The 57,671-nt window shown below is 67.8% G+C and carries 37 protein-coding genes (2 of these 37 only partly in view); 10 read left to right on the top strand and 27 right to left on the bottom strand.

Translation table 11 applies throughout. From position 1 onward, the window contains the following. A protein-coding gene (locus tag GobsT_RS10725) for a WD40 repeat domain-containing serine/threonine protein kinase (protein WP_010049326.1) crosses the window boundary here: on the bottom strand, positions 1-3,018 show its 5' portion. Its footprint begins 531 nt before the window's first position; only the first 3,018 of its 3,549 coding nucleotides appear in the window; it begins with the start codon at positions 3,016-3,018; its stop codon lies beyond the left edge, outside the window. A gap of 96 nt (positions 3,019-3,114) precedes the next feature. Next, positions 3,115-3,741, bottom strand: coding sequence for an RNA polymerase sigma factor (locus tag GobsT_RS10720; protein ID WP_010049325.1), 627 nt, complete (start codon positions 3,739-3,741; stop codon positions 3,115-3,117). A gap of 169 nt (positions 3,742-3,910) precedes the next feature. Between GobsT_RS10720 and GobsT_RS10715 the strand changes: the two genes are divergently transcribed. After that, a complete protein-coding gene (locus GobsT_RS10715) occupies positions 3,911-5,113 on the top strand; it encodes a hypothetical protein (protein WP_010049323.1) in 1,203 nt (400 codons plus the stop codon). Between the two features lie 138 nt (positions 5,114-5,251). Here the strand turns inward: GobsT_RS10715 and GobsT_RS10710 are convergent, their stop codons facing one another. Continuing rightward, entirely contained in the window at positions 5,252-7,315 is a 2,064-nt protein-coding gene (locus GobsT_RS10710) for a LamG domain-containing protein (RefSeq protein WP_010050462.1), read from the bottom strand. Between the two features lie 221 nt (positions 7,316-7,536). Between GobsT_RS10710 and GobsT_RS10705 the strand changes: the two genes are divergently transcribed. After that, positions 7,537-8,508, top strand: a complete 972-nt coding sequence (locus GobsT_RS10705; protein ID WP_010050464.1) for an alpha/beta hydrolase family protein — start codon at positions 7,537-7,539, stop codon at positions 8,506-8,508. Positions 8,509-8,735: 227 nt separating this feature from the next. Here the strand turns inward: GobsT_RS10705 and GobsT_RS10700 are convergent, their stop codons facing one another. Further along, positions 8,736-10,163 carry a DUF1501 domain-containing protein gene (locus GobsT_RS10700; protein ID WP_010050466.1) on the bottom strand — a complete coding sequence of 476 codons (1,428 nt, stop codon included), beginning with the start codon at positions 10,161-10,163 and terminating at the stop codon, positions 8,736-8,738. 142 nt (positions 10,164-10,305) lie between these two features. Then, positions 10,306-13,131, bottom strand: coding sequence for a DUF1553 domain-containing protein (locus GobsT_RS10695; RefSeq protein ID WP_197905111.1), 2,826 nt, complete (start codon positions 13,129-13,131; stop codon positions 10,306-10,308). Between the two features lie 531 nt (positions 13,132-13,662). Here GobsT_RS10695 and GobsT_RS10690 point away from each other — a divergent pair. Continuing rightward, entirely contained in the window at positions 13,663-14,562 is a 900-nt protein-coding gene (locus tag GobsT_RS10690) for a sterol desaturase family protein (protein ID WP_010046961.1), read from the top strand. 1 nt (position 14,563) lies between these two features. Here GobsT_RS10690 and GobsT_RS10685 read toward each other — a convergent pair whose 3' ends face one another. From GobsT_RS10685 to GobsT_RS10665, 5 genes are all read right to left on the bottom strand, one after another. Then, positions 14,564-15,220 (bottom strand): MBL fold metallo-hydrolase, encoded by a 657-nt coding sequence (locus tag GobsT_RS10685; protein WP_010046960.1) that lies wholly within the window; start codon positions 15,218-15,220, stop codon positions 14,564-14,566. 326 nt (positions 15,221-15,546) lie between these two features. Beyond that, a complete protein-coding gene (locus tag GobsT_RS10680; protein WP_010046959.1) occupies positions 15,547-17,928 on the bottom strand; it encodes a penicillin acylase family protein in 2,382 nt (793 codons plus the stop codon). A 22-nt stretch (positions 17,929-17,950) separates the two neighbouring features. Beyond that, positions 17,951-18,262 (bottom strand): hypothetical protein, encoded by a 312-nt coding sequence (locus GobsT_RS10675; RefSeq protein WP_010046958.1) that lies wholly within the window; start codon positions 18,260-18,262, stop codon positions 17,951-17,953. Continuing rightward, positions 18,262-18,816, bottom strand: a complete 555-nt coding sequence (locus GobsT_RS10670) for a hypothetical protein (RefSeq protein WP_148087695.1) — start codon at positions 18,814-18,816, stop codon at positions 18,262-18,264. The genes GobsT_RS10675 and GobsT_RS10670 overlap by 1 nt, the downstream gene beginning before the upstream one ends. Positions 18,817-18,865: 49 nt before the next feature. Beyond that, complete coding sequence (locus tag GobsT_RS10665) at positions 18,866-20,560, bottom strand: tetratricopeptide repeat protein (RefSeq protein WP_148087694.1); 1,695 nt, start codon at positions 20,558-20,560, stop codon at positions 18,866-18,868. 217 nt (positions 20,561-20,777) lie between these two features. Between GobsT_RS10665 and GobsT_RS10660 the strand changes: the two genes are divergently transcribed. Then, positions 20,778-21,128, top strand: a complete 351-nt coding sequence (locus tag GobsT_RS10660; protein WP_010046953.1) for a nuclear transport factor 2 family protein — start codon at positions 20,778-20,780, stop codon at positions 21,126-21,128. A gap of 1,128 nt (positions 21,129-22,256) precedes the next feature. Here GobsT_RS10660 and hisG read toward each other — a convergent pair. Both hisG and GobsT_RS10650 read right to left on the bottom strand, forming a co-directional pair. Beyond that, complete coding sequence (gene hisG / locus GobsT_RS10655; protein ID WP_109571157.1) at positions 22,257-23,129, bottom strand: ATP phosphoribosyltransferase; 873 nt, start codon at positions 23,127-23,129, stop codon at positions 22,257-22,259. Positions 23,130-23,250: 121 nt separating this feature from the next. After that, on the bottom strand, positions 23,251-24,768 hold the full coding sequence (locus tag GobsT_RS10650; protein WP_148087693.1) for a BBP7 family outer membrane beta-barrel protein: 1,518 nt from the start codon (positions 24,766-24,768) through the stop codon (positions 23,251-23,253). Positions 24,769-25,140: 372 nt separating this feature from the next. Here GobsT_RS10650 and GobsT_RS10645 point away from each other — a divergent pair, with 372 nt between their 5' ends. Continuing rightward, entirely contained in the window at positions 25,141-25,905 is a 765-nt protein-coding gene (locus GobsT_RS10645; RefSeq protein WP_010044428.1) for a DUF4058 family protein, read from the top strand. Between the two features lie 4 nt (positions 25,906-25,909). On the opposite strand, the gene GobsT_RS37650 is transcribed toward GobsT_RS10645, so the two are convergent. Further along, positions 25,910-26,824 (bottom strand): HEAT repeat domain-containing protein, encoded by a 915-nt coding sequence (locus GobsT_RS37650; protein ID WP_162097383.1) that lies wholly within the window; start codon positions 26,822-26,824, stop codon positions 25,910-25,912. A 137-nt stretch (positions 26,825-26,961) separates the two neighbouring features. After that, positions 26,962-27,543: a hypothetical protein gene (locus GobsT_RS37645; RefSeq protein WP_010044423.1), complete on the bottom strand. Its 582-nt coding sequence runs from the start codon at positions 27,541-27,543 to the stop codon at positions 26,962-26,964. 51 nt (positions 27,544-27,594) lie between these two features. Between GobsT_RS37645 and pyk the strand changes: the two genes are divergently transcribed. Both pyk and GobsT_RS10630 read left to right on the top strand, forming a co-directional pair. Further along, positions 27,595-29,037 carry a pyruvate kinase gene (pyk, locus tag GobsT_RS10635; RefSeq protein ID WP_010044421.1) on the top strand — a complete coding sequence of 481 codons (1,443 nt, stop codon included), beginning with the start codon at positions 27,595-27,597 and terminating at the stop codon, positions 29,035-29,037. Between the two features lie 404 nt (positions 29,038-29,441). Next, complete coding sequence (locus GobsT_RS10630; RefSeq protein WP_029601082.1) at positions 29,442-32,861, top strand: Ig-like domain-containing protein; 3,420 nt, start codon at positions 29,442-29,444, stop codon at positions 32,859-32,861. Positions 32,862-33,880: 1,019 nt separating this feature from the next. Here GobsT_RS10630 and GobsT_RS37640 read toward each other — a convergent pair. From GobsT_RS37640 to GobsT_RS10590, 9 genes are all read right to left on the bottom strand, one after another. Beyond that, entirely contained in the window at positions 33,881-34,033 is a 153-nt protein-coding gene (locus GobsT_RS37640) for a hypothetical protein (RefSeq protein ID WP_010044417.1), read from the bottom strand. Positions 34,034-34,299: 266 nt separating this feature from the next. Further along, positions 34,300-34,935 carry a hypothetical protein gene (locus tag GobsT_RS10625; RefSeq protein ID WP_148087692.1) on the bottom strand — a complete coding sequence of 212 codons (636 nt, stop codon included), beginning with the start codon at positions 34,933-34,935 and terminating at the stop codon, positions 34,300-34,302. Then, positions 34,935-39,830: a polymorphic toxin-type HINT domain-containing protein gene (locus tag GobsT_RS10620; RefSeq protein WP_148087691.1), complete on the bottom strand. Its 4,896-nt coding sequence runs from the start codon at positions 39,828-39,830 to the stop codon at positions 34,935-34,937. The genes GobsT_RS10625 and GobsT_RS10620 overlap by 1 nt, the downstream gene beginning before the upstream one ends. Positions 39,831-40,337: 507 nt before the next feature. Next, the gene (gene hemW / locus GobsT_RS10615; protein WP_010044413.1) at positions 40,338-41,489 is read right to left on the bottom strand and encodes a radical SAM family heme chaperone HemW; all 1,152 of its coding nucleotides are present in this window, start codon (positions 41,487-41,489) and stop codon (positions 40,338-40,340) included. Between the two features lie 124 nt (positions 41,490-41,613). After that, positions 41,614-42,843, bottom strand: a complete 1,230-nt coding sequence (locus tag GobsT_RS10610) for a hypothetical protein (protein ID WP_148087690.1) — start codon at positions 42,841-42,843, stop codon at positions 41,614-41,616. Beyond that, positions 42,773-44,254, bottom strand: a complete 1,482-nt coding sequence (guaB, locus tag GobsT_RS10605) for an IMP dehydrogenase (protein WP_010046202.1) — start codon at positions 44,252-44,254, stop codon at positions 42,773-42,775. The genes GobsT_RS10610 and guaB overlap by 71 nt, the downstream gene beginning before the upstream one ends. Positions 44,255-44,399: 145 nt before the next feature. After that, on the bottom strand, positions 44,400-45,128 hold the full coding sequence (locus tag GobsT_RS10600; RefSeq protein WP_010046205.1) for an anti-sigma factor: 729 nt from the start codon (positions 45,126-45,128) through the stop codon (positions 44,400-44,402). Further along, positions 45,125-45,664 (bottom strand): RNA polymerase sigma factor, encoded by a 540-nt coding sequence (locus GobsT_RS10595; RefSeq protein ID WP_010046208.1) that lies wholly within the window; start codon positions 45,662-45,664, stop codon positions 45,125-45,127. Before GobsT_RS10595 ends, GobsT_RS10600 begins: the two co-directional genes overlap by 4 nt. Before the next feature lie 135 nt (positions 45,665-45,799). Then, on the bottom strand, positions 45,800-46,771 hold the full coding sequence (locus GobsT_RS10590; RefSeq protein ID WP_148087689.1) for a hypothetical protein: 972 nt from the start codon (positions 46,769-46,771) through the stop codon (positions 45,800-45,802). Positions 46,772-47,195: 424 nt separating this feature from the next. Between GobsT_RS10590 and GobsT_RS10585 the strand changes: the two genes are divergently transcribed. Then, complete coding sequence (locus GobsT_RS10585; RefSeq protein ID WP_010046213.1) at positions 47,196-48,818, top strand: DUF1559 family PulG-like putative transporter; 1,623 nt, start codon at positions 47,196-47,198, stop codon at positions 48,816-48,818. Positions 48,819-49,024: 206 nt separating this feature from the next. Continuing rightward, a complete protein-coding gene (locus tag GobsT_RS10580) occupies positions 49,025-50,758 on the top strand; it encodes a DUF1559 domain-containing protein (RefSeq protein ID WP_010046215.1) in 1,734 nt (577 codons plus the stop codon). 74 nt (positions 50,759-50,832) lie between these two features. Here the strand turns inward: GobsT_RS10580 and GobsT_RS10575 are convergent, their stop codons facing one another. Beyond that, a complete protein-coding gene (locus tag GobsT_RS10575) occupies positions 50,833-53,760 on the bottom strand; it encodes a sigma-70 family RNA polymerase sigma factor (protein ID WP_010046217.1) in 2,928 nt (975 codons plus the stop codon). Positions 53,761-54,077: 317 nt separating this feature from the next. Continuing rightward, the gene (locus tag GobsT_RS10570) at positions 54,078-54,668 is read right to left on the bottom strand and encodes a hypothetical protein (protein ID WP_010046218.1); all 591 of its coding nucleotides are present in this window, start codon (positions 54,666-54,668) and stop codon (positions 54,078-54,080) included. Positions 54,669-54,968: 300 nt separating this feature from the next. On the opposite strand from GobsT_RS10570, the gene GobsT_RS10565 reads away from it, so the two are divergent. Further along, on the top strand, positions 54,969-56,375 hold the full coding sequence (locus GobsT_RS10565; RefSeq protein WP_010046220.1) for a DUF1501 domain-containing protein: 1,407 nt from the start codon (positions 54,969-54,971) through the stop codon (positions 56,373-56,375). Positions 56,376-56,562: 187 nt separating this feature from the next. On the opposite strand, the gene GobsT_RS10560 is transcribed toward GobsT_RS10565, so the two are convergent. Both GobsT_RS10560 and GobsT_RS10555 read right to left on the bottom strand, forming a co-directional pair. Then, a complete protein-coding gene (locus tag GobsT_RS10560; protein WP_010053834.1) occupies positions 56,563-57,420 on the bottom strand; it encodes a TIGR03000 domain-containing protein in 858 nt (285 codons plus the stop codon). Positions 57,421-57,499: 79 nt separating this feature from the next. Continuing rightward, on the bottom strand, positions 57,500-57,671 hold the 3' end of the coding sequence (locus GobsT_RS10555) for a zf-HC2 domain-containing protein (RefSeq protein ID WP_010049346.1). Its footprint extends 4,064 nt past the window's final position; 172 of the gene's 4,236 nt are visible here — the last part of the coding sequence; its start codon lies off the right edge, out of view; the stop codon is at positions 57,500-57,502.

Below are 57,671 nucleotides of genomic sequence, written 5' to 3'. Positions count from 1 at the left end.
GATCTTGCCGGTCGGGCGCCCGATCGCGGTCCGCTTCAGGGACACCGGGTCGTACCGGGCAACCATGAGCGCGGTCAGCATGTACACGCCGCTCCCGTTCCGCGGCAATTCGATCCGCGGCGTCCGCATGCGGTGCGTTCGGTCCCCCGGCGTGCGGGCGCCCCCGGGCAGCGCGAGCAGGTCGAAGCCGGCGCGCAGGCCGCGGAACACCCGCGCCCGCGCCGGGTCCGGATCGAACCGAACGGCCAGGGCCTCGTCGTCCGGCGCGATCCCGCGCGCCACCCGGGTGCGCAGGTCGAGCACCCCGCACCCCCGCTCGTCCGCGATCACCAGCGCCTCACCGCCGGGCGCGAAGTCCAGCCCGCGGGTCCGGGAGTTGCGCCCGGGCCAGAGCAGTTCCCCGGACAGAACCGGGGCCGCACACAGGTACACCGAATCGCCCGCGGGAACGGCGAACTCGCCCGAGCCCGGGCGGAACCGCATCCGCGTGACCTCGCCGTGGAACTGCCGCGCGAGGCCCATCGGCTGGCCGGTCTCGCGGTGCCAGCACCGCACGTTGCCGTCCCCGTCGGACGCCACCAGTTGCGGCCCCGCCGGCGCGAACGCGACCCCGTTCCCGTACGCCCCCGCCAGGCTCAACTCGAGCACCCGTTTCTCCCCGTTCGGGTCGTCCTTCGGCTCTGCCGTGAGATCGAGAACCGACACGGTGCCGCCGGTCCCGACCGCGGCCAAGCGGGTGCCGTCGGGCGAAACCGCCACGTCGGTGACCCACCCCCGCACGTGCCAGCTCCGCCGCTCGGCCCCGGTCGCGGCGTCCCACGCCCGCACCCGGCCGGCCCGGTCCCCGGTGTACAGCGCGCGCCCGTCCGGGGACGCGGCCAGGATCTGAAGTGTCGAAGCGTTCTCCCCGCCCCCCGGAACGAACCGCTCGCTCGTCGGCTTCTTCGGGTCGGTCACGTTCCACCGCCGCAGCCCGTTCGCGCCGTCGTTGGTCCAGAGCGCGCGGGGCCCCGTGAACGCCAGGGTCCACAGGTTCACTTCGGACACCCCGGGCACGTTCGGGGCGGGCAGTTTGAAGTGCGCGAGAGAGGGGGCCGCGGCCGGTCCGCTCGGGTCCGCCTCCCACAGGGTGACGCCCCCGTCGGTGCCGCCCGCGGCGACGAGGCGCCCGTCCGGGCTGACGCCCACGGTCCAGTAGACCGGCTTTTGGGGCAACAGGCCGACCGGGTCGAACGAGGGCCGGTACGTCCGGACCCGCGCCCCGGTCCCCAGGTCCCAGAGGTACAGCTCGCGGCCGCGCCCGGCGGACACCATGTGTTTGCCGTCCGGGTGGAACGCCGCCAGCCGCGGCTGCTCGGTGTGCCTGAACCGGCGCGGCGGCTTCGGCAGCTCGCGCCCCCACGCCGCGAGGTTGACCCGCGCGACCCGGGCGAGGGCGGCGTCGCCGGTGGCTTCGGCGAGTTCGACGGCCCGCACGAACAGTTCGAGCCCGTCCGCCACGCGCCCGTCCTCGCACCACTCGACCGCGCGGGCGAACTCCAGTCGGGCCTCGTGCCGCTGGCGCTGCCCGACCTCGGCCACGGCGCGGGCGCGGGCCTCCTGGGCGAGCCGCTGCTCCTCTTGCGCCTGCGCGCCGGCCGCTTGCGCGAACGCCCGCAGCCCCGCTTCGGTCCGCGCCCGCTCCTCGGCCCGCACCCACAGCGCCGCCACGGCCACGAACCCGGCGGTCAGCGTGACCGCCAGCGCCGCCAGCAGCCCCGCGACCGCCGGGTTGCGCCGGGCCAAAAGCCACAGCCGCTCCAGGTTCGTAACCGGCCGCGCCTGGGTGGGGCGCCCGTCGAGGAACCGGCGCAGGTCGTCCGCGAGCGCCTCGGCCGAGGCGTACCGGCGCTCCGGCGCCTTCGCGAGGCACGTCGCCACGACCGCCGCCAGGTCGCGGGGCACGTCCGGCCGCAGCGCGCGCACGTCCGGCGGCGGGTCGTTGAGCACCCGGAGCATGACGCTCATCGGCTCGGTGCCGACGAACGGGGGGCGCCCGGCGAGGCACTCGAACAGGATCGCGCCCAGCGCGTACACGTCCGCCGCGGGGCCGATCTGGCGCGCGCCGGCCGCCTGCTCGGGGGCCATGTACTGCGGGGTCCCGAGCACCTGCCCCGTCTGCGTCAGGTCGGCCCCGGAGTCCCGTGTGAGTTTCGCGAGCCCGAAATCGGTGACCTTGGGCCGAAACGCTGGGTAAGGCGTGGAAAGCGTGGCCGAACCGGACACGCCGTCCGTTTTCACCGCCCCGCCGTCGTCCGCACTGAACAGAATGTTGCCCGGCTTCAGGTCGCGGTGAACGACGCCCTGGAGGTGCGCGACGTGGACCGCCCGGGCCAGCCCTTCGAGCAGTTCGGCGGCGGCGCGCGGGCTGAACCGCTCGGCCGCCCCCTCGTGGGCCGCGCGGAGCCGGCTCCCGAGCGACCCGCCCTCGAGCAGTTCCATCGCGAGGTACGGCACCGGGAGGCGGTTCGGCCCCTCGTAGGTGCCCACCTCGAACACGGTCACCACCTGCGGGTGCCGAACCCGGGCGAGCACCTCGCCCTCGAAGAGGAACCGCTGCGTCGCGCGGCCGTCGGGGGCGCCGGAGAGGATCATCTTGAGCGCCACCAGCCGGTTGAGCCGCCGGTGCCGGGCCTTGAACACGACGCCCATGCCGCCGCGGCCGATCTCGCCGAGCACCTCGAACCCGGGCACCGGCGGCGGGCCGCCGAACACCGCGACCGCCGGCCGGGCGCCGACGATCTGCGTGTCCGCCTCCGCGTGCGGCGCGCCGTCCCCCGAGCGCGCGTCGGGCAGCTCCGTCAGGGGCCGCTCGCGGTACCGGGCCACGGCCCCGCTGGTCTGCTCGGTGAGCCGGTCGAGCCGGGCCTGGCACGCGGGGCACCCGTCCACGTGGCCCGACACGCACGCGCCCCGCTCCGGCCCGAGCGAATCGTTGAGGAACCCGGCCAGTTCGGTGTCGTCAGGGCAGTCGGGCATGGGAGAGGTGTCGGGTGGGGGTACGAAGGCAGGGGGTGGCGTCGGCTTCAGCCCGACCGGTGGCGTCAAGTCTCGCGCCGCGGAAGCGGTCGCGCCTCACGAGCGGCGGGGCTCGTCCTCGCCGTCCGCCCCTTCGAGCGCCCGGATCTCTTCCTGAACGAGCTTCTGCACCCGGTGCTTCGCGAGGTACACCTGCGACACCCGGATGCCGACCTGGTCCGCCACCGTTTGCGGGGCCACGCCGTCCAGCGCCGACAGCTTGAACGCCAGCCAGGTGTTCTCGGCCACCCGCTCGCGGGCGCGCACCAGTGCCATTTCCAGCAGCTCCCGGTCGAACGTCGCTTCGACCCGGGCGGCGAGGTCCTCCCGCGCCTCGACCGACTGGAGCTGGTCGAGGACGCTGGTGTCGCCGCTCCCGCGGGTCCGGTACCCGGCCTCCGTGACGAAGTCGTGCCAGGCGTGGTGCGTCAGCGTCTTGAGCCACCCGCGGAAGCTCTTCGACGGGTCGTACTTGAACTGCGGGAGCTTCTTCGTGAGCCGCATCAGGACGTTCTGCGCCACGTCCTGGGCGTCGGCCTCCTGGAGCCCCCAGTGCAGCAGCCACCCGCGGATGGCGGGGCTGTAGGTGCGAAAGAACTCGCCCCACGAGAGCTGGTCGGCCGGGTTCTGGTGGAGCCGGTGGAGCAGCGTCACGCGCGTCGTGTCGGCGGAGTCGGCGCTCATACCAGCGCTCCCGGGCGATGAGTACACGCGAAAAGGGCCGAATCATTCTAACGGCCCGCCCGCGCACCCGAAAGGGTCGCAGCCCGCGCCGGCTTCTTTCGGTTCGGCGTTCTCGCTACACTGGGTTAACCTACCACCCCGCCCGCGCCGGTGCGCCGGAACCGTTCCCATGTACGACCCCGCAGAACCCGCGCCCGCGCTCGGCGGCGCCGCCCTCGACAAACTCACCGCGACCCTCGCGGCCCACGGCCCGGCCGCCGCGGTCGACGAGCTGATCGCCGAGCTGCGCGCCGCCGAGGACTTCCAGGGGCTGTTCTACGCGCTGCTGATGAAAGCGCGCATCGGGCTCGGCGTGTCCCCGTTCCCGACCGGCGCGGCGGGCGACCTCCCGGCGCACACCCACGCGCCCTACGAGGACGCCATCCGCGCCGCCGCGCGCCACGTCGGCGGGCTGCTCCTGGAGCGCAAGGAGTTCTCAAAGGCGTGGGCGTTCTTCCGCATGCTCGACGAGCCCGAGCCGGTGCGCGCGGCGCTGGCCGCGTACGCGCCCGGGCCGGACGACGACGTGTACCCGGTCATTGAGGTGGCGTGGCAGGGCGGGGTGCTGCCGAAGAAGGGATTCGACCTCGTGCTCGACCGGCACGGCATCTGTTCGGCCATCACGATGGTGAGCGGGTCCGACCTGGGCGCGAACGCGGACCTGCGGGACTACTGCGTGGCGCGGCTGGCGACGGCACTCCACGCCCAACTCACCGAGCGCCTCACGAGCGACCTGACGGCGCGGGGCGTGGCGCTCACCGAACCGCTCCCGGTGGCGCGGCTGGTCGAGTTGCACCCGGACCTGTTCGCCGAGGACGCGTACCACATCGACACGTCGCACCTGTCGAGCGTGGTGCAGATGAGCACGCACCTCGCGCCCGGCCCGGCGCTCGACTGCGCCCGCGGGCTGTGCGCCTACGGGCGCAAGCTCGCGCCGAACCTTCAGGGGCACAACGACGCGCCGTTCGAGGAGAACTACGACGACTACCTCGCTTACCTCAACGTGATCGCGGGCGAGCAGGTGGAGGAGGGCCTCGCGCGGTTCGCGGCCAAGGCCGCGCGCGAGGCCGCCGAGGGGGCGACCTACGCGGCCCAGGTGTACGTGAACCTGCTTCTCAAAGCGGGCCGCTCACGGGACGCGCTCAACGCCGCGAAGCAGTTCCTGCTCGCGGAGGACGACCGCAACCTGATCTGCCCCGGGGTGAACGAGCTGGCGCGCCGGGTCGGCGACTACGGCGCGCTGGCGGACGCGGCGAAGTCCCGCGGCGACTCGGTCGGGTTCCTCGCGAGCCTGATCGCCGCGAAGGGGGGCGTGATACCAAATCCCGCTTGAAGAGTAACCGTTCGGCAGCGACGTGGGTCACACCCGCCGGCTGACACCGGCGGTTCGACGAGCCACAGTCGAACCGCCGGTGTCAGCCGGCGGGTGTGACCCCCATCACCGATACTTTTCAATCGCGAGTGGTAGAAGTCACTTGCCTGCGGGCCGCGGGGCCGGCGCCACCGGAAGCGAGGGCACCCCGGCGAGTTTGCGGACGGCGGACTCACTCAGCGCCTCCGCGAACACGCACACCTCATCAACCGCGAAGTTCTGCACGTCGTCGAGAACGATAACGCTCCCCGGCACAGGCGGGCCGCCCGGTCCGACGATCCCACCCGGTACGACGGGGCGTTTCACCGGTGGAATACCCAGGGCCAGCGGACAGAACGCCGCCGTCCGATCCGGTCCGCCGGCCCCGACGGACCGCCCCACCTGCTTGCCGTCCACGTAAAAGGTCGTTTGCTCGCCGCGCCGGGGCGCGGCGACCTCCTCGCGCGTGACCGCGACGTGGTGCCAGCGGCCGTCCGCGATCGAGGGCGCGGTGAGTTTGGCGAACCGCTCCGGTAGGCCGTCGATCTCTTGCACGTACGTCAGCGTCCCGGTGACGCGCACCGAGAGCGTGTCCCAGCGGGCTTTGCCCTGGCACCCGAACCGGAACACCTCAATGTCCGGGGCCGTGGTCTTCACCCACGCCGAAACGGTGAGCGCCGACCCGCGCGTGAGCTTCCCGACCGGGGGCAGCGCGATCAGATCTGCCCGGGTGCCGGGGGGCAGGTAGAGGGCGGTGCCGCTCGGCCCTTCGGCGAACGCCGCGCCGGCCGGCACCGGGAACCGCTTGCCGTCCGGCGCGGCGGTTACGCGCTGCTCGGCGGTGCCGTCGAACGTGAGCCGCAGCGCCGGCTCGGCGGGCAGTTCCGGCGGGCGCCCGGTGTACCGCCCCGGACCGGCCACGAACGCCGCGAACCGCCTCTCGCGCTCCCCGATCGCAAGGGCCGCCGCCGCGGCCCCTTCGGCCCCGGTCCGAACGGCCTTGAGGGCCTCGATCGCCGCCCGCTGGGCCACCTCTCCCAGGTCGATGGTGGTTTCGGTACTCAGTTCGCCAGCGGCGCCGATGTCGCGCTGCCGACGGGCGGCGGCCTCGATCGCAAGGAACACCTCGCGCTGCTCTCCCTCGGCCACTGCAAGCGTTTCGCGAGCCGCCGCCAGGCTCGCGTTCCGTGCGTCCTGCTGCTCGCGTGCCCGAGTCGCTCGTTCGACCTCGGCGCGCGCGCGCTCGGCGGCGGTCACACGCGCCCGTTCGGCGTCGATCCGCTTCTGCCCCGCCACTTTCAGCGCCGGGTCGGTGATCTCGAACGAGTCCAGGAACCGGCGCACGTTCGCGTTGCCCGGCTGGGTCAACTTGCCCCCGGCCACCAGCACGTACACCCGGCTCTCCGCGATGACGACGCGAACCCCGTAGTGCCCCCCGCCCTGGCCGCTGAACTCCACCTCGCGGCCCGGGAACCCGTTCACCGTGATCTCCTTCTGGCTCACGATCGACCGCACCTCGCCGCTGGTCTTCATCGCCTGGACCGCCGCGTCGATGCGGTCCTTGTCGCTCAGCAGTTGGCGCTCTTGCGGGGAGATGTTGCCGTAGACGATCGCGTACTCCTCGAGCGCCCGGAACAGGATGGTGCCCTCCGTGGTCATGTTCGGATCGGGGTTGTTCCCGGCGATCTGGTCCATGTCCTTGCGGGGCGCGGCCGGCAGTTCCACCTTGAACCCGCCGTTGTCGGACCGGTGGTCGCGCCACTTCGCCCCCGGGACCGCGACGTACAGCCCGCCGCAGCACAGGGAAACCAGTAACGCGCCCAACCCGGCCACGAGGGCCAGCCAAAACAGCGGGCCGCGCCCGGGCGGGGGCGGCGGCCGGCGCCGACGGCGCGGGCGGTCGGGGTCCCGATCCGGTTCACGGTCGCGGTCGGTGCGGGCGCGGGCGCGAGGGCGGGACACCGGCACCGCCGCCAGCGGTTCCGGAGTTCCCCCGAACGGGTCGTCCGGACTCGGGGCCGCCGCAGAGGGCTCCGGGAACCCGTCCGCCGCCGCATTCGCGGCCGCCGCGTCCGGCACCCGGAGCGTGGTCAAGCACGCGCCGCACCGGATCGACCGGCCGGCGGATTCGTCGTCCACGCGCAGCGTGCCGCTACAAGTCGGGCAGGCGAACTCGATCGACATCGATGGAACCTCGTGCGGTGGCGCGCGGACAGGGCACATCTTACCGTTTAACACGGGTGACGGGCCACCGAATTGGACCGTCGCGGCCGAGGGGCCGCGACGCGGAACGCGACACCCGCACCGAAACCCCGAGCCTTCACCGCCGCGGCTTCGTTGTTGAGTGCCGGCGCGGCCGCGCGTACCATGAAAGGGTACGACACACAGGACGCGGGGCCGCGCGCATGTCACGCCTCACTCTCGCTCTCGTCGCCGCACTCGGCTCACACGCCTTCGCGCCGGGGGCGGACACCACGGGCACGCTGTCCGTTCCGGCGGACCCGGAGAAGACGCCGATCGCCGAGGGGTACCGCTTCCAGCAGCCGTACCAGGGCACGTTTCGTCTCTCCGACCGCTACCAACTCCGCCACAGCGGCGTCACCGTTTACGACCTCACGTTCCCGTCGCCGCTCCCGTCGGACGTGACCGAGAACAACACCGTTTACGCGGAGTACTTCGTTCCCAGCGGGCCGGGCAAGTTCCCCGCGGTCGTGGTGCTCGACATCATGCAAGGGAACCAGCGCATCGCCCGCGGCGAGGCGACGTGGCTGGCCCAGAACGGCGTCGCGGCGCTCGTGGTGGTCCTCCCGCACTACAACCAGCGCCGCGCCCCGGACAGCAAGGCGAAGCTCGTTTCGACCAACATCCCGCGCACGCTCACGGGCATCCGGCAGGGCGTGATGGACTGCCGGTGCGCGCTCGCGTGGCTCGCGGGGCGCGACGAGGTCGACGCCGACCGGCTCGGGATGGTGGGCACGAGCCTTGGCAGTTTCCTCACCGCCCTTACGTCAGCCAACGAGCCGCGGGTGAAGAACGTGTGCATGGTGCTGGGCGGCGGCGGACTGGTGGACGCGTACTACGACCACCCGAAAGGCCAAGACGTGCGCAAGGCGCTCGACGCGGTCGGCGGGAAGGGCCTCGTGAAGCGGCTCATCGCCCCGGTCGATCCGCTCACCTACGCGCCCCGGCTGAAGGACAAAAACCTCCTCATGATCGCGGCAACGAACGACGACGTGGTTCCGGCGAAGGCCGCGACCGCGCTGTGGGAGGCGACCGGCAAGCAGCGGATCGTGTGGCTCGAAGCCGGGCACGTCAGCGCCGGGCTGTACTCGATGTCGATCCTGCGCGAGTTGCGCGGCCACTTTCAGATCAAATAGCTCGACGGAATGCGGGGCGTTTTCTGCGAACGCAGCCGGGTGGTATCGCTCCGGAGAAAAAGACACGCCGCCGAACGCGGTGCCGCGTCTCAAGGGGGCCAGGCGTCGCACATCGAATCCAGTAGTTCCAGGTTCCAAGTTCCAAGTGGAGTCACGAGCGACACGAATCGCCGGCGCTTGTGACGAGCGGGGTTCCGACCTGGAACTTGAAACGACTGGACTTGGTATCACCCCAGCAGTTCCTTCACGACGTGCCCGTGAACGTCGGTGAGCCGGAAGTCGCGGCCGGCGTACTTGAAGGTCAGCTTCTCGTGGTTCAGCCCGAGCTGGTGCAGGATCGTCGCGTGCAGGTCGTGCATGTGGACCTTGTCGGTCACCGCCTGCGCGCCGAACTCGTCGGTCGCGCCGAACGAGAGCCCCGGCTTGAACCCGCCGCCGGCGAGCCACACCGTGAACCCGCCCGGGTTGTGGTCGCGCCCCGTGCCGTTCTTCTCCGCGTAGGGCGTCCGCCCGAACTCCCCGCCCCACCACACGATCGTGTCCTCGAGTAGCCCCCGGCGCTTCAGGTCCGCGAGCAACCCCGCGATCGGTCGATCGACGGCGCGGGCGTGATCGCCGTGCTTCGGCAGGTTCGAGTGCTGGTCCCACGCCGGGTTCGCCGAGTTGTCGCCGTAGGTCACCTGCACGAACCGGACCCCGGCCTCACTCAACCGCCGCGCCATCAGGCACTGCTTGCCGAAGTTGTCGGTTTCCTTGGCGCCGATCCCGTACAGCTTGTGCGTCTCCTTCGTTTCCTTGCTGATGTCCATCACGTCCGGGGCGTTCTTCTGCATCCGCCACGCCAGCTCGTAGGACGCGGCGACCGCCTCCAGTTCGGCGTCGCCGGGCCTCTGTTTCAGTTGTTCGGCGTTGAGTTCGCGCAGCAGGTTGAAGTGTTCTTCGGCCGCGGTCGGCGACAGCCCGGGCACCAGATTGCGGATCGTCGCCTCGCTGGCGGGGGCGCCGGCGCGGCCCACGGGTGTGCCCTGGTAGATCGCGGGGATGAACGCGTTGCCGTAGTTTCGCGCGCCGCCGTTGCCGGCCGACGGCGCGATGCTCACGAACCCCGGGAGGTTCGCGTTCTCGCTGCCCAGCCCGTACAGCACCCACGAGCCCATGCTCGGGCGCACGAAGCTCGTCGAACCGCAGTGCAGGAACAGCGTTGCCGGCCCGTGCGCCACCCCCTCCGTGCGCATCGAGTGGACGAAGCACAGGTCGTCGATCACCTCGTTCACCGCGGGGAACAGGTCGGACGCCCACTTCCCGGTTTTGCCACGCGGGGCGAACGTCCACAGCGGCTTCATCACCCGCTGCGTGCTGCCGCGCATCCCGGTGTTCGCGATCACCCGGGCGTCGTCGAACTTGATCTGCTTGCCGTCCTCCTTATCGAGGGCCGGCTTGTAATCGTAGGAATCGACGTGCGACACCCCGCCCTGCATGAACAGGAAGATCACCCGCTTCGCCCGGGCCGGGTGGTGCCCGGCCTTTGGTGCCAGTGGGTTGATGACCGGGGCCGCGGCGCGGGACTCCTGGGCCGCGAGCCCGGCAAGAGCCATCGCGCCGAAGCCGCAGCCGGTGCGGCTCAGCCATTCGCGACGGGAGAAGGTCGGCAGCATCTCGGCTCTCACGCGGAGTGGGAATGGCAGCGGAAGTCAAAGCGTTTTTGACAGGATCAACAGGATGGACAGGATTGAATTCAACAATCTCTTTCTTCTTATCCTGTCCATCCTGTTGATCCTGTCAAAAACGCTTCCTGCATTAATTCACGTAGCGGAACTCGGCGGACGCAAACAGCGCGTGGAACACGGCGGCCCAGGCGTCCTTATCGGATTTGCCCTTGAGGAACCGCAGCGCGACCTCACGCTCGCCGTCGGTCGGGACGCGCCCCAGCGCGAGCCGGTACGCGCGGGCGGCGCGGGCGGTGTCGTCCGCGTGTGGTTCGCCGAGGAGCCGCGCCGCGGCGGCCTTCGACTGTTCCAGTACGAACGGGTGGTTCATCATGAACAGCGCTTGCGGGGCGACGGTCCCGGTGTTGCGCTGGCCCGTCACCGTACTCGGGTCGGCGGCGTCGAACGCTTCGAGCATCTCGGGGAACGCGTTGCGGAACTGCGGGAGGTACACGCTGCGGCGCAGCGAGTTCGATTTGAACGCGTAGTCCGCCGCGAGCGAAGACGGGAACGTTTGCCCGCCGCGCGCCGGGTCGAGTTGGCCGCTCACCGCCAGAACGGTATCCCGGATCGCTTCGGCTTCGAGTCGCCGCCGGTTCGCCCGGCCGTACAGGCGGTTCTCCGGGTCAGCGGCGGCGGTAGCCTCGTCACCGGTCGTACTCTGGCGGTACGTGCGGCTCAGCACGATGTACCGCACCAACTCCTTGACGCTCCACGTGCCCTGGAACTTGGCTGCGAGGTGGTCGAGCAGTTCCGGGTTCGACGGCACTTCACCCGTCACGCCGAAGTTGTCTACGGTGCGCACGAGCCCCGCGCCGAGCAGCCAGTGCCACGCCCGGTTCGCGTAGACGCGCGCCGTGAGCGGGTTGTCCCTTGAGGCGATCCACTCGGCGAGTTCTTTGCGCCCGCTCTGGGCCGTCGGAACGCTCGGCGGGGTGCCGTGCAGGGCCACCGAGAGGAACCCGCGCGGCGCCGGCTCGCCGAGGTTGTGGACGTTACCGCGAACGTGAACCTTCGTGTCCTCGATCACCTTCTCTTCAACCACCGACATCACCAGATCGCGCTTCGGGCCACTGTCCTGGAGCTTCTTCAGTTCGGCTTCGAGCGCCTTCACGTCGTCGGAAGGGCTCTTCGGGACCGGCTTGTCGTCCTTCCCCTGCTCCTTCTTGTCGAGCGGCAGAAACACGACCGCGTCCGGGCAAACGTGCCCCTTCGTGTCCTCGTTCGACACGAGGACGTAGGCCAAGCCGCCCTTCTCGAACCGGAACTCGCCGAGCGAGACGTACCGGCCTTCGATCGGCGGCGCCTTCTTCATGTCCACGAACAGCTCTTTTTCGCCGTCCGCGCTGTTGATGTGGACGGGCACCTTGTCGGCGCGGCTCGCCCCGCCGGAGTAGGCGAGCCGCACCTCGTACTTGCCCGGCGGCAGGCTCTCGGGCTGGAACGTCAGCGTCTTCTCGCCCTTGCCGGCGTTGCCGTCGTGAACGTACCCGGTGCCGATATAGGTGGCGTTGAACGTCGAAGCGGTCCACGCGCCGACCTTCTTGGCCTGCGCGTCGTCCACCACGACCCCGGCCACGTCTTTGACCGCCAGCACGCCGCTCGCGACCTTCGGACCGCCCTTCGCTTTTGCGGCGGCGATCTTGGTCTGGAGCGCGGCGACGGCGCTCTCGTGCCTCTTCAGCGCGGCTTCGGCCTCTGGCGTGGCGGGCAGCGGCACCTCCACCCATTTCGACACGTTGGCGTTTTCCAGTGCCTTGACGTTGCGGAGGATGCCGGCGAGGGCGTAGTAGTCCTTGGTGGGAATCGGGTCGAACTTGTGGTCGTGGCACCGCGCGCAGGTGACGGTCTGCGCCAGGAACCCCTTTGTAATGACATCGAGTTGCTCGTCCACCACGTCCATGCGGAGTTGCTTCTTGTCCTGCTCTTCGAGGTTCGTGTTACCGAGTTGTAGGAACGTCGTGGCGATCAGGTTGCGGGTCCGCTCGGCGCGGTCGGTGGCAGTAAGGAGGTCACCCGCGAGTTGCTCGCGCACGAACTGGTCGAAGGGCTTATCGGCGTTGAAGCTGTCGATGACGTAGTCGCGGTAGCGCCAGGCCTCCTTGAACACGAGCCCGCGGAGGGTGACCGACTCGGCGTAACGCGCGATGTCGAGCCAGTGCCGGCCCCAGCGCTCGCCGAACTGCGGCGACGCGAGGAGCTTGTCGACCAGCTTTTCGTAAGCGTCGGGGGTCTTCGCGTTGACGAACGCGTCGACCTCTTCGGGCGCCGGTGGCAGCCCGGTAAGGTCGTAGTACAACCGGCGGGCCAGGGTCGCGCGGTCGGCTTCTTTGGCGGGCTTGAGCCCTTTCTTTTCGAGCGCGGCCAGTACGAAGCTGTCGATCTCGTTGCGAACCTCGGCCTTGTGGGTCCGCACGTCCGGCACCGCGACCGGGGCGGGGAGCTTGTAAGCCCAGAACTTGCGCCCCTGTTCGGTGCTCAGCCCGATCTGCTTCTTGGGTGCGCCCGAGTCGCCGCGCGGGTCCGGCGCGCCCATCGCGATCCACTTCTCGAAGTCCTTGATGACGGCGTCCGGCAGTTTGCCCTTGGGCGGCATCTGGAGGTCGCCGTCGTACTTCATCGTCTTGAGCAGCAGGCTCTCGCCCGGCTTGCCGGCGACGACGGACGGCCCGCTGTCGCCGCCTTTGAGCAACCCGTCGCGCGAATCGACGAACAGGCTCCCCTTGAGCTTCTTGTTCTTCTCGGCATCGGCGGAGTGGCAGCCCGCGCAGTGCTGGGTGAGTACCGGCCGGATCTTCTTCTCGAAGAACTCGGTTTCGGCCGGCGTGAGTGGTTTCGGCGCGTCGGACGCAGGGAGCGGCACGGCGGGAACCAGCGCCGCGAGCATCACGACTGGAGGGAGAGCAGCGAATCGCATCGCGAGCACCGTGCAGCGGGAGGTTCTGCTGGGAGCGAGAGCGCGAACCGGAGGTCCATTCAGTATCGCCGATCCGTCCCCCGAACGCATCAGGAATCCTTCGTACCGGGAGCGGCTCAAGAATCCGACACAATCTTTCAGAAACCGACCTGGGGTACCGGCGTCTCAATTCGGCCCCGCTCCCTGTGCGGCAACCGACGTTCCCTTCTCGGCCGGCTGGTGGCATCAAAGGTGCTAGCGCCCGCGCGCCCAACGTGGGACGTGCTCGGCCTACCGATCGCATTCACAAATGTCAGGCGCGAATGGGCGAATTCCTGACAAGGCGAAAACCGTCTGCGCGCGCCGGCGGCACGACTTGAGCCGTACATGCCGGTTGAAGCGCCGCGCACTCAAACGTCGGCCGGATTGCTCTCGAAGATGCTTACGAGAGCCATTCCCGTTGAGCGCGCTCCCGGCTAGTATTCAGGTCGGGTCGGAACCGATTCGCGGCAGGAGCCGCTGCGTCGCAGCCCAGAGACCCACGAACCAGCCATGACCGAAACCGTCTTCAACCTGCTGGACCAGATCGGCGCCCTGCCGACCTGGTCGAAAATGCTGATGCTGGCTGCGGTCATGCCCGCGGCCTTCACGCTGCTGGAGCGCCTGTTCCCCGCCCACCCGGCGCAACAAGTGCCGCGGCGCGCGCTGGTGCTGAACGTGACGTACTGGTTCATCAACCCGCTGGTGATTCAGATCGTCTCGAAGCTCGTGGTGTGCCTGATCGGGCTGGCCGCGTGCGCCGCCCTGGGCTGGCCGCTCGACGAAAGTGTCCTCGACGGGTTCGGGCCGCTCGGGCGCCAGCCGCTGTGGCTCCAGACGATCGAGATCCTGGTGCTCGCCGACTTCGTGGACTACTGGACGCACCGCTGGTTCCACGTGTCGCGGGCGTGGCGGTTCCACGCGATCCACCACAGCCCGGAGCACATGAACTGGCTCGCGTCGGCCCGGATGCACCCGGTGAACGACTTCATCACCCGGCTGTGCCAGGTGGTGCCGGTGGTGCTGGTCGGCCTGTCGGCCAAGGCGATCCTGATCGTGGTGCCGGTGCTGGTGTTCTTCGTGATCGTGCTGCACTCGAACCTGAACTGGGACTACGGGCCGTTCCGGTGGGTGATCGTCAGCCCGCGGTACCACCGCTGGCACCACACGCGCGACGAGGAGGGACTGGACAAGAACTTCGCGGGCATGTTCCCGCTCTGGGACCTGCTGTTCGGCACCGCCCACTTCCCGAAACGTGAGCCGGTGCAGTTCGGGGTGAACCACGACCCGCCGCCCGAAACGCTCCTCGGCCAACTCGCGTACCCGTTCCGCCGGCTCGCCCCGCAGCACGAAGAGCCGACCGGGCACGCGGGTTCGCACGTACCGGGAACGGCGCAGCCCCCGTCGGCGTAGGTCACCACAGTTTGCGATCGGTTCGCGTGTCGGCAATCAGCGCCGGGAAGTCCACGCACTCGCGCCGGTCGTTCGCGTGGACCGAGTACACGCGGTGGACGCGGTATCCCGTCTGCCGCACGAACCCGATGAGCCGCTCGCAGGACTGTAGCCGCGCCGGCACCGGGACGCTCTCGTTGACGGTGCGGAGCGTGTTCAGTTCCCAGTCGCCGGTACACGCGGCGCCGCGGAACAGCACCACGGTGTCGGTCCAACTGTGCTTCGGCGCGTGGACGAGGTGGAGCGGCTCGCCGCCGACCGACAGTTCGCACTCGTGGTCGAAGTACCGCACCCCGGGGCTGTCGCCGGTCAGCTTGTGGAACCCGCGCTGGAACACCGGTTCGGCGGTCGGGAACCGCTGGCGCAGCGAGTCGAAGGTGCGGGTGCTGAAGTGGTCGGTGTGGGTGTGCGTGCAGAGCAGGAACCGCACACGCACGCCGAGTTGAGCCGCCGCGCGTTCGACATCGGCCGCCGGGTCCGGCCCGAACCCGGTCCCGGTCATGTTGGTGGGCGGTTGTTCCAGAACCGCGGCTTCACCGTTGTGTGCGAGCAACCAGACACCCGTTTGCAGCCAGGTGTACCGGCCGACCAGGTACACGCCGTCGAACCAGCGGTCCATACACACCCTCCGTTCGCGCCCGCTGAACCATACCAAACGACACGAGGAGGCTTTCGCCCCCCCGTTATGCGACGGGCCGCTTCAGCAACGAGCCGACGATCTTCCCCTCGCGAGAGCGTTGCATTGGAGGCATGCGGGACGGGGCGCGCGCCGAGATATTTGTCTACGATGGCACCGAGCGGATCGCTGCTCGCCGCCACTCGGGGTGCGGGTGGCCAGGAACGTTTCTGTCTGTGCGGCGATTTAAGACTGTGCGGACAGGAACGGCCGTACCACAAAGACAAAACCAACTGCCGGACCGTGAGTGCGCCACCGGGATGCACTTCCTAAGAACGTTCCCCGGGCATGAGCCGGAGCGTGTCCACTGCGGCGCGAATCACGTCCGCCTGATCCCAGGGCAATATGAAGGACTCCCCCTGGAGCCAAAGCGCGAGTTGGTCGGCGTGGTGCGGCGACAGCGGGTTGCCGCTCTGCCCGCCGCACAGCACGAACGTGCTTTTCGACAGGTCGGCCAGATCGAACGCGGTGCGCAAGTTCGCCATGTTGTGCGTGAACGCGGTCGGCTCGGCCGGTCGCGCACCCGCCTGACTCACGGTGTTACTGTCCCCGCCCCACGGGAACGGGCCGCGGTTGAACGCCGGACCGAGCCACCGGTGCTTCCCGAACAGCGGGTGCTCCAGTAGCAACTGCCGCAGGTGCCCCCACGCCCAGAACCGGGGCCCCGGGCCGGCCGCGCGCCGGAGCGTCCGCACCGCCCCCGCGAGGGCCTGCTCCATCTCACCCGCCCACGACCCGAACCAGCCGTCGGGTTGCGTGCGCAGGAGGTGAACGAGGTGCCCGACCCGGCGGTCCGAGAAGAGGTTGTACGTCGCGACGCCGAGCGCCCCCTCCCCCACCGCCGTCGCCCAGGACTTCGGCGCCTTCGCGCGGGCCACCCGCACGCACATCTCGGCGACGAACAGCTCGAACACCGCCGCCGCCGACGAGTCCGTTTCAACGCGGCCGTTCCACTCGTGCAAGAGCGCCAGCGCGTCGCGGGCGTCGGGGTCGGTCGGGGCGAGCGCCAGCACCACCTCACGCGCCTCGCGCCACGGGAGCGACTGCACGTCGAGCTGGATCGCGGACGCCCCGGCGAGCGTCCAACCGCTGTCGCGCGCGGCGAGCAACTCTCGAATGCGCCGCGCCCGGTACGGATCGACGAAGTCGTGACCCAACTCCTCTCCAGCCCCTCGCTGTCCCGAAGAGGAGTTGGGAAGGAAAGACGCTTGTGCCCACTCGTTCGGCGGGTCGTTTGCGGTCGCGAGGAAGCCGCTCGGCGGGTTCTCCTGAAACGGCATCGCGTCGAACGGTACGGTCCCGGTCCACGCGGAGCCGGGCGCGTCGGCGGGCTTCGGGAGCAACCCGGCGCTCCCCGCCCGTTCCGGCACCTCGCCGACCAGTTGCCAGCCGATCGTCCCGTTCGCGTCCGCGTAAAGCACGTTCAGCGGCAGCGCGGGCCAGTGCGCGAACGGCTTCCGGAACTCCTCGAACGAGCGCGCCGTTGGCGACTTGAGGAAGCCCTCGACCGGGCGCGGCTGGAGCCAGACTGCGGAGAGCGAAACCGCCAGCTTCGTATCCGGCAGAACGGTCGTGAGCAACGGCCCGCGCGGGGTGACGAGCACCTCCTCCACCACGTCGGCCGCCCCCCTCACCCGCACCACCTCGCGCACCACGTCGCACGGTACGAACGTGCCGTCGGGCTGGCGCACAGAGCGCCCGTCGGAACTAAGCGTTTCGATAAACAGGTCGGAGTTGTCGGTCAGACCGGCGGTGACGCCCCAGGCCGCGAACCCGTTGTGCCCGATCGGGAACCCGGGCGCGCCGGCCAGCCCCGCGCCGGCCACTTCCCAGGCGGGGGTGCGGACGTGGGCCAGGTACCACGGCGGCGGGGTCGTCGGGGCCAGGTGCGGGTCGCTCGCGAGGATCGGCTTCCCGGATTCCGTGCGCGTGCCCGAAATGCACCAGTTGTTCGAGCCGCCCCCGCGCGGCAGGTACACTTGCAGCGCCGCGAGGTCCGCGGCGAGCCGGTCGAGCAGGCCCGCCTCCCCGGGCGCGCCCATTACAGGATCGACGACGGGGGGCACAGAAACGGGATCCAGTTCACGAACGGCGTCGGGTCCGTCGGCGAGCAGGACGCGCAGCCGCGCCAGTTCCACGTCCCAGTTGGACGGGAGCAGGAAGGATTGCAGCTTGAGCACGGCCAGCACATCAGCGCCGTCCCATGCGGAGGGCGCGCCGCCGACGATGGCGAACTCGTGCGGCTTCTGCGGCAGCCCGGTTGTGGTGCCGGCGCACACCCCGGCCGCGAACGCCTCGAACGCACCGCGTGCTTCGGCACTCAGAACGGGTAGCTGAGCCTCCGCGGCGCGGCGGAACCCGATGTGCCGGCTCATCCGGTCCGCGGGCAGCGCGACCGCTCCGACCCACTCCGCGAGGGCGCCGCGGGCGAGCCGCCACAGCACTTCGAGTTGCCCCGCACGGTCCTGCCCCTGACAGAAGCCGAGCGCGAAATAGGCATCCGCCTCGGACGCCGCGTCGATGTGCGGAACGCCCCAGCGGTCGCGGCGGATCGTGACCGGGGCGGCAACGCCCGTCACCCGCAGTTCGCCAGCGGTTTGTGGCAGCCTGCGCCCGAGCGCCAGGCGCAGCAGGAAGCGAGAAATGCTCATCCCGACAAGATACGGGCGCGGCTCAGCGCTGCGACTCCCGCTCCCGCTCCTCCAGGCTCTGAATGTACTCTTGCCGCTCGCGTTCGTTGCGCGCCCGCTGCCGGTCCCAGTCGCGCGACATGGCGAGCAGCACGGCGAACGCGAAGAGGATCATCGCGACAAGAAGCGCCACACCCACGCGCGTGTCACGTTCCGGGCGGTTGCGGTTCAGAACGCCCCACCCGCCGAGGAGCAGCGCCACGCTGACGCACGCGCCCCAAACGGCGAGTTCCCGTGCGGGCGTGTCCGCGGTCGGGAACGGGGAGGGCGCGCCGTTGGCGAGCAGAGCGAACATCACTTCGCCTCAAACACCTGCGGCATCGCTTTCACAACCTTCTCAATGGCCCCGTCGTCGAGTTCGCCGGCGCGGAACGCGAAGTTCGCCACGACCCGTTGCTTCGCGAACAGCAGCACGGTCACTTCGGCGTCCCGGTGCAGCTTGTACGACGGCGGGCCGTCGGCGTCCTCGAACGCGCCCACGGGGGCGTTCTTGATGCCCTGCTGCTGCGCCCACTTCGCGAGCGCGTCCAGGTCGGCCTTGTCCGCGAGCAGCGTGAGCCACACCTTGCACCCGCTCTCCTTCTTCGCGAGCGACACGGCGTCGAGCTTCGTCACGAGCTTGCCGAGTTGGTCGGTGGTGCCCCGGGCGAACACCACGGCCGCCGGCTTGTTCCCCTCGTGCTGTTCGCAGATGTAGCACGTCTGCTGGCCGCGCTGCGGCCCGGTGGCGACCAGGAAGCTGTACGGCCCCGGGCGCTTACCGACCGGCGTTCCGGAAACGACCGGTTCGGCCGCGGGCAGGGCCGGCGCGAGGATCATGGCAAGGCTCAAACAAAGAACGCGCGTCATGGCTGGTATCGGGGGATCGGGTGTTGGGTGTTCGCATCGGCGGCCCGCGTTATTCGCCCGCGGCGGCGACGCTCGGCTTGGTGATCTTCTTGGCCCGCTCCGCCATGTCGTGCTGGAGCGCGATGAAGTCCTTGGAGTCGGCCCGCGACCACGCGCGTTGCGCGAGCTTCAGGTAACGGGCCGCCTCTTCGCTCCGCCCGACGCGGTCGCACAGCGCCCACAGCCCGAGCGCGCCGCGCACGCTGCCGGCGTCGTGCGCGAGGGCCTCCTGGAACGCCTCCTCGGCGTCGGTCGCCGCGCCGGCCTCGAGCGCGCCGATGCCCCACGACTCCATGTACACCGCCCCGTTGCCCCAGGCGTGGTGCCCGAAGTCGTTCTTGGTCGCGTCCACCACCTTCTTGAGCAGCTTCAGCCCGGCCTCGGTGTTGCCCGACTGGCACAGGTGTCGCCCCTGGACCTCCCACAATCGGCGCTCCAGGTTCCGGTCGAACTTCTTGCTCTGGGAGAGCTGCCGCAGCGTCTCTACCTCGCGCCCGGCCTGCGCGGTGTCGCCCTTTTCGAGCGACACGAGGGCGGCGTAGTACGCGCCCGACGCCTTATCCGTGCGGCGGAACTGCTCGACCAGGGTGTGCGCCTCGGACCAGTCGTGCGCCCCCAGCGCGGCCCGCAGCCAGTCGTGCCGGAAGGTGTACTTGTACTTCTCGCACAGCGCCCGGTGCGCCTTCGCCTCGGCGAACCGCCCGTCGTGAACGAGGCTCTTGGACAGGATGTCCATGTGGTGGTTGAACTGGTGGTCCTCGCCCGGCGTCACGCCCTGGAGCTTGTGGTAGGCGATCTGGAGTTCGACCGCTTTCGCGGACCAGTCGGTCGTTTCGCCCCACTTCCCGATCCGCGTGCCGAGGTGCGCCTGCATGTGGTGGGCGTGCGGGATACCGGGCGACGACTTGATGTAGTTCTCGGCGTAGGGCCAGCCCAGCGCGGGGCGCTTCACGTTCTCGTAGAAGTGAACGAACTCGTGGTTCGCCCCCGGGTGCAGCGGGTTCACACGCAGCAGCGCCTTGTAGAACACCGCGACGGCGTTGGGGCCGTCACCGGAAGCCAGTTGGGCGCGCCAGAACCAACCCTCTTCGTCGTCCTCGTGGAGCATGAGCAGTTCGTCGAGCGACTGGGCCGCCTTCTTGCGCCGCTCGTCGGGGCCGACCCCGGGCCACATCCCCTTCTCTTGCAGGCGCGACTGGATCAGCAGTTGCTCCCGCAACGGGGCCTTCGGCATGAGCCGCCGCGCGGTGTCGAGGGCGTACTCCGCCGCGTTCTTGCCGACCCGGTCCGGGAGCTTCGCGAGCCCCAGCCCGCCGAGCGCCGCGACGTGCGGGTTGGCCGACGGCGTCACGCCCGGCTTGCCCCACTTCTCCAGCGAGCGGTGCAGCAGGAGCCACGCGTAGGCGCACTCGGGGTCGAGCCGCGTGGCAGTCTCGAACGCGCGGGCCGCGTCGATCCACACGTAGGAGTAGTACTGGCCGAGCCCTTGGTTCACGAACGCCTGGCACTGCGGGTTCGTGGTGCCGACCGGGTAATTGTAGATGCACGCGTCGAACATCGGCTGAGCCGGAGTCAGCCCGGATAGCGGCATCTTCGGTACGGACGCCGCGGGAGCGGCCTTCGTGCGCGGCGCCGGTGCTTGATCCGCAGTGAGTGCGGGGGCAGCGAGCGCGAGCACAGCAAAACAACCAGACAGGCGCGTCATGGCGGGTGGCTCAAGTGGCGGGAGGCGATGCCTGAAAGTTTACTCCGGTAGTAATGATGGCGGAAGGGGCGAATTGCCGGAATCGAGAGACGGATGCGACAGGCAAGCCGGAACGTTCCGAGCAGCGGGAACAGTAGTTGCACGAGATAATACGGACGACAACCATTGACGATGACTTGGCTCGGAGTCAAGTAGCGGCGTTTCGCGGGAGAGCGCAATGAACAACAAATCGGTACTTGAACAAGCCAACGCGGCGGTTACCAAAGGTGATTACGAGGGTTTCCTGTCGTTCTGCACGGACGACACCGTCTGGACGTTCGTTGGCGACCGGGTTCTCCGCGGAAAAGAGGCCGTGCGGCAGTGGATGGCAGAGACGTACACCGCGCCACCCGAACTGACGGTCGATCACCTGATCGAAGAGGGCGAGTTCCTCACCGCAGTCGGCACGGTGACGATGGTTGGCGGGCACGGGAAGAAGGAGCGTTTCGCGTACTGCGATGTCTGGCGGTTGCGGGACGGCAAACTGGCCGAGGTGCGGGCGTTCGTCATCAAGGATGAAGTGACGTGACGGGCTCGTGCAACAATTTTCGCATTGCGGAATGCCAATTCATCTCTCGAAGTTCCGTTCCGCCGTGACCAGCTACGGTCCGAATATTGGCACCACCAGCGGAACCGTGATCGCGGTCGCCAGGGGGTGGAGTGCGATCGTCGGCCTACCGGAGGCCCCTGCCCCGGGCGCGCAACTTCAGCCCCCCTGCGCAGCACCAGACCAGAGGCTGACGATTCGATCGGTCACCGCAATCACACCGGACCAACTTGAAACGACGGGCATCCAGTCGAAGAGAACCGCACTTGGACGCCGGTGCGCGTGCGCGGCGCCCGTGCGTGCCATCTGCATTTAGAGGGGAGCTGAGCGTTCGTGCCAGCGTGAGGTGGCGCCCCAGCACCGTCGAACGACCCGTGCGGCCGATTGACGTGGCCCGCCTCGTGAGGCACAGGCCGGAAGTTCCGTGCGGCGTGCGAAGGGTACACAGACCGGAATGTCTGTAATGCAAAGGCTAAAACCGAACACGGGCACCCGCAACCGGGCCGTGCATCGAAGCGCGAAGTGTATCAGAGGGGCAGCACCGATGGGGCATCGAGCGGACAACTGCGGGCGGGGAGCTGGCCGTTTGCTACCGGTTCGCGGACGGTTCGCTACCCACGAACGAGACCGGAATTCCCCGTCACGGCCCGTCGAGAGCGTTACCGAGGCGCGAAGTGTAACGGGGGTTACAGCGCCGCTCAAGGGGGCGTCGGGTGGGGTGGCGAGTGGACGCGAGTGGGTCGGGGAGCGGGCGGTTCACTACCCATTCGCTACCCGCTCGCTACCTACTGAATCGCCCTCACAATCGGCAGATACGCCCTATATGGCCTCTCGGCCGTGCCCCTCGCTTACTGGATGCGAAGGCGCAACATCATGTTTTCGAATCACTTACACGCTGAAATGCCCGATCGATCAGTTCTCGCCACGTTCCGCGAGATTGAGATGCCCCGAGCGCAAACGACCGACGAGAAGCGACGGGAAGCCAGTTCCGCCCCAGTCGGTTACACAGCAACCGCCGGCGGTGACAGGCGATCGAAAGACGGGCACAAGAGGGAGATCGAAACGGGATGGTGCCAGCGGTCGAAACCCTTGGCACCATCTGTCCTCGGCCTAATCGATGATCTTCGTGAGCGGGTATTCGACGATCCCGCTGGCGCCGGCGGCCTTCAACTGCGGGATGATGTGCCGGACCGTGTCCTCGTCGATGATCGTGTTGACCGCCACCCACTCCTGATCCGCCAGCGGCGAGATGGTCGGGTTTTTCAGGGCCGGGAGCTTGTTCAGGACGTGCGCCAGGTCCGCCTTGCGGACGTTCATCATCAGCCCGACCTTGCCCTCGGCCGCCATCGCGCCCCGGAGCATCAGGAGCAGGTCGTCCATCTTCTGGCGCTTCCACGGGTCGAGCGCCGCCTGCGGGTTCGCGACGAACCGGGTCGTGCTGGTCAGCAGGGTGTCTACGATGCGCAGGTTGTTGGCGCGGAGCGAGTTGCCCGTCTCGGTCACCTCGACGATGGCGTCGGCGAACTTCGGCGGCTTCACCTCGGTCGCGCCCCAACTGAACTCCACCTGGGCCGCGACGCCGTGCCCCGCGAGCCAGCTCTTGGTGATGTTGACCACCTCCGTGGCGATCCGCTTGCCCTGAAGGTCCTTCGGCCCGTGGATGTCGGAGTCGTTCGGCACCGCGAGCACCCACTTCACCGGGCGCCGGCTCACCTTGCTGAACACGAGTTCGGCCAGCTCGGTGACGTGCGAGCCGCTCTCGACGATCCAGTCGTGGCCGGTGAGGCCGCAGTCGAGCGACCCGTCGGCGACGTACCGGCCCATCTCCTGCGCGCGGATCAGGGTGCAGTGCAGTTCGGGGTCGTCGATCACGGGGTAGTAGCTGCGGGACGGGAACGTGATCTTGTACCCGGCCTTGCGGAACAGATCCGCGGTCGCCTCTTGCAGCGACCCGGCCGGCAACCCCAACTTCAACACGCTCATGTGCAAATTCGGAATGCGGAATTCGGAGGGCGGAATAGGACACCCGGGAGAGGACTCGTGCCCCGTCCCCTCTCTGTGTTCTATTCCCCGCACCGGATTCCGCATTCCGAATTTGCTCGGATCAGTACTTGAGCTGCAGCCCGAAGCTGACGCCCCCGATCCAGTAATCGTCCTGGTCGAACAGCACCCGGCCGGCCCGGGCCGCCCCGGCCGCCCCGTAGTTGGAGCTGAACGGGATGGCCGCACTGCTCACCACGTTGGTGACCTGCCCGCCCGGCCGGATCACGTCCTGGATGTACAGGAAGTTGAGCCCAATGTAGCCGCTCAGGCCGCGGGTCAGAGCGACCCCCAGGGTGCCGCCGAACTCGGGGATCACGGAGAACCGGTCGTCGTTGTACCGGCCGATGTTGCTCGCGTTCGCCAGCACCCCGCCGACCGCGGACCCGATCTGCGGGAGCCGGGTGACGACCGTGCCCGCCCGGCTGCCCGGGTCGAAGAACGAGGTCCCGCCGCTGATCTCCAGCCGCTGGTGCATGTTACCCAGCGACACCTTGGCGAACCCGGTGGTGGTGAAGATCCCGTACCGGGCCTCGCTCCGCAGCCCCATCGTACCGCCGTTGAAGTGGTTGTACGTGCGGACGCTGTCGTAGGCGTTGATCGTGGTGCCGACGACCGTGACCCCGCCCACGTTCGCCGACGCCGGGTTGATGGTGCTGCCGACGACCGTGATGACCCCGAACGGGTTGGTGACGACCGTCTGCGTCACGGTGCCGCTGTTCAGCGCGGTCGCCGTGGTCACCGTCAGGTCCTCACGCAGTTCGAGGAACCGGTAACCGGCCAGGAAGTCGAGCGACCACGCGAACCGCGAGCCCGGGGTGGACCGGTAGATGTTCCACACGGCCGTCGGCTCGATGCTGAACGCCGAGCTGCGGGTGGCCACCAGGGCACTGGCCCCGCCGATGCCCGGGGCCGACAGGACCAGCCCGCTGGTCGCCCCGTTCACGTCCTGAATGGGCCGGGTCAGCACCGGGATGCCGGACGTGTTCCCGGTCGCCCCGAACGACTTGACGTCCGTCCGCTGCTCGGTGAACCAGCCGCCCAAATCGAAACCGAACCGGCGGTCCGCGTCGCCGAAGAACCCGGCGTGCAGCCGCATGCCGCTGATCGCCCCGTACCCGATGCGCCCCTGCCCCACCAGCACCGTGGTGCTGGCCTGGCCGATGACGCCCAGGTCCGCCGGCGCGCTCGTGGTGAGCAGCGGGGACCGGATCGGCTGCCCCTTGTTGAACCACAGCAGGTACTCGCCGTCCACCCACCAGCGGGGCGCGGTCCCGTACCCCAGGTCGCCGCCGATCCCGTCCGTCGGGGCCGGCTGGTACGACTGGGCCGCGTACGGCCCGGGCATCGGGTACATCGGACCGGGCGGCGGGCCGAACCCGCCCACCGGGCCGATCCCGAGCGGGTCGTACGGCGCACCGAAGTTACCCGGCGGCATAATCGTCGGCGCGGCCCCGGCGGCCCCTGCCGGCCCTCCGGAGATCCCGGCCGGTGCTCCCCCGGGTTCGACCGGGGGCTGCGCCCAGGCCGTTCCCGCACCGGCGGCCAACGCCGCGATCGATCCCAGCAATCTTTTTCGCATGGCACGCTCCTGCTCTGCCGCCGTGGCGGGACCGGCGGGCGCCGGCCCGAGGGAGCACTCCCCCAAGTTGCCCGCTCCCCGAACCGCTTTCACGGGCGTCCCCCGACGCACCGCGCCCAACCCGGACAACGCACGTCGTCCTGCTACACGGAAGAATCGGCACATCTCGAGACACGGCTTGAGTCCGATTGCGATTCGCACCGGCTCTGCCGGTTGGTCACGGGGTGCCAGAAGACGCGAGCGGTGAAGCGAGGTAATCTGGGCGCCCGAACCAACCGAACGTCTTGGGTCGAGCGTGTGAAAAAGCAGAGCCGAACCCACATTACTCGGTGAGGGAGAGGCAGTTTAGAATGGCAGCACGGAGGGCATCCCATGCCGATGCACGACTGGACGCGGGTTGAAGCTGGTATCTACCACCATTTCCACGGTAGTTGGCTGTATACCATCGCCGCGGCTCTCAACGGGTGTGCTTTGCCGCCCGGGTATTACGCGCTCGCAGAACAGATGATGCGGACCTTCGGCCCAGACGTACTGACGCTTCACAATCCGGCCGGCAACGGCTCCCATAACGGTTCGCCTCGGGAACTCCCCAACCGCTCCGGCGGGGTTGCAATCGCGGAGGCACCGCCACGGGCGCGAGTCGAAGCAAAGGAGAAACGTGTTCCGCTTCCGCAGGGGCAGCGCCGGCTCAGCATCCGGCACGTCAGCGACCACCGGATGGTCGCGATCATCGAGTTGGTGTCGCCCGGCAACAAGGACGGCGTATCAAACTTCGATGCGTTCGTTGGCAAGGCATGCGGGATGATTCACGCGGGGCTGCACCTGATCGTGATCGACCCGTTCCCGCCAACCCGGCGCGACCCGAACGGGGTTCACGGCGCGATCTGGAAGGAGCTGACCGACAAGGAATTCGTACAGCCCGCCGACCGCCCCCTAACAATCGCGGCGTACTGCGCGGGCGAGGAGGTGACGGCGCTGGTGAACCCGCTTGCGGTGGGCGAGACGATCCCGGACGCGCCGCTGTTCCTCGACGCCGAGCGGTACGTCCAGGTGCCGCTGGAAGCGACCTATCAGTCAGCTTGGGAGACGTTCCCGGCCGAGTGGCGTAACGTGGTCTCTGGAGGAGTGGACGGCTGAGCGTTCACGTCCCCTGGATCTGGCGAACCGCCTGCTGGGCGGCCGCGCAGAGCGGTTCGGGGGCGTGGCGGGCAGCGTCCCGCAGGTCCGGCAGGGCCGCGGCCGCGGCCGAACCGATCCGCCCCAGCGCCTGCGCCGCGTACACCCGACAGGTCATCTCCGCCGACGTCCCGTCCGGGCCGTTCAGTTGTGGCGGGGTCAGTGCGGCGCTGTCGTTAGGAACCGGGATCGCGGTCGGGGTTACGGTCGGCGCCGGGGTGTGGCTCAGGGCCACGTCGGACCCGCGCAGCACCCGCGCCAGGAACGGGACCGCGGACCGCGCGGGCGTCCCCATCCACCCGAGGGCGAGCGCCGACTCGCCGCGCACAAATGGGTCCGCGTGCTGCAGGTGGGCGATGAGCGTAGCCAGCGCCGGCGGACCGATCTGGCTGAGCGCCTTCGATGCCAGCCGGCACAGCACGATGTTTGTCCCCCGCATCGCCTCCGCGAGGGCCAGTACCCCGTCGGCTCCGTCGGCCCCGAGGTTCCCCAGCGCTTGCGCGGCGCCGCTCGCGGCGCGCGGGTCCGGGTCTTTCAGCGAGCGGCACAGGTCCGGCAGCGCCGCCCGCGCCAGCGGGCCGAGCTTGCCCAGCGCCCAGACCGCGTGCCGCCGCACGTACTTGTCGTGGTGCTCCAGCATCCGCACGAGCACGATCAGCGCTTCCGGCCCCATCCCGCCGATGGCGTGCGCGGCGGTCTCGCGCACCTTCGCGTCCTCGTCGTCCAGCGCGTGCACCAGTGCAGGCATCGCCTCGCGCGCCAGCCACCCGAGTCGCCCCAAGTCTTTGGCGGCCCGGAACCGGATAGCGGCGCTGGCGTTCCGCAGCGCCCGAACGAGGTCGGGCAGCGGGTCGTCGGCGGTCGCACTGGGTTGTTGCACGCTGATACGCCGCTCGCCGTAAAACGTAGGCCGGCTCCACCGAACCGTCACCAACTTTAGTTCACACCACCGCACCCGCAACCGCCGCGCGACCGTTTTTGATGACGCGCGAACTTCGTGCCGGTGCGAAAGCTCCGTCAGGGGTGGTAGCACCTCGCGATCCGATACCCACCAGCGACGAAGAACACCCCAAGCACCACTCGCGACACCCACCCACCGAACACCACCGCCGCGTTGAAGATGATGAACAAAAAGAACCCGTGCACGGCCCACGTCAACCAGCGCGGGCGCCGCAAGTACCACCCGAACGCGACCCACGCCCACACCACATCCACCAGCCACACAAGCGCAAACGCATAGTTCACAAACACCCCATCCCCGTACCCACCCACCTGCCGCGTGTGCTCCCACGCGGCCGCGTGCGACCACCCGTGCCCGACGTGAAATGCCACCGCAATATGTACGAACAGCAGTGCGCACCCGAGCGTCCAGAGCACCCGGAGCCGAACGGCGACGGTTCGCGCGAGCGCGATCGGCCACGCAAAGCACCACACCAGCACCACCCGCACCGCCGACGACCGAATCGCTTCGTGGGTGGTGTCGTGCGCCGACGGTTCCAGAAACGCCAGGGCCGGCGCGAACAGGGCAAACAATAGCGCGGAGAGCGCCAGAACCGCCGTAACGGTGCTGACGAATTGAACGCGCCGCGCCCGAACCATAAACCACCTCTCCTCTCACTCACCCGAACCAATGTACCCAGAGAACGCGCCATGAGCCGCCGAACGAAGATCGTCGCCACGCTCGGGCCGGCAACCGACACGCCGGCGGCACTCGAAGCCGTGCTCCGTGCCGGCGTCGATGTGGCCCGGGTGAACTTCTCACACGGCGCCCCCGAGGAGCACATCGGGCGCGTGGCCAACTTCCGCGCCGCGGCGCGACGGGTCGGCAAGTTCGTTGCGGTGCTTGCCGATCTCCCCGGCCCGAAGTTGCGGGTGAAGCTTCCGGCGCTTCGGTTCCTCAACGTCGGCGACACGATCCACTTTTCACTGTCTTCCGCACCGATCGAGGCGTCCGACCTCGTCATCACGGAACCCGAAATGCTGGCGGACGTGCGCCCCGGGCACCGCATGCTGCTCGATGACGGGCGGTTGCAGCTCACGGCCGGCGAAACGAGCGGCGGGCGCGTCCAAGCGCGTGTGACGGTGGGCGGCCCGCTGCACCCGAACAAGGGGTTGAACCTGCCCGACACGCCGCTCACGATGGCGGCGCTCACCGACCGCGACCGCGCGGCGCTGGCGGTCGCGGCGCGGGCCGGGGTGGATTGGGTGGCGGTGTCGTTCGTGCGCGGCGCCGAGGCGGCGGACGAGGTGCGGGCCGCGTGCGCCGCGCTCGGCATGAACGTGCCGGTACTCGCCAAGATCGAGCGCCCGGAGGCCGTGCGCCGGGCGGGCGCGATCATCGCCGCGTTCGACGCGATCATGGTGGCCCGCGGCGACCTCGGGGTGGAGTTGCCGCTGGAGCAGGTGCCCACGGTGCAAAAGCAGTTGATCGCGGAAGCCCGGTCCGCCGGGAAGCCGGTCATCACGGCGACGGACATGCTCGACTCGATGCGGAACAACCCGCGCCCGACCCGCGCCGAAGCGAGCGACGTGGCCAACGCCATCTTCGACGGCACCGACGCGGTGATGCTGTCGGGCGAGACGGCGGTCGGGTCGTACCCGGTCGAAGCGGTCTCGTGCATGGACCGGATCGCGGTCGAAACGGAGTCGCACTTCGCGCTGGTGCGCGGCCGCGGGCCGCTGGTCACGAGCTACACCGCGGCCGACGAGATCGATGAATCGATCACGCTGGCCGCGTGCGCGCTGGCGGACGAGGTGGGCGCGACGGCGATCGTCACACCGACCCTCTCCGGACGCACAGCGAAACTGGCGGCACGGCACCGGCCGCGCGCGCGGGTCGTCGCGGTTGCGCCCACGGACGCGGTTCTTCAGCGACTGGCGCTCGTGTGGGGCATCGCGCCCGTGCGGATGACGCCCGTCGAACCAGGGGGTGACCGGATGACTACTGCCGTACTGGACGCGTTCCGCGCCGGCACGATAGCACCCGGGGAACGGGTGGTGCTGCTGGCGGGGCACCCGATCGCCGGCGGCCCGCGGTGCCCGACGGTGCGGGTCGTGCGGATCGGCGCGGGCGGCGTTCCGGGCGAGCCGTAAGAACCGTTTCACAACTCCTCCACCAAGCGCAGGGCAAAACGATCGCAAAGTCTTCTTCAGGGCTGTAAACAGGGCGACGCGGCAAACGTTTAGCGTGCCGCGACCTTTGTCGGTTGTCATGAAGGTGACTGCGTCTCCCTCATGTTTGGTCGAAGGGCACGGAGAACGGCCTCTCGTACGCGAAACCATTCCCGTTGTGCCGGTCGCGCCCGTCATCTGTGCGGTAAGGGCACCCGCCCATACGCCCCCGCACATTGCACGCGCAATTCTTCTCCGGCCGCTCGTCTGGCGGCCGAACTCCAACTGACGACACCACGACACGGTCACGAACGGTCCGGAAGCCGCCGCGCCCGAACCGCCCCCTCGCGGGGACGACCACCACCGTTGAGGAGCAACGTCGCGTCATGCCATCCCTGCGCACGCGCCTTTCGTTCGAGTCGCTCGAGACCCGCGAGAACCCCTCCGTCCTCTTTACCGAGACCTTCGACGCGGTCGCCACGCCGGCCCTGCCCTCCGGGTGGGCGACGTGGTCCAGCGACGGGACCGCGGCGCTCGCCTCCGCGACCGGGAGCGGCATGGAGGGCACGGCCGGCGCGCTGTCGCAGGGCGGGAGCCGCACCGCGGCACTCGCCTGGCACCCGCAAACCGTTCCCGCAGACGCCGGCGTCTCGACCTCGCTCCGAGCGGACTCGCTGGTGCCCGCGTTCGTGTTCGCCCGCGGCTCGAACCTCGAGACGGGCGACCGGAGCTACCTCGCGGCCGTCGTGACCCGCGGGCTGAAGGTTCAACTTGTCGAGGTGAGCGGCGGCACGGCACGGGTGCTCGGCACCGTGAGCTCGCCCGGCTCCTCGTACCTCTCGGGCCAGTGGATCCGTGTGTCGCTGGTCCCCGACGGCGCGACCGCGAAGGTCGAAGTGACCCGGGCCGACACCGGACAGTACCTCACGGCGGCCGGCACGTGGCAGGCGGCCGCGACCAGCGCGATTTCGGCCACCACCACTCTCGCGGCCGCGGACGGCAAGGTCGGCATCGGTCGCAACGCGCTCTACGCCGGCGCGGTCGCGCTGGACAACTTCTCCGCGTTCGTCGCGGACCCGCCCGTCGTGCCCGGGGTGGTCACCCAGTCGTTCGACTCGACCGCCGCCGGCGCGCTCCCCGTGGGGTGGAGCGGTTGGTCCACGGCCGCGGCGAACGGCTTCCAAACGAGTACCGCCCGCGCCCTCAGCCCCTCGAACGGCCTCGCGTCCAACGGGCTGTCGAACACGGCCGCCCGCGCGTGGGCCGATGCGGAGTTGCCGGCCGACATCGACGTGTCCGCGGCGGTGTACCTCGACAGCCTCATCCCGGCGCAGGTGTTCGCCCGCGGCTCGAACCTGCAGGGCGGCACGCCCACGTACTACGCCATCAGCCTCACGCGCGGGCTGACCGCGCAACTGGTAAAGGTGGTCAACGGCACCGAAACCGTCCTCGGGTCGATCAAATCGACCGCGTACGTTTCGGGCGTGTGGGTCCGCGCCCGGCTCGTCGCCGAGGGCGACCGGCTGCGCGTGCAACTGTACCGCACCGACACCCGCCAGTGGCTCACGCCGGACGGCTCGTGGTCCGACAGCCCGGACTTCGTGCTGGACCTCCGCGACGCGAGCATCACCGCGGGCGGCCGGGCGGGCGTCGGGCGGAAGGCGGCGGCGTCCGGCGCGCTCACCGTGGACGACTTCGAGGCCAAGCCCGCGGGCCAGTCCACCGGACCGCAGGTCACGGTCACCCGCGTGAACGGGGCCAGCGGGGCCGGCGGCGACGTGACCGGCGAGGTCACCTTCCGCGCCACCATCACCGGGGACTTCGAGCGCGTCGAGTTCCGGCTCAACAACCAGGTCCGCGCGGTGTCCGCCACGACGCCGGCCGAGTGGACGTTCGACAGCACCACGGTCGTCAACGGAACGTACACGCTCACCGTTCGCGCGTTCGACAGCGCCGGCAACGTGACCTCCAAGGAGATCACGCTGACCGTCTCGAACCCCAACATGGACCCGCTGCCGGCCCCGGAGATCCCGCGGCACTACAGCTACATCCGCATCGCGCAGCTCGCGTACAGCGGCACCCCGATCACCGGCGCGTTCGAGCAGCAACTGCTCCGCGACAGCGTCGACCTGGTGATCCCGAACCCGAGCTACCTCGGCGCCATCCAGGGCGCCAGCCCGGACACCCCGCAGCTTATCTACAGCAACGTCTCGAACCTCTACCAGGGGCTGTTGACGAGCTGGCTCGCGTACGCGGACCGCACCGGGGTGTCGCGCGAGCTGGCGTTCTACCACGTCACGAAGGCGACCGCGTTCACCGGTTCCAGCCCGTCGTCGCAGCCGGTGAACTGGTTCTGGGGCGCGTACCAGTCGAACGGCACCGGGACCCCGACGGACATTACTTCGGCGGCGCGGGGCGGCCGCGCAACGGCCGTGTCGCTCGGGGCCGCGGGCACCACCACGTCGTTCGGGTACGTCGAGAAGTTCCGCGAGATGAACGTCACGCTCGGGAACGGCGCGACGGGGAACTGGTCGGGCGTGTGGGAGTACGCCACCGCCGTGGACGCGAGCGGCAACCCGACCGCCTGGAAGACGCTCACCCTCACATCCGACCAGACGGCGGCGCTGCGGACCTCGGGGCGGATCACATTCGACCCGCCGAAGGACTGGGTGCCGGCCGCGGCGACGCCCGGCGGCGCGCTGCTGTACTCGGTACGGCTCCGCGTCACCGCGGGCGCGGCCGGCTCCGCCCCGGAGCTGAAGACGATCTTCGGGCGCGACTACGTGAACGCCAACGGCGCCAGCACGGGCACCATCCCGGCGTTCGACTACGCCGCGGACAAGGACCACGACGGCTACCTGAACGACGCCGAGTACGCCGGCCGCCAGGCGGGGTTCGACGCCCGGTTCGTGTACGAGACGCGGCTGTTCTACCCCTACTACGGCCAGATGCGGTTCGTGACGAACCCGTCGTCGTCCGCGGTGCGGCACTGGGCGCAGGAGTACCACGTCCAACTGCTGACCGCCAACCCGCTGGCCGACGGGGTGTTCATGGACAACGCGACCGGCAAGGTGCCGTTCGCGGGCACCAGCGTGCTGGAGCCGACGGCCACGTTCGCCGAGGACTCCGGCGCGCTGATGAGCGCCGTGTCGCGGGCGATCGCCCCGCGGTGGGTGCTGGCGAACACCGCGGGCGGGTCCACCACCGCGGACGCGATCACCGCCGGCTCCGCGGGGTCGTTCGAGGAGTTCCTCATCCGCCCGATGTCGGCCAACTGGTCCGAGGTGGGCGACGCGGTGAACCTCATCCAGCGCCGGCTGAACAGCCCGAACGCGCCGTACCTGGTGATCGACAGCAGCCCCGAGGGCGGGTCGCGGTACGACTCGCGCACGCAGCTCGCGACGCTCGCGTACTACTACCTGGTCGCGGACCCGGACCGCTCGTTCCTGATGTTCTTCGGCGGCGACAGCCCGTCGTCCTCGTGGACCGAGCACTGGTCGCCGGCGGTGAACGTGAACGTCGGCGCGCCGGTCGGCTCCATGAAGGTGCTCGCCACCGGAACCGACCCGGCGAACTCGGCCCTCACGTACCAGGTGATGGCGCGGGAGTACGAGAACGCGCTGGTGCTGTACAAGCCCCTGTCGTATGCCCAGGGCAAGGGCGAAGGGACGACCGGCAACAACACCGCGACGACGCACCAGCTCGGCGGCACGTACCGGATCGTGAACTCGAACGGCACGCTGGGCCAGTACGTGACCTCGATCACCCTCCGCAACGGCGAAGGGGCCATCCTGGTGAAGGCGTAATCCTCCAAACAGAGGGGCGTGAACTCGGAGGTGAAACGCCCCTCTGTGACTCGGACGCGGCATCGATTTCACGCACATCGCCAATTCCCCCTGCGTGGTAGTTCTGGCCGTTTGAGAAGCCTCGGGTGAAGCGACCGCACCAGTTTTCGCCCGAGACGGGTGTTCCCTGTGCCGAACCAGCACCCGCCGTAAGAGTCGCCGCAGAAACGTGTTACAGCAGACGTTTCGCGTTACGCGGAAGCCCAGATCAGCTCACCGGGAGCGATTGTCCGGGTTTTGAGGGCGCGATTCGGTGGTAATGCCGTACCAGCGAATAGGCAGCGAATCGCCCGCGGAACGTCAGTTCATACCCCATCGCCCGTCCCGTCCGCGAATGTCGCTCGTGCCGCGAGCACCCACTCCTCTGTCACTAACCCTGGCAGGCTGGCTGCACCTGGGGCCTCGGCCACATGATTCGTGTAGCGCCCGCTGCGGCCCCCTACCAACCTGATGGCAACGCGCTCCATGGTGAGTCCGGATCAACGCATTTCAACCTTGCCGAAAATGCCGTTGCTGAAGGGATCTGTAAAGAAGACCCTGTGATACGCGAGACAATCGAGGTGTGAAGCCGGTGCGGTACAGATGATGTCGCGAAGCTCTCGTGGTCCCACCACAACGCCCTTCGATACCAGCAAGGGCTGAAGGGGTCGCTGTTCGTTCGCGCAGAGTTACTGGGTTCAGTTGGCAGCCGTTCCCACCCTCGCACGAGAGGCATTGGTCCGCACCCGCGACGAGACCGAAGCCGCGTTCAAAACCGATCCGTCCTGCGATCTGTTACACGACTTGGCCGCGCTGAACGCGAACCTTGACGGCCGGTGCGAACGGCGACTCTCTTCGTTGATACAGCGGGAAGTAACGGGCCACTGGGCAACGCGCTGTATCCCGTCGCTGAACGCTTTCTGATCGCAGAATGAGCTGCTGTTTAGAAGACAAGGCGAATGACTCATTGGCTAGGACTACCGGACGGGCAATCTTATCTGTCACCGGATGAGGTGATCGAGCGGTTGCGGGCCTAGTTCGCCACCATCAATGTCGACCCCAATGCCGGGGCCGAACACGTCGCCAGCGCGGTCCGCCACATAGAGCGGATCGGGCATCCGGCCGAACACGTGGCCGAGCAGCGACCGATTCAATCGCAGGCCGTCCAGTTCGTCGTGAGCGACGCGCCCGCGTTCGGTGAAGCGTAACTGCGGTTCTTAGTCCCGCCCGGCCGACCAATCCTCATCGGGTATAGCTCGGGACAGCACGAACGCGCCGCGACCGCGGCCGCGAACACCGATCGGTGCTCGCGGCTGCCCGGATACGTCGTCGAGCTAACAGAAAAGTGATGACGAAAATTCTTCTACGCAATCTGGTGATTGCCAACTTCATCAACTGTGAACGCTTACCTCTATCTCGTTCATGCCGGTCGTAGTGCGGCAAAACTGATGAAGCCCGCTTCAACCGGCTCGCCAGGTACCGCTTCTAATCCGATCGGTTTCAACCCGCCGTTGGCGGCGTTGACGCAGACCTCGTACACCCCGTGCCCGAATGCCGGATCTGGGAATCGCAGTTCAGGCACCGGCTCGGACAATATGAATAGTTCATCGAGGTTCCATATCTCATTCGTTCGTATCAAGTACGCGGCATTGGCGGCAGATGCAAATATTCGCACGTATCGAAGCATAATCTGTTGCTGGAAGCTCGTCTCGTGAGTTGAGTACACCAAGATCAGCTCGGGTTTCCGGGCAGAGTGGAACGAGTAGAATTCCGCGGCTGTTTGGTAAAAGCCCGATTCTACCCCTTCAAATCGAAGAAAAGCTTTAATGTTCTCTCCCATCGAGAGCCGATGGCGGAGCGCGAGCGAAACCGGCTCACTCAGTCGGGTTCGCCGGAGCCAACCGATATCGGGAGAGTCCGGATTTTTTTCGGCCGCCATTGTATAAACGGATGGCGGATCGGGACGGAATGAGTTGCCGAGCGCGGCCAAACCTGCTGACGGATTGAGTGACCGCCCCGGCGCCGGGTATCCAAACCAACACCAGCGCGAGCTCATCAGTTAGTCGTCCTTTCCCAGTCAGTAGGCCAAATGAGCATTGAATTTTGACCTATTATTGGCGCGGGAAAACCATAAGTCCGACCTTCAAATGTGGTAAAATACGAGGCGACAATCTGACTATCCGAGATACTTACTCCCGGCGGCATCTCTTCTTGAATAAGTGCATTGCTAAATGGCACGGAGAGTGTAGCGTAGTAAGTTCGCACTGTTGTCGATGATGCTCGTGGCCCGAAGATGACGCCAACGGTCATTCCTCGAGCGCGCGCAATGATACCATAGCGGATGAGTTGCTCCTGTTTCGACCCAAGCGAAATTCCAGTTTCGTAAATGCGGCCGTTGACTTCAAAATCGATTTCCTGCCAAATAGTTCCATCCGGCCTGAAAATGAGTTCGGAATGCCGGCTTGGTGCGTGAGAGATTCGCGCTAAGAACTCAAAACGATCTCCGTCATCGGTAGATAGAGCCGTTACTTTCTCCTCCGCCTTTTGCTGCTGGTCACGCACTTTGAGAGCAATGTCCTGTGTGGCGAAGGTCGCTCTCGCACCAAATACATCGCGAACGTAACGATCTACAGATGCAGCAGGTGTCTGCTTACTCTCGTCCTCAACACTCCAAACATATTTCTTGCCGACCTTCTTGTGCACGACAACGTACGCATTGTGCGCCCAGGCGGCGAACCCCCAGTTGTCGTCGCCGACGAAGTAGGTGTGGTGGTCGGCCACCCGCAGGTTGTACACCGGCTCCCATTCCTGGGTGTCGAACACCTCGGCGATGGGCACCCACTCGCCTGACAAGGTCGCGATCCGGTCCCCCGCGGCCAGTGACCCGGCCGCGGTCCACCCCTTCCCGTCCACCCAGAACGGGTGCTCCGGCGTCGTGCGGATCAGCTCCCCGCCCGCGAAGTGCAGGTGCAGCACCCGGCCCATGCGGCGGAACGTGTCCTCCACCGCCTTCCACTCCACCGGCCCAGTCAGGTCGTGCTCGGTGCGGCTGGCAACCTCGTCCCCGATCCCCAGTAACTCGACCGCCACCCACCCGCGCCGCGTCAGCAGCTTGGTCCCGGCCGCGAAGCAACCCGCGTTCAGGTACTTGCACCCGTTCGCTTGCAGGTACGCCGTCAGGTCCGCCAGCTTGGTGTCCAGGGCCGCCTGCTTCGCTTTCAGATCCGCGAACTTCGCCTTCGGCTGCGGCGCGGTGGTGCCTGCACCGTTAACGTTCTGCTTGATGGCCACTCGCGTCGGACCGCTCGCCGCCGCACGCACCGCCACCTCGGCCGCCATCACCTCCTGGTACTTGGCCAGAGCAGGCCCGTCGAAGTCCTGGGCCGTGAACACGTGGACCTTGTTCCCCTCCGATTGGTGGATGATCTTCAACTGCGACGCGGTTCCCGCCTCCACCGGCACCAGCTTGTAGCTCTTCCCCTTGTACGCGAACGTGAATTGCGTCGATGTTAGTTTGCCGGATTCGGCCCCCGTGATCACCCCGCCACCCAGCCCCTTGGCCACGGCCGCCACCTGGTCCCGCAGCAGCTTGTCCACCCGCTGCGGCACGTACTCGGTCAGACGCTTCAGTTCGTCCCGCAGCTTGTTCAGACCGAACTGCTGCGCCGCCAGACCGATCAGCGGCCCGAGCGATGCGTTCATGGCCCCCAACAGCTCCGCCCGGAAGTTGCCCGCGTTGCCCGCCGCCAGCGCGTTCAGGCTGTCCACGATCTTGGTGAACATGTCCCCCATCTGGGTCCGGTTGTCGAGCGCCCACTGAAGGGCGTTGTACAGCCCGCGGATCGCACCCGCACCCGGCAGGAACATGGACGCCGCCTGGGCCACGGCTCGCCCCGCCGCGATCGTGATCTGCTCCATCGCCTTGGTCTTCAGCCCCTCGACCAGGTTGGGATCGAGTTTATTGACGAACGCCATCAGCGATCGGGCGCTCGACGTGTCCGACTCGGCTGCGAAGTAGTCGTCGTAGATCTTCGTCACCGCCGCCACGTTCCCGGCACCCAGCTCCTGCAGCATCACCGCCTGCACGTTGTCCCACGTCAGCCCGGCGTACCCGAGCAGGAACGCCTGGATGTCCTCCCACTCGTTGAAGTTGGCGTTCGCCAGGTTCGACAGAAGGGTGGTCGAGCCCGCCCCGAGCCACTCGAAGAACGCCTTCTTGCTGGTCGTCTGGAACCCGCTGACGAAGTCGCTGAGCGCCCCGGTCAGCCCGGCCTCCAGGTTGCTCATCAGGGTCGTGAACCCGCTCCCGGACAGCGACGTGAACAGGTTGGCGGCCGCGCTGCCGAGCTGCGGGGCCAGGTCCCGGACCATCTTCCACAGGTCCACCGCCTGATCCCAGGTGGACTGCGACCGCGGGGTGGTGGCGATCACTTGGTGCGGCCCGGCCGACCGCACCACGGTGCCGCCGCTCAGCATCTCCGGGATCACCGTCACGATGATGACCCGGTCCTCCGGCTGACCGGAGACCGAGATGGTGTCGCTCGCGGTCTTGGTGTACTGGTGCGGCGGCAGCGGCCCGCTCCCGTGCCCGTCGGACGGGTACTGCACGTCGATCGCGTACCGGTACCGGAGGGTGTACCCGTGCGCGGCAGCGAACGCTAGGCTCTCCGGATCGTAGGTGAACTTGACACTGAACCCCTGGCCGACCCCGACCGACCGGCGGACGATGGGCCAGCTCGCGTACTGGAGGTAATTGTCAACAGTCATGTCGGTCGGGATAAACTTGCCGAACACGGTCGCGCTTGGCAGTCCGTCGCCCAACTGCGGCTCGACCAAGAGGCCCGAATCGGTGGTGAAGAAATCCCCTTCGTTCGGGTCGTTGGGGTCCCCAGTCCCCTCCGGCATGCCCATCGCATGCGCAGCCGGGATGGGCGCCGGTGCGACCACGAGTTTGAAGGTGACGTGTGGCGTCTCGCCGCCGTCCTTGTCCTTCATGTACGCTTCGACGATGTGCGGCCGGGCCACCGTGTAGTCGGGTAGCGGAACGGCGGCCGTGTTCCCCAGCCGGGTCCCGTCGACTATCCAGAAGAACTCCATCTGTTCGAGGTCGGCCTCGGACGGTTCGACGATGTTCTCGAACGAGAGCAACTCCTGGTCGTACAGCACACGCACATCCTGGCCGCCCGTGGCCACGGTCGAGATGACCGTGCCCGCCTGAACCGTTGCGGTCGGGGCCACGTTGCGGACGTGGACATCAACGGCGTCGTCGGTAGCCGCCCCCCAATCGTCGGTTACCCGGACCTTGGCGTGCCAGACGGTTCCGCCCTCCGGGTTGTCTTCGTACGGGGTGTCGAACGTGACCGTTTTGAGTTCCCGGTTGAACGTCCAGTCGCCGTCGTTGACGATGTCGTACTCTCCGGTCCCGTACCAATCGACCTCCACGGTCAGCGAGTCGGTGTTCTCGACATCGAGTTCGCGGTCGAGGTCGGTGACCACGAACGTGACCACGCTCCCCTCATCGACCGTCGCGTTGACGACACCGGTCGCGGTCCGGTAGAACGCGTACCCGTCCGGCGTGTCGTTGGTCGCCTTGACGGTGAACCCGCTCTCGGCCACCTCGCCGTTGGCGTCGGTTACCTGGACCCAGAAGTCGTAGTCGCCGTAGGTCTCGAACTCGTAGTCCGCCGCGAGCGTGGTCATGTCCGAGACCTGCTCGTACTCCCAGCCGTCGAGGGCGACCCACCACTCAACCCCGGTGATGGCGACATCGGTGTCGGCTGTTACGGTCAGCGTCTTGGTGTTGCCGGCAACGACCGTGAGGTTTTCCGGGACGGTGAGGACGGGCGGTTCGTGGTGGACCGTGACAGCCGTCGTGACGACCTCAACACTTTGGGCGTTGGTCAACCGCGCGGCAACCGTGGCATTCCCCACGCTTGTGAACGTGTGTGGAGCGAACTCGTCGGTACCGGAAACGTCGGCCTGGAAGTTGCCTGCCTGGTAGTCAAAATCCCACTCGATCGAGGTGTACACCGGCTCGGGGGTGAGCGATGTCTGGACGTAGAACGTAACGGTATCGCCGCGGTAAACGTAATCGTTGTCGGCTTCGATCCAGACGCCGGTCGACGAAGTGCCGCCGCCGGTACCACCGCTGCCGCCCGTTTCTCCGCCGCCCGTCTCCCCGCCACCTCCCGTCTCCCCGCCGCCCGTCTCCCCGCCACCTCCCGTCTCCCCGCCGCCCGTTTCTCCACCACCTCCCGTTTCGCCCCCCGGCGTCCCTCCGCTTCCTCCGGTGCCACCTCCTTCGCCTTCCAGACCGCCGCCCACCGGCCCGCCAACCGAACCACCACCCGTTCCCCCGGTTCCTCCGGTGCCACCTCCTTCACCTTCCAGTCCGCCGCCTCCCGACCCGCTGCCTGACGACCCTCCGGTCGGGCTCTCCCCGAACCCCGCGGGACCGCCGGCCGTACCATTCGGGTTCGGGGCTGAGGCGGGCGGCATTTCGCCCAGCGCAGCGAACGGAACGTCCCAGGAGATCCCCAAATCGTCATCAACGGTGCTGTGGAAACCCGACAGGGGCTCATCGCTCGATGCGCCAGAGCCCCCACGGTCGGAGTCGCTCCCGGAGAAGTCAAGGACGGCAGGGGTTGAGCTTTCGGCGGCTGAAGAAGCCGAACCGCTGCCGACCGGATTGTCACCCAACCAGGAGGTGAGGGCCGGAACGCCCGCGGGCGGCGCGGGGAAACTGAGGTCCTGAAACGTCGGGAGGGACTCGAGGGCGAGCAGCGAGCCGGGAAGGTCCCGACTCTCGATCGCCTCGAGCCCCGCCAGCCGGAACCGGTACGGCAGGCCGGTGTGGCGGGTGACAACACGCGACGACCGCCCGAAGGGCTCGCGGAACGGGGACCGGGCCAAGAGACGGCGGACGAACCGGCGCAAGGCTTCGCTCAGCATGGGCGCGTACTCCGTGCGAAAGGCTTCAGGCAGACGACTGTGCGAAAGAAACAACCAGAGAAATTGCTAATCAATTGCCAACGCGATCAGCATTCGATCCAGTCTGACACGGACAATCGCCGCGATTCGGGAGAGTTGAGCTGTGATTGAAGAGAGGATTGTTGTTTTGTGCGGCTTCCAAGTCAATAGACGTTGTTCAATGAGGCGTATTTTTCCAACCCGCTTGAGTACTACTCCGTTACCTCGCCACAACTGCTTATTTTACAACGTGTTATGTACACGCCACCAGGACACATCTCGACGGAACACCTTGTAGGATCTGGACTTGAGTCAAATGGAATGCTCACTGCCCCAGCGGGATGTTTGCTGCTCTCGTGAACGGACTCGCCAGAATCGCTGGGATTTGAACCCATTGCGGGTGCACGGGCCTGTAGGTGCAGATCGCCATAAGTAGCGACACTGTAATTATTTGTGGCGAATTAACGGAGTAGTATGAGGCTCACGCTCTTAATCCACCAGACCATCGGATTCCTTCAACAGTTCGGCGACAGCCGCATCTGCCACGCACTTGCCGCGGCGCGTTAATCGTACGCGGTGTCCGTCGTCGGTAACGATGCCGTGGTCGCGGAAGAGCGCCAGTGCCACCGGCGCCAGCGCGTCCAGGTCGAAGCCGGTCTGTGCGCGGAACGGTACCCGATCGATGCCGTCGGCCCGGCGCAACTGCGTCGCGAGCGTCTCGAACGCCCGCGCCCGCGGTTCCAGCGTCTCGCGTTGGAACGTCACATCCTCGCCCCCGAGCGCCTTGCGGATGTAGAGCTTCGTGTCGCGCACGTTCAGCTCGCGGCTGCCGTTCACGTACCGCGCCGCACCCACCCCGAACCCATAGTAGGCGTCGTTGGCCCAGTACCGCTCGTTGTGCCGGCACCGGTACCCGGGCCGGGCGAAGTTCGAGATCTCGTAGTGCTCGAACCCGGCCGCCGCGAGCCGGTCCATCGCGTGCTCGTACATCGCCAGTTCGGTGTCCTCGGGCACGGCCTCGACCAGCCCGCGCGTCTGGCGCTTCCAGAGCGGCGTGCCCTTCTCGTAGGTCAGCCCGTAGGTCGAAACGTGCTGCGGGTCGAACGCCAGCGCCGCGTCGAGGTCCGCGCGCCAGCCCTCGATCGTCGAACCCGGCGCCCCGAAGATCAGGTCGAACGACACGACGGGAATGTGCTTCCGAACCGCGTCCACGGCCCGCCCGATGTGCTCCGGGGCGTGCCGGCGGTCGAGCGCCGCGAGCGATTCGGGGCGGAACGACTGCACCCCGACGCTGACCCGGTTCACACCGAGCGCGGCCATCACCGCGGTCTTCTCCTCGGTCAGCGAATCGGGGTTCGCTTCGATCGAAAACTCCCGCCCCGCGCCGCGGCCCGGCGGCAGCCACCGCGTCACCGTTTCGATCAGCCGCCGCAACTGATCGGCCGAGAGGTGCGTTGGGGTGCCGCCGCCGATGAACAGGCTCTCGACCGGGCGCGGCTCGCGCAGCCCCGCGAGTTCGGCGCCGACCGCTTCGAGGTACAGTTCGATGAGGTGGTCCTGCCCCGCCGTCACCGCAAAATCGCAGTACCCGCAGTGGTGCGCGCAGAACGGGACGTGAACGTACGCCGTGCGAGGGTCCAACCAGGGATCGTTCAAGGCAACAGTGCTGTCAAAAGGTGAAGGGCGGAAGCGGTAGAACCGAAGCGGTTTCCCACCGTTCGATTCTACCACTTCCGCCCTTCACCTTTTGACTTTTGCCGTGCTCTTACGGGAACAGGAACGCGAACCCGGTGACCAAGCCGGCCTCGGCCATGATGCCGCCACAGGTCAAGTTCGGCGGGTACAGGTACAGCGGAGTCGGGCTCCCGGGCAGACACTTGCCGGCGTTGGTGTCCCAAAACCCGTAGGTGCAACCGGACACCAGCCCGGCCGGCCACAGCAGCACGTCGCGGTAGAACTTCCCGGCCGACACGAGCGTCGTCATCGGCCCCAGGTCCCAGCCGGCGCGCTCGAAGTTCCGCTGCTCGAAGTGGAGCCGGCGGTGGACCACGTACAGCGGCTCGATGGTGAGCTTGCTGGCCGGGTACGCGAGCGTTTTCGGCTGGTACGCGACGCCCGCCGGGCTGACCACCGGCAGCGCCGGGAACTCGAACTCGGGCAGCGTGCGGGGGTCCTTGACCGCGCGCAAGTTGCGGATCAGTTCCTCGGTGCCGGCCGTGGGTTTCCCGGCGGCCGCGTCGTCCTTGAGCGACTTCTCCAGGAGCCGCAGCCGGTCTTTAAACGCGGCCTCCACGATCGCCTGCCGGAGTTCGGCGTCGTTGTACGAGACCCCGAAGATCTTGTCGCGCGACGGCAACTGGATCTCCTTCGGGTCCACCTCGACCACTCTGTTTTTGAAATCTTGTTTCGGCAACGCGTTCGAGTCACCGGCCGACGCCTTTTGCATGGGCGGCTGGGCCGCCGGCTGGGCGCCGAACGCGGCCGGCGCGGGGACCGTTGCCACCGGGGCCACGGTGACCGGCGGCAGCACCGGGCGGACGGGGGCGGCGTCGGGCACCGGGAGCGCCACCGGCGACTCGCGGCCGCCCAGTTGTGCGACGCCGTCGCCGGCGGTCGCCGGGAGCCCGCCGCCGGTCGCGGTCAGCGCGTCGGCCGGCTTGTGGAAGTACATCATGGTTCCGGAGGAACCCGGAGCCGCGCCCGAAGTGGGTTGCGGGGCCGGCCGCGACGGCTGCGCCGCCTGAGCCTGGGCCGGCGGCGTCCGCGGGCGGTAGCCCGGCGGCAGCGCCAGCCCGTTGGGCAGAACGTTGTTCGGCGGTGCGGCGCCCGCTCCGCCCGCCCCGGGCACGAGGTTGCCCCCCGGGATGGGTGCGGGCGGCTGCGCGAGGGCCGGCGCGGCCATGAGTGCGAGGAGCAGCGCGGCCTTAGCCGCCCGCGTCCCCGGCGTGATCGACCGAACTGTAATTCGGCGCTTCCTGCGTGATAGCAATGTCATGCGGGTGGCTCTCCTGCACACTCGCCGCGGTCACCTGAATGAACCGGGCCTTGGTCCGCAACTCGTCCAGCGTCTTGCAGCCGCAGTACCCCATTCCGGCACGCACGCCGCCGACCAGTTGGTACACGAACGGCGAGAGGTGTCCCTTAAATGGGACCCGCCCCTCGACCCCCTCGGGCACCAGTTTCCCGTTCGCCGACTGCGCCCCGCCCTGTTGGTAGCGGTCCGCGCTGCCGGCCATCATCGCGCCCATCGACCCCATCCCGCGGTACTGCTTGAACGAGCGACCGCGGAACAGAATCAGTTGCCCCGGGCTCTCGGCCAGGCCGGCGAACAGCCCGCCGATCATGACCGAATACGCTCCGGCCGCCAGCGCCTTGGTGATGTCGCCGCTGTACCGGACGCCGCCGTCGGCGATGATCGGTACCCCGGTTCCCGCGAGCCCTTTCACCGCGTTGGCGATGGCCGACATCTGCGGCACGCCGACGCCGGACACGACCCGGGTGGTGCAAATGCTACCCGGCCCGATGCCGACTTTTACGGCGTCGGCCCCGGCGTCCACCAGGGCCCGCGCGCCGTCCACGGTCGCCACGTTCCCCGCGATCACATCAATGCTGTGCCGCTTCTTCAGCTCCCGCACCGTCTCAATGACGTTCAGGCTGTGCCCGTGGGCCGAATCCACCACCAGCACATCGACTCCCGCCTCGATCAGCGACGCGGCCCGCTCGAAGTCCCACACCCCGATCGCCGCCCCGACCATCAGTCGCCCGCGAGCGTCTTTAGCCGCGTGCGGGAACTTTTGCGTTTTGTCGATGTCCTTGATCGTGATCAACCCCTTCAGTCTGAATTGATCGTCAACCAGGAGCAATTTCTCCACCTTATTTTTCGTCAGGATCTTCTCGGCCGCGTCGAGCGTCGTGTTCTCGGGGGCGGTCACGAGGTTCTTCTTGGTCATCACCTCTTCGAGCTTCTGCTCGTTGTCGTCGAGGAACTTGAGGTCGCGGCGGGTGAGGATGCCCTTGAGGACCCCGTTCACGGTGATGGGCACGCCGCTGATGTGGTGCTCCTCCATCAGCTTGCGCGCGTGCCCCACGGTGTCGTCCGGCGGGAGCGTCTGCGGGTCGGTGATGATCCCGTTCTCGCTCCGCTTCACCTTGTCCACCTCGCGCGTCTGCGCGGCGGCGCTCAGGTTCTTGTGGATGATCCCGATGCCGCCCTCCTGCGCCAGCGCGATGGCCAGCTCGCTCTCCGTGACCGTGTCCATCGGGCTGGAGAGGATGGGGATGTTGATCCGCACGTTCCGCGTGAGCTGGGTGCGCACGTCGGTGTCTTTGGGGATAAAGTCGCTGTAGCCCGGTTCCAGCAGCACATCATCGAAGGTAATACCCTGGTACGCGATGCGGTCCTGCATAGCGGCTCCGTGGCGCACGTGCGCGAAAAAAAGGTGTGGTCTGGGATTATAGGAGCCCGGGGCAACACGCGTCGACAGAAGTGAAAGCGGCCGCCCGCCGCCTGCCGGGATCAAAGGCAGAAGGCGGGTGCGTGCCGCGCGCCCGTCAGCTTTTCTTGGGCGTGAGAACGAGTTCGTGCTTCGCCCGGCTCACGACCACCCCGCCCGCGACCTCTTTGGTCACCGCGAACGCGGCGGCGGCGCGCACCGCGATCGGGGCACGCACCCGCACGAGCGCGGTCCCGTCGGGGCGGACGTCGAACACGCCGCCGTCCACCGGCTCCTTGTCCGCGCGGCCGGCGTCCACGATCCAGAGCTGGTACTGCTCCTTCGACGGGTCCAGCGGGGGCAACCCGCTCACCTCCAAGTACCCTTCCTGGCGGGCGGCGCTCCAGACCACTTCGCCGGACGGCCCCGGCTTGTCCGCCGCGGCGAACGCGACCGCTTGCGGGCGCAACCGGTCGCGCAGTTCGGCCAGCGTCGGCTCCTTCTTGGGCCACAGCACGAACGCCATAACGCACGCCAGCGAGGCCGCCACCGCCCACCCCGACCACGCAGCCCACGCGCGGGAGGGCCGCGGCCTTGCGGGGCGGACGGGCACGGGGGGCATCGCCACCGCGGTCAGCTCGAGCCGCTCCGCGAGGCCCACCGGGAGCGGCTCCAGCGGCCCGATGAGGGCGAGGTGAACGGCCGCCGCGGCCAGCTCCAAACTGTCGGGTTCGTCGGCGGGGAACTGTGCGAGCAGCGATTCTAGTTCGGTCGCTTCGGCGGGAGAAAGCCCCTGCGTCGCCTCAATGGCCAACAGCTCGTCCAGCCGGTCATGTTTGAAGCTCACGCGCCGCCTCCCTTCTGGGCCAGGCGCTCACGGACGCGAATCAACCCGCGGCGGATGTGCGTCTTCACCGTGCCGACCGGCAACCCGGTGGCGGCCGCGATCTCCTCGTGCGTCAACCCGTCGTAGATGGCCAGCCGGATCACGCGCCGCTCCTCGTCGCGCAACTCGGCGAGTGCCGCAGTGGCTTGAGCGGCCTCGTCCTCGATCTCGACCCGTGCAACTGGTGGTTCTCCCGCGGGCGGCTCTTCAGCGAACGGTTGCGCGCCGGGCACACGGGCGGCCCGGCGCTTGCGGTCGATGAGCCGGCGGCGGGCGATCATGGTCACATAAGTGGGCTCAGACGCGCGGTCCGGATCGTACCGGCCCGCGTTCTTCCACAGTTCGATGAACACGTCCTGCACGGCATCTTCCGCGTCACTCGGGCTACCGAGGAACCGGCGCGCCAGGGACCAGACCAGCCCGCCGTAGCGAGCGATACAGTCCGAAACGGCGGCCGGGTCACCGGCCGCGATCCGTGGGAGTACGCCGTCCGTCACCAGCTCCGCCCTCCCCGCCCGCCTACGACATAATCATTCGCGACGCTACCAACTACAGATGCAGAAACGACCCGGCCCGTGACCAGAGCCACGGGCCGGATCTCAATTTTCGTTAGTACCCTGAGCAAAAAACGGCTAGTAGCCGGTTTCGCCGCTGAACCCAAGTTGCTTCCCGCCGCCGAAGCCCCCCTGGATGCCGCCGATCCCGCCGAAGCCGCCCTGGATGCCACCGATACCGCCGATCCCGCCCTGGATGCCACCGATACCACCAATCCCGCCCTGGATGCCACCGATACCGCCGAAACCGCCCTGGATGCCACCGATCCCACCAATCCCGCCCTGGATGCCACCGATACCACCCTGGATGCCGCCGATCCCGCCGATCCCGCCGATGCCACCCTGGATGCCACCGATACCGCCACCGATACCACCAATACCACCACCAATCCCGCCGATGCCGCCCTGGATACCACCGATACCGCCGCCGATGCCACCGATACCACCAATCCCGCCGGCACCACCGCCCAGGTAGCTCCCGATTGATGGGAACGTAACGATGTTACCACCGATGCCACCGCTGATCCCACCGATACCGCCGCCGATCCCACCGATACCGCCACCGATGCCGCCGATACCACCACCGATGCCGCCGATACCACCACCGATACCGCCAATGCCACCACCGATACCGCCAATGCCGCCACCGATCCCACCAATGCCGCCACCGATCCCACCAATGCCGCCAATCCCGCCCTGAATACCGCCAATCCCACCACCGATCCCGCCCTGGATACCGCCGACGCCACCGATCCCACCGATCCCGCCCTGAATACCGCCCTGAATCCCGCCCTGGATCTGACCGCCTTGAATACCGCCCTGGATCTGACCGCCCTGGACGCCGTTCACACCGCCGTTGTTGCCGGCGATGTTACCCGTGTTGTTGAAACCAGCCGGGCGCCACGTCCCACGGGGGACGTACGAGTAACTGCCCGCCGGGCGAGCGCGCCCCGGTTGCTGTGCTTGCACCAGTCCCGTCGCGGGTACCAGTGAAACCGCCCCAAGGGCGAGCACCAGTCCGGCCAACCGCCGATTCAGAGTTCCAACCATGACAAGCCCTCACCTCAAGTGCTGATGGTTCTTCCGCTGATTCGCAAGCTCGACCGGCCGGCTTCGGCAGGCACGCGGACAACCGGATCACCTTTTCACGATCCACGGTATCCGCTTAGGGAACGAATGCAACGCGGGGCACGGACTTGCGCCGACCCGCCGGATTTTTTTGGTCGCCTCCACCCGGACATTCCGAACGGTCGCGCCGCGCGGAGAGCGGGCACGAGATCGGAACCGAACTTGAGTGTCCGTAAACGGTTGTCGCGCCCTGCGGCGCGACCGGTGAAATCGTTGCCCGGGAGGGGCGTCTAGAGGAATGTAACGGGCAGCCGGCGGCGCGGTTGGCATTTCCGAGCAAAATCCGCCCCAATATTCCTCCCGCCGCCCTCGTATCCGCGCCCGCACCCGATTTCGAGGCACCTGTATGAACCAGCCGCTCCGGTTCCGACACAGCGCGGCCCGAACAGCCGCACTTGCTCTTGTGGTCGCGCTCGCGGCGGTCGTCGCAAACGGGCTGACGCCGCCCTCACCGGCCCTCGCGCGTGTCCCCGCACCACCACTTCCGGCCGAACTGGCCTACGTCCCACACGACGCCGCGCTGTTCCTGTACGTCGACGCGGCCCGGGTGCTGTCACACGAGGCGGTCAAAGGAATCCGTACCGCCGACCGTAAAGGGGTACTCGGGGCGATCGAAGCGGCCGCGCCCCAGCAGTTCGGGATGAGCGTGGACGACCTCAAGTCGGTGGTCGTGTTCGTGCCACGTTTGACAGGCCCGCAGGACTCCGAAAAGGTCGGATTCGTCGTCACGTTCACCAAGCCCTTTGACAAGAAAAAGTTCGAAGCCGGGTTGCCGGCCCTGCTCCCCAACGGTGTGAAGTTCAGCGTGTCGGCGCTGAACGATAAGGCCGCCCTCGTCCTTCAAAACTTCGACGGCAAAGACTCGAAGCCGAGACCCGCCGGCGAAGAGGGGCCGCTCACCGGCGCGATCAAGGCCGCGGCGAGCGGCAAGCACGCCCTGGTCGCCGGGCTCACCTTCGCCAACCTGCCGGACGAGTTGCGGAAAGACAACCTCCCCGGACCGTTCCGCGTCGCCAAGCCGATCTTTGCCTCCGACGCGGTCGTCGCCACCGTCGACCTGGGTCAGTCGCTCGACCTCGCGGTGACGGTGAAAGCGGCGCGCGCGGCGCAGGCCGCGGATGCCGAGAAGGCCCTGGCCGCGGTCACCAACCTCCTCACCGAGGAGTTAACCCGTAGCCTGGTCACGCTCGAAAAAGACGCAACAGTTAAGGACGGGGTAACGGTGCTCAAAGCACTGCTGGCGAGCGCGAAGAGAGGGAAGTTCGAACGGGACGGCACCGACGCCCGCGTGACAGCCACCCTGCCGCTGCAAGGGTTGCCACTGGCGGCCGCGTACACCGACGCCTTTAAGGGCGCCCAGCAGGCCGCGGCCAGGAACCGGTCGGCCAACAACCTGAAGCAGATCGGGCTGGCGCTGCACAACTACCACGACACCCACGGGCACTTCCCACCGGCCGCGGTGTGCGACAAGAAGGGCAAGCCGCAGCTCAGTTGGCGCGTCCTCATTCTGCCGTACATTGAGCAGGACAAACTGTACAAGGAGTTCAAGCTGGACGAGCCGTGGGACGGCCCGAACAACAAGAAGTTGCTCGCCAAGATGCCCCAGGTGTACGCCCTCCCTGAGGTCACGAAGGCGGGCGGCACCGACACGTATTACCGTGCGTTCGTCGGCAACGGGGCCGCGTTCGACTGGCTCACCGGCACCCAGATCACCGGCTTCGCCGACGGGACCTCGAACACCGTGCTGTGCGCGACCGGCGCGGCCGCGGTGCCGTGGACCAAACCGGACGAGTTGGAGTTCGACCCCGAGAAGGATCCGACCAAGCTGTTCGGGTTGGTCGTGAACGGAACGGCGCAGGTGACGATGTGCGACGGCTCGGTGCGCACGCTCGCGAAACTGCCGTCGAAGGAAACGCTCAAGGCGCTCATCACCCGCAGCGGCGGCGAGGTAATCGGGAACGATTTCTAAGCGCCGGCCGGGGACGAGCCCCGACCGCCCGTGAATGGGGCACGCCCCGGCACGACGATCGCAGCTCATTAAAACGCGTGGCTCAACCACGACCGCCCATTCGGGCGGTCGTCTCAAGTCCCAGATTTCGGGTTCCAAGCTGAGCACCGGCGGCGTGCTGACCGGCCCGCCGGAACTCGGAACGCTCTCCTCGAGGAGTTCCTCCTATGCGATTCACACTCCGGGCCGGCGGGTTCGCCGTCGTCGCGGCGCTGGCCGCAACAGTGGCGCTGCTACACCCTGAGGTCCGGCCCGAGGCCGGGGCGGCGCGCGCCGCCCAACCGGCGGCCGACTTGCCTGCGGACCTCGCACTGGTCCCCGCCGACGCCACCGGCTTCGTCCACGTCCGGCTTGCGGATCTGTGGAAGAACGAGGTGATGGAGGGGTTCCGCAAAACGTGGGAGAAGGCCGGGCCGAAAGCGCTGGCCGAACTCGACCGGCAGTTCGTCCCGGCCCCGTCCACGATCTCGCGCGGCACCGCGTTCGTCCTGATCGACGACAAGAAGCGGCCGCACGCGGTCGGGGTGCTGGCGTTCTCCGCCGCGTTCGACCCGGCGAAGGTGCTGAAGACGTACCTGCCCAACCACACCACCGAGAAGGTGAACGGGAAGACCGTGTACCGCAGCCCCGACATGCCGGTCGATCTCTATTTCCCGGACGACAAGCACATCGTGATCGGGTCCGAGGGCTCGCTGGACGCGTACCTCGCCAAGGCCCCCGCGAAGGACGGCCCGATGGCTCACGCGCTCAAGCTGGCCGCCTCGCCCGCGAAGGCGGTGGTCGCGTCCGCGGACCTCTCCGCGCTGCCGATCCCGCCCGACTCCTTCAAGGACGTGCCCCCCGAAGCCCTGCCGATCCTCAAGGCCAAGCAACTGACACTGGCCGTCGACCTCGGCAAGGACGCGCGGTTCGACGTGCGGGCCGGGTACGCCGACGACGCCGCGGCGCGGGAAGCCGAAAAGGCCGTCAAGGCGCTCGCGGACCTGGGCCGCAAGGAGCTGGCGAAGACCAAAAAGGAACTCGAAGAGAAGTTCTACGACCCGAAGATCAAGACCCCGCGCGGCCCCGAAGAGTTGCCGGAGGCGCTCGCCGCCGTGTTCGCGCTGGGCGCCATCGAGCGGCTGGACGAAACGCTCACCGACCCGAAGCTGATCGCCCGCGATAAGGCGGAGCTGGCCGTCGCGGTGCCGCTCCCGAAAGAGGTGCTCGTCACCCTGAGCGGCATGTCGGCGTTCGGCGCGGCAGCGGTGGCACCGGCGGTGGGCAAGGTGCGCACCGCCGCCGCCCGCACGCAGAGCCAGAACAACCTGAAACAGCTCATGCTGGCGATCCACAGCTACCACGACGCCAACGGGCACCTGCCGCAGGACATCGTGGACAAGAACGGCAAGCCGATCCTGAGCTGGCGGGTGGCGATCCTGCCGTACATCGAGCAAAACAACCTGTACAACAAGTTCAAGCTGGACGAGCCCTGGGACAGTGCGAACAACAAGCAGTGGTCGCAGGTGCGCATCAGGGTGTTCACGTCGCCCAGCGCAACGCTGCCGGCGAATCTTGAGTGGGGGACGACCAACTACCGCGGGATCAGCGGCCCGGGCGCGGCGTTCGACCCGACCGCCAAGATGAAGCTCACGTTCGCCCACTTCACCGACGGCCTGTCGAACACCATCGCGCTGATCGAGACGGAGGACTCGGTACCGTGGGCCAAGCCGGACGACTTCCCGTTCGACCCGAAAAAGCCGCTGCCGAAGATCGTGCCCCCGGGCGGCCAGAAGGTGTTCCAGGTCGGCATGGGCGACGGCTCGGTGCGTGCGATCAGCACGACCATCGACGAGAAGACGCTGAAGGCCGCGTTCACCCGCAACGGCGGCGAGGTGATCGACATCGACAAGGGTAAGTGAGTCCGGCAGATCGAAACCGCGGATCGAAAGGCGCAGCCTTTCGATCCGCAGGCGGCTGCGCCCGAACGGTCGGATCACTTCCGGTCCGCGGACGGACGTTTCGCCGCCCGCAGGTCCCACGCCAGAATTTCGGCGTCCGTCGCCCCCGAGAACAACCGACCGTCCGGCCCGAACGTCAGGGCCGTTACCCACTCGCGCGGCCCCGGGAACTCGCCGCTCAACTGCCACGTCCCCGCGTCCCACAACTGGATCGTGCCGTCCGCCACCGCGACCGCCAGCGCCTTACCGTCCGGTGCGAACGCGACCGCGGTGATCTCGATCGGCAGCGACGCGACCCGCCGCCCCGTCGCCACCTCCCACACGAACACGTGACCGGCGCGCGGTCTCCGCTCCCACTTGAACGGGTAGGGCGGTTCGCCGGTGACGAGGTACTTGCCGTCGGGAGAGAACGCGACTGCTCCGATGCGATCCGTGTGACCCGACAGGTCGTGCAACTTCTTTCCTGTCTCGGTGTCCCAAAGTCGAACCGCGTAAACGGCAGACGCGCTCGAATGACTGCTGTAGGTGGCATCCGCGAATATCTTCCCGTTCGGTGATAGGGCCGAGCACGAAGTGCCGTGCGGTTGCTCTTTCTCGTCAGCGAGAAACGATCGCACCAGTTTACCGGTCGCCACGTCCCAAAACCGCGTGCCTGTGCCCCAACTGCCGGACGTAACGAGTGCCTTGCTATCGGCCGTGAAACATACGCGGCTGATCCCGCCTTTGATCCCGTCGAACCGTTCAACGAACGCACCGGCCGTCAAGTCAAATGTTCGCAATCGGCTGCCGGTGAGCGTACGCCCCGGAAGCGAAGGCTTGGTGAACGTTGCGGTCTTGTCGGCTTCGAGCCAGACGAGCAAGTGTCCGTCTGGGCTCACAGCCGATCTGGAGCCCCAACCGACGCTCAGGCGCGGCACGTACTTACCGGACCGGGCGTTCCAAACGTGGGCCGCGCCGGCGAGTTCGCGGGCGACGATCCGCGAGCCGTCGGGCGCTACGGCAATGGACTCGATCTGACTGTTCGGGCCTTCGGGGGTGAGGGCCTTACCCGTGGTTGTGTCCCAGCGGTAAATGGCGTTCGCAACGGCCCCGACGAGTACCCCGCCGTCCGGCGCGAATCGGAGCCCAATGGCCGTCCGGTCGATCGTGAGCGCCTCCTTACCGGTGGCGACCTCGAAGAGTCGAGTGGTGCCATCACCCGAGAACGAATCGAAGCCCGGGGAATAGGAGCTACCGGACGCGGCCAGTGTCTTGCCGTCCAGCGAAAAGGCAACCGATCGCACGCGCGCAGTATTCGGGAACGGAAGCTGCAACCGCTCTTTGCCGGTGGCGGCCTCGAAGAGTGTCACCGTGACCTTACCATTTTCGCCGTCGCCCCCGACGGCCACGGTGGCCCCGTCGGGGGAAAACGCCACGCAGCGAATCTTGCCCTTTCCGAACCATAGCCGGTGCTGTTCTTTTCCCGTCTCCGCGTTCCACAGCCGGGCGAAGTACACGCCCTTATCCTGCTCCTCTCCACCTCCGACCATGCGTTTACCGTCGGGCGAGAACGCAGCCGCATGAACGAGCTGGTTGTGGGGGAACGTGTGAGATACCTGAACGGATTCGAATTCTGCAGTCTTCACCGGATCGACCAACACTAGCGCGTTCCCGTCGCCCGCAGCAATCAGCACATGCGTGCAGTCCGGCGCGAACACGAGCAACTTGGAGGTTCGGAACGTGAAGTCTCGCGTTTTGACACCCGGCGCCGGCACCACGTAGTTGATGCGCGTCTTTTCTTTGCCGGTAGCCGCGTCGTGGAGCCGAAGGGTGCCGTTCTGGTTCGTTGCCAACGTTCTTCCATCAGGCGACACTGCCACCGCCGTAAAGAATCGGTCGCCGTTCCAGCCTTCGAGGGTGAACAGCGCGCGACCGGTGTTCAGGTCGTAAGCCCGGTGTGCGCCGTTGGGATACCTGTCGCTGCTGGCAACCGCGAATTTGCCGTCGGCGGACACGCACAGCTCGCTAATTTCCGTCGGGTGGCGGAACCGGGTCGAGCCGAACCGCCCTGTCGCACCGGTCGGGAGCGGATCGTCGGGCACCAGAACCGTCTTCGGCGGCACTTTCACGGGGCCGGCCGGCGGCAAGGGCTGAGCGGCCCGTTCTTCCATCAGGGCGAACACACCGGCCGTCACGGCTGTCACAAAACAAGCCGCAAGAACAGCAGGCGGGAGCAGCCGACGCATACCGGCTGCGGCCAGCGCAGCTACCGCGGGCGATGCGGACCGCGCCCACGGGGCCAACGCCGATGCAACAGTTCGGGCGAGGAGATCAGCCGGGACGGTGACCGCGGCGAGCGGGGCGAGCAGCACCGCCGACGGCGCCAGCCCTCGGGCCGCCAACCGGACCGCGAGCTTCTGGCGCCCGCGCTCGAGCCTCCCTTTCACCGACCCGGGCGACCACCCGAGGCGCTGGGCGGCTTCTTCCCGCGACAGTCCCTGCACACAGCACAGCAGTATCGGTAACCGCAACCGCTCAGGGAGTCGCGCGAGTTCGTCGTCGACCACCCGCACAAGCTCGCGTCCCGTAATCTCGGCAAGCGGGTCGCGTTCGAATGCTGCGTCCGCGGGTTCGGCATTCTCGGCCGTGTTAGACCGGAATTCCTGCGCACGGACCTTTCGGGCCAGTCGAAGAGCAACCGTGTAGAGCCAGTTGGTCAAAGCCGGGCGCCCGCCGAGCCTTGCGGCGGATCGGGCCAGGGCCAGGAACGTGGCCTGGAACACGTCCTCGCACCGGTGCCGATCGGCCAGTTGCCGGCGCGCGACTCCGAACACCAGCGGGCCATATCGGCGGACCAGGATCGCGAATGCGTCCTGGTCACGTTCCCGAACGTACCGGTCCAGCAGTTCCGGGTCGCCGTGGTGAGCGCCGTGTGGGGACGGAAGCAGTCGAACGACGTGGGTCAGGTTCGCGTCGGAACTCATGGACGCCCCCGGGTCGGAAGTACCAATTTACCGGAGTACTTCTCCCACCGCGGGTGGCGGCACACGAATTCTCCGAATTGCCGGCCTCACCGCCCGACCACTTCCGAACGTGGTCATAAGCCCGTGAATAGGAACTCGATCCCGCGCCCGGTTTCGCAGCCGAAGCGGGCTTGCAGGCGCCCCCCCGACGGGGCGTTTAAAGCGAGTGGCGATGACTCGCCGAACCATCCTCCCCTATTCGATCCGTGGTGCCAATACAAGCACCCTGCGAAAGGTGGCAAACGAACCCGGTGACGCACGTTGTGCTGCGCCTGCGCTCACTTACCACCTTTCTTCGCGTCCGCTTCAGCACTCGCCAGTTCGGCCTCCGCGTCCAATCGGGCGACCTTCGCTTCCAAATAATCGCCTTTCAGTCCATGACCGCTGACTGCCATGACCTTTGCGGCCAGCTTCTCGGACTCGGCGCACAGAGCCACCCGTTCTTTTAGCAGTTCGATCAGGGACGCTGATCCGCCACCCCGCCGCCGGATCAGATCGACTTCCGCCTCGATTCGAGCCGCTTTGGCTCGATGGGCCACAAGCCCGACGCTTCCGGTCCCCATTGCGAGTGCGGCATTCGCTTTGGTGTCGAATTTCCGGACGGCCGCCACCCACTGCTCGTGCCAGCGAACCGCGGCTGCGTGATCGCCCGCGGCCACAGCTTCGTCTGCCAGCCGCCGAACGGCAGCCGCAGCGGCTACGAAATCGCACTCACCAGTCGGGGCCTGGCGGAGCAGGAGTTCGACATGCTCCTGCCGAGCGGCGCGAGCGGCCGCCCGGCGCCCGGTGAGAGCGATCGGCTTATCCGAACCGACCGCCGAAGCCCCCACCGCACTGAAAAGGGTCACAACAAACAGGATCGCTCTCATTTCGGTTCCCCCTGCATTCGACCAAGCTGTCGGCACTGCCACCGCTGGCGCAACCGGTTCGGCCCGGTGCGGCTCGTTCAATTGGCCATCATGGTCACGTCTTCAACGAAGTCGCAAAGCTGGCACCGCAAGTTTGCTGTTTGGCGTTCGGCACTCTGCGTTTAGGATGTAAGCAACAGCCCACGACGCCACACCCGTACCGGGCGCTGCCCGAACAGAGTTTACTGCCTCGCACGTTCGCCCCGCCAGAGTGGCGTTCCCGCCACTGAGCCGCCCACCATCAACCACCCCGCCTCCACTATGCACGTCCCACTTTCGCGCCGCGAGTTGCTGCTCCGCTCCGCCAACGGGTTCGGTGCCGCGGCGCTGGCCGCCCTCCTTGCTGATGACACGCGGGCGGCCGACGCCCGCGCCCCGGGCGCCGACCCGATGGCGCCCAAGAAGCCGCACTTCGCCCCCAAGGCCAAGTCGGTGATCTTCCTGTTCATGGACGGCGGGCCGAGCCAGATCGACACGTTCGACCCCAAGCCGGCGCTCGAGAAGTACCACGGCAAGCCGTTCCCCGGGAAGACGGAGCCGACCCAGTTCAACAACGTCGGCAACACGCTCGCCAGCCCGTGGAAGTTCAAGAAGTACGGCCAGAGCGGGCTACCCGTCAGCGACCTGTTCCCGCACGTCGGCGCGTGCGCGGACGACCTCGCGGTGATCCGCTCGATGGTCGCGAACTTCTCCGAACACACCAACGCCAACTATTTCTGGCACAGCGGTTCCGGGCTCCAGGGGCGCCCGAGTTTCGGCGCCTGGGCGACCTACGGGCTCGGCAGCGAGTGCCGCGACCTGCCGGGTTTCGTCGTGCTGGGCAGCGGTATGATCCCGCCGGGCGGCGCGGACTGCTTCGGCAACGGGTTCTTGCCCGCAACGTACCAGGGGTCGGTGTTCAAACACGGCCCGCAGCCCGTTGCGGACATAGCCCCACCGACCGAGAGCGCGAAAACACAGAAGGCGAAGCGCGACCTGCTCCGCAAGCTCGACGCCGGGACGAAAGAGAAGTACGGCGACGCGGACCCGCTCGACGCGGCGATCGCTAACTACGAACTCGCATTCCGGATGCAGACGGCCGTACCCGAACTTACAGACCTCTCGAAGGAAACGACAGAAACGCAAAAGCTGTACGGCATTGACGACAAGAAGACCGAAGTGTTCGGCCGGCAGTGCCTCCTCGCCCGACGGCTCGTTCAGCGCGGCGTGCGATTCGTCGAGTTGCTGTGTCAGAACCTGGGGCACGACCGCTGGGACCAGCACGCGAACCTCAAAAAGGGCCACGAGGATAACGCCCGAGCGGTGGACAAGCCCATCGCCGGGTTGTTGACCGATCTGAAGCGGTTGGGCCTGCTAAACGAGACCCTGGTGATCTGGGGCGGCGAGTTCGGGCGCACCCCGATGGCGCAAGGGACCGACGGTCGGGACCACAACCCGTTCGGGTTCTCGATGTGGATGGCCGGCGGCGGTACGAAGGGCGGAACGGTGGTCGGCGCGACGGACGATTTCGGCTACCACGCGGTTCAGGACAAGGTGCAGGTCCACGACCTGCACGCCACCGCGCTGCACCTGCTCGGATTCGATCACAAGAAGCTGACGTACCGGTTCGGAGGCCGTGACATGCGGCTCACCGATGTTCACGGCGAGCTGATCGAGAAGGTTCTTTAGGACAGCAGGATTAGCCACAAAAAAGCACAAAGGAAAACCGAAGACAAAGACAGAAGAGAGTTGGCCACAAAAAAGCACAAAGGGCACAAAAGAAAACCGAAGACGAAGAGAAGTGTTTTGAACGCACTCTTTTGTCTTCGGTTTTCTTTTGTGCCCTTTGTGCTTTTTTGTGGCCGATCTTCTTGGCTTATTTCCCTGTGCTGAAGTCGACCCGGACCACCTCGCCCGGGCTGCCGGTGACCTCGCGCGTCACCTCAACCGTTTGCCCGCGCTCGATCCACCGCGCGGTCACGGTGTACCGGTACGGTTGGCCCGCTTCGAGCGGCGGCGACTCGAAGATGCGGTCGGTACCGGTCTGCGCGGTCTTCTGCCCGTCAACGAGCACCTCGGCGGTCGGTTGCGGCACCTTCACCGAGAGCACCAGGCACGCGGTCTGGCGTGCAATCGGCGCGGCCGGCACGGTCTCGACGTAAGCGGGCGCCGAACCGACCCGCTCGACCGTCGGGTACACGGACACGTTCGGACGGCGGGGGCGAGGTGACGCGGCGTAAATGCCGATCCACCCGTACCCACCGATCCCCGGGGCCGCCCGGTAGTTCCGCACGAGGTCGTTGTTGCCGAACACGCCCGGGATCGGGCCGTACACCGGCACCGGTGGGCCGTACGCGCTCAGCCCGTTGGTCCACTGGTTGCCGATCCGTCCCGGGAAGCCGTAATAGCCGGGGTACCCCGGGTAGCCGTACCCGAAGCCCGGAGAGCCGAACCCCGAGTACACCCCGATGTTGGGGCCGAGCGGTTCGTAGTTCGTGAACAGACTGTTGTAGTACCGCGGGAACACCGGGTACCCGACGAACGGCCCGCCGTACAGCCCCGGGTAGCCCCACGGGGGCGCGACCCGCGGCCCATACGGGTAGCCGTGAACGGTTTTCTTGTCCGCAAGCAGAACGTGCTGCGCCTGTCCGAGCGCCGGAGCGCAAGCGCACACCGCGACCGCCAACCCGAACGCGCGAAGTGTCATGATGTCGGTCCCTCCGGGGTCTTCCATCTAAACGCATCGACCCGCCGGGTGAGCGGCGCTCACCCGGCGGGTCGGATCGTGTTCAAAAGGGTGACCGGGGAGCGGGCTAAGGCCGCGGACCCGGTGCGGCAGGAGCGGTCGTCGGAACCGCCCCACCCGGCGGGGTCGTTACGATCGGCGGACTCGCGCGCGAAACGAGCGGCTGCACGGCGATCACGGCACGGGCCTCACCGAGCCGCCCATCGGGCGTGTGGCCGGCGACCACGATGCGGTACCCG

It is taken from the genome of Gemmata obscuriglobus (assembly GCF_008065095.1).
Lineage (GTDB): Bacteria > Planctomycetota > Planctomycetia > Gemmatales > Gemmataceae > Gemmata > Gemmata obscuriglobus.
Note: the sequence above shows the minus strand (reverse complement) of the source record. Positions and strands in the feature narration are given on the sequence as shown.

What these genes read in the sequence shown, in the direction of transcription:
- GobsT_RS10720 (WP_010049325.1), bottom strand. Translation starts at nt 3,741, where the DNA reads ATGAGCGCCGACTCCGCCGACACGACGCGCGTGACGCTGCTCCACCGG.
- GobsT_RS10715 (WP_010049323.1), top strand. Translation starts at nt 3,911, where the DNA reads ATGTACGACCCCGCAGAACCCGCGCCCGCGCTCGGCGGCGCCGCCCTC.
- GobsT_RS10710 (WP_010050462.1), bottom strand. Translation starts at nt 7,315, where the DNA reads ATGTCGATCGAGTTCGCCTGCCCGACTTGTAGCGGCACGCTGCGCGTG.
- GobsT_RS10705 (WP_010050464.1), top strand. Translation starts at nt 7,537, where the DNA reads ATGTCACGCCTCACTCTCGCTCTCGTCGCCGCACTCGGCTCACACGCC.
- GobsT_RS10700 (WP_010050466.1), bottom strand. Translation starts at nt 10,163, where the DNA reads ATGCTGCCGACCTTCTCCCGTCGCGAATGGCTGAGCCGCACCGGCTGC.
- GobsT_RS10695 (WP_197905111.1), bottom strand. Translation starts at nt 13,131, where the DNA reads ATGCGATTCGCTGCTCTCCCTCCAGTCGTGATGCTCGCGGCGCTGGTT.
- GobsT_RS10690 (WP_010046961.1), top strand. Translation starts at nt 13,663, where the DNA reads ATGACCGAAACCGTCTTCAACCTGCTGGACCAGATCGGCGCCCTGCCG.
- GobsT_RS10685 (WP_010046960.1), bottom strand. Translation starts at nt 15,220, where the DNA reads ATGGACCGCTGGTTCGACGGCGTGTACCTGGTCGGCCGGTACACCTGG.
- GobsT_RS10680 (WP_010046959.1), bottom strand. Translation starts at nt 17,928, where the DNA reads ATGAGCATTTCTCGCTTCCTGCTGCGCCTGGCGCTCGGGCGCAGGCTG.
- GobsT_RS10675 (WP_010046958.1), bottom strand. Translation starts at nt 18,262, where the DNA reads ATGTTCGCTCTGCTCGCCAACGGCGCGCCCTCCCCGTTCCCGACCGCG.
- GobsT_RS10670 (WP_148087695.1), bottom strand. Translation starts at nt 18,816, where the DNA reads ATGACGCGCGTTCTTTGTTTGAGCCTTGCCATGATCCTCGCGCCGGCC.
- GobsT_RS10665 (WP_148087694.1), bottom strand. Translation starts at nt 20,560, where the DNA reads ATGACGCGCCTGTCTGGTTGTTTTGCTGTGCTCGCGCTCGCTGCCCCC.
- GobsT_RS10660 (WP_010046953.1), top strand. Translation starts at nt 20,778, where the DNA reads ATGAACAACAAATCGGTACTTGAACAAGCCAACGCGGCGGTTACCAAA.
- hisG (WP_109571157.1), bottom strand. Translation starts at nt 23,129, where the DNA reads ATGAGCGTGTTGAAGTTGGGGTTGCCGGCCGGGTCGCTGCAAGAGGCG.
- GobsT_RS10650 (WP_148087693.1), bottom strand. Translation starts at nt 24,768, where the DNA reads ATGCGAAAAAGATTGCTGGGATCGATCGCGGCGTTGGCCGCCGGTGCG.
- GobsT_RS10645 (WP_010044428.1), top strand. Translation starts at nt 25,141, where the DNA reads ATGCCGATGCACGACTGGACGCGGGTTGAAGCTGGTATCTACCACCAT.
- GobsT_RS37645 (WP_010044423.1), bottom strand. Translation starts at nt 27,543, where the DNA reads ATGGTTCGGGCGCGGCGCGTTCAATTCGTCAGCACCGTTACGGCGGTT.
- pyk (WP_010044421.1), top strand. Translation starts at nt 27,595, where the DNA reads ATGAGCCGCCGAACGAAGATCGTCGCCACGCTCGGGCCGGCAACCGAC.
- GobsT_RS10630 (WP_029601082.1), top strand. Translation starts at nt 29,442, where the DNA reads ATGCCATCCCTGCGCACGCGCCTTTCGTTCGAGTCGCTCGAGACCCGC.
- GobsT_RS10625 (WP_148087692.1), bottom strand. Translation starts at nt 34,935, where the DNA reads ATGAGCTCGCGCTGGTGTTGGTTTGGATACCCGGCGCCGGGGCGGTCA.
- GobsT_RS10620 (WP_148087691.1), bottom strand. Translation starts at nt 39,830, where the DNA reads ATGCTGAGCGAAGCCTTGCGCCGGTTCGTCCGCCGTCTCTTGGCCCGG.
- GobsT_RS10610 (WP_148087690.1), bottom strand. Translation starts at nt 42,843, where the DNA reads ATGACATTGCTATCACGCAGGAAGCGCCGAATTACAGTTCGGTCGATC.
- guaB (WP_010046202.1), bottom strand. Translation starts at nt 44,254, where the DNA reads ATGCAGGACCGCATCGCGTACCAGGGTATTACCTTCGATGATGTGCTG.
- GobsT_RS10590 (WP_148087689.1), bottom strand. Translation starts at nt 46,771, where the DNA reads ATGGTTGGAACTCTGAATCGGCGGTTGGCCGGACTGGTGCTCGCCCTT.
- GobsT_RS10585 (WP_010046213.1), top strand. Translation starts at nt 47,196, where the DNA reads ATGAACCAGCCGCTCCGGTTCCGACACAGCGCGGCCCGAACAGCCGCA.
- GobsT_RS10580 (WP_010046215.1), top strand. Translation starts at nt 49,025, where the DNA reads ATGCGATTCACACTCCGGGCCGGCGGGTTCGCCGTCGTCGCGGCGCTG.
- GobsT_RS10575 (WP_010046217.1), bottom strand. Translation starts at nt 53,760, where the DNA reads ATGAGTTCCGACGCGAACCTGACCCACGTCGTTCGACTGCTTCCGTCC.
- GobsT_RS10570 (WP_010046218.1), bottom strand. Translation starts at nt 54,668, where the DNA reads ATGAGAGCGATCCTGTTTGTTGTGACCCTTTTCAGTGCGGTGGGGGCT.
- GobsT_RS10565 (WP_010046220.1), top strand. Translation starts at nt 54,969, where the DNA reads ATGCACGTCCCACTTTCGCGCCGCGAGTTGCTGCTCCGCTCCGCCAAC.
- GobsT_RS10560 (WP_010053834.1), bottom strand. Translation starts at nt 57,420, where the DNA reads ATGGAAGACCCCGGAGGGACCGACATCATGACACTTCGCGCGTTCGGG.